At 60.1% G+C, this 57,671-nt stretch carries 50 protein-coding genes and 1 tRNA gene (2 of these 51 only partly in view); 25 read left to right on the forward strand and 26 right to left on the reverse strand.

The genetic code is table 11. The annotated features are described in order from the left end of the window. Positions 1–1,438, reverse strand: partial view of a methyl-accepting chemotaxis protein gene (locus tag ACTG2S_RS00665; protein ID WP_106844219.1) — the 5' portion only. The gene continues 416 nt to the left of window position 1, outside the view; the window shows 1,438 of its 1,854 coding nt (coding positions 1–1,438); the start codon lies at positions 1,436–1,438; the stop codon falls past the left edge of the window. 146 nt (positions 1,439–1,584) lie between these two features. On the opposite strand from ACTG2S_RS00665, the gene rraA reads away from it, so the two are divergent. After that, entirely contained in the window at positions 1,585–2,070 is a 486-nt protein-coding gene (gene rraA, locus ACTG2S_RS00670) for a ribonuclease E activity regulator RraA (RefSeq protein ID WP_005340678.1), read from the forward strand. 270 nt (positions 2,071–2,340) lie between these two features. Here rraA and ACTG2S_RS00675 read toward each other — a convergent pair whose 3' ends face one another. The 3 genes from ACTG2S_RS00675 to ACTG2S_RS00685 all read right to left on the reverse strand — a co-directional run bounded on the left by ACTG2S_RS00675 (position 2,341) and on the right by ACTG2S_RS00685 (position 4,900). Continuing rightward, entirely contained in the window at positions 2,341–3,015 is a 675-nt protein-coding gene (locus ACTG2S_RS00675; protein WP_005340680.1) for a 7-cyano-7-deazaguanine/7-aminomethyl-7-deazaguanine transporter, read from the reverse strand. A 159-nt stretch (positions 3,016–3,174) separates the two neighbouring features. Then, complete coding sequence (locus tag ACTG2S_RS00680) at positions 3,175–3,462, reverse strand: DUF3630 family protein (RefSeq protein WP_047436467.1); 288 nt, start codon at positions 3,460–3,462, stop codon at positions 3,175–3,177. Positions 3,463–3,472: 10 nt separating this feature from the next. Next, positions 3,473–4,900 (reverse strand): protein adenylyltransferase SelO, encoded by a 1,428-nt coding sequence (locus tag ACTG2S_RS00685; RefSeq protein WP_274160912.1) that lies wholly within the window; start codon positions 4,898–4,900, stop codon positions 3,473–3,475. 105 nt (positions 4,901–5,005) lie between these two features. Here ACTG2S_RS00685 and ACTG2S_RS00690 point away from each other — a divergent pair, with 105 nt between their 5' ends. Continuing rightward, the gene (locus ACTG2S_RS00690; protein WP_005340687.1) at positions 5,006–5,308 is read left to right on the forward strand and encodes a c-type cytochrome; all 303 of its coding nucleotides are present in this window, start codon (positions 5,006–5,008) and stop codon (positions 5,306–5,308) included. 66 nt (positions 5,309–5,374) lie between these two features. Here ACTG2S_RS00690 and recQ read toward each other — a convergent pair whose 3' ends face one another. Next, entirely contained in the window at positions 5,375–7,210 is a 1,836-nt protein-coding gene (gene recQ / locus ACTG2S_RS00695; protein WP_139710577.1) for an ATP-dependent DNA helicase RecQ, read from the reverse strand. Between the two features lie 133 nt (positions 7,211–7,343). On the opposite strand from recQ, the gene ACTG2S_RS00700 reads away from it, so the two are divergent. Continuing rightward, the gene (locus ACTG2S_RS00700; protein WP_005355465.1) at positions 7,344–7,808 is read left to right on the forward strand and encodes a thioesterase family protein; all 465 of its coding nucleotides are present in this window, start codon (positions 7,344–7,346) and stop codon (positions 7,806–7,808) included. Between the two features lie 124 nt (positions 7,809–7,932). Then, on the forward strand, positions 7,933–8,460 hold the full coding sequence (locus ACTG2S_RS00705) for an AbiTii domain-containing protein (RefSeq protein WP_005356927.1): 528 nt from the start codon (positions 7,933–7,935) through the stop codon (positions 8,458–8,460). 210 nt (positions 8,461–8,670) lie between these two features. Here the strand turns inward: ACTG2S_RS00705 and ACTG2S_RS00710 are convergent, their stop codons facing one another. The 10 genes from ACTG2S_RS00710 to ACTG2S_RS00755 form a co-directional block, all read right to left on the reverse strand. Then, positions 8,671–10,899, reverse strand: a complete 2,229-nt coding sequence (locus tag ACTG2S_RS00710; RefSeq protein ID WP_439981851.1) for an NERD domain-containing protein — start codon at positions 10,897–10,899, stop codon at positions 8,671–8,673. 199 nt (positions 10,900–11,098) lie between these two features. After that, a tRNA-Pro gene (locus tag ACTG2S_RS00715) sits at positions 11,099–11,175 on the reverse strand. 155 nt (positions 11,176–11,330) lie between these two features. After that, positions 11,331–12,035: an MOSC domain-containing protein gene (locus ACTG2S_RS00720; RefSeq protein WP_274160910.1), complete on the reverse strand. Its 705-nt coding sequence runs from the start codon at positions 12,033–12,035 to the stop codon at positions 11,331–11,333. 45 nt (positions 12,036–12,080) lie between these two features. After that, positions 12,081–12,926 (reverse strand): ABC transporter permease subunit, encoded by an 846-nt coding sequence (locus tag ACTG2S_RS00725; protein WP_374862247.1) that lies wholly within the window; start codon positions 12,924–12,926, stop codon positions 12,081–12,083. Further along, entirely contained in the window at positions 12,923–13,828 is a 906-nt protein-coding gene (locus tag ACTG2S_RS00730; RefSeq protein ID WP_005340703.1) for an ABC transporter permease subunit, read from the reverse strand. Before ACTG2S_RS00730 ends, ACTG2S_RS00725 begins: the two co-directional genes overlap by 4 nt. Further along, positions 13,825–14,979, reverse strand: a complete 1,155-nt coding sequence (gene potA / locus ACTG2S_RS00735) for a polyamine ABC transporter ATP-binding protein (protein WP_201987277.1) — start codon at positions 14,977–14,979, stop codon at positions 13,825–13,827. Before potA ends, ACTG2S_RS00730 begins: the two co-directional genes overlap by 4 nt. Positions 14,980–15,057: 78 nt before the next feature. Then, positions 15,058–16,143, reverse strand: a complete 1,086-nt coding sequence (locus tag ACTG2S_RS00740; protein ID WP_274160909.1) for a polyamine ABC transporter substrate-binding protein — start codon at positions 16,141–16,143, stop codon at positions 15,058–15,060. A 118-nt stretch (positions 16,144–16,261) separates the two neighbouring features. Then, positions 16,262–17,359 (reverse strand): extracellular solute-binding protein, encoded by a 1,098-nt coding sequence (locus ACTG2S_RS00745; RefSeq protein WP_005340709.1) that lies wholly within the window; start codon positions 17,357–17,359, stop codon positions 16,262–16,264. A gap of 53 nt (positions 17,360–17,412) precedes the next feature. Continuing rightward, complete coding sequence (locus ACTG2S_RS00750) at positions 17,413–18,774, reverse strand: aspartate aminotransferase family protein (RefSeq protein WP_421343679.1); 1,362 nt, start codon at positions 18,772–18,774, stop codon at positions 17,413–17,415. Positions 18,775–19,050: 276 nt separating this feature from the next. Then, entirely contained in the window at positions 19,051–20,382 is a 1,332-nt protein-coding gene (locus ACTG2S_RS00755; RefSeq protein ID WP_013723370.1) for a glutamine synthetase family protein, read from the reverse strand. 479 nt (positions 20,383–20,861) lie between these two features. Between ACTG2S_RS00755 and ACTG2S_RS00760 the strand changes: the two genes are divergently transcribed. The 9 genes from ACTG2S_RS00760 (at position 20,862) to malZ (ending at position 29,137) form a co-directional block, all read left to right on the forward strand. Further along, entirely contained in the window at positions 20,862–21,248 is a 387-nt protein-coding gene (locus tag ACTG2S_RS00760) for a TraR/DksA family transcriptional regulator (protein ID WP_005356952.1), read from the forward strand. 147 nt (positions 21,249–21,395) lie between these two features. Beyond that, positions 21,396–22,253 carry an amino acid ABC transporter substrate-binding protein gene (locus ACTG2S_RS00765; protein WP_150389955.1) on the forward strand — a complete coding sequence of 286 codons (858 nt, stop codon included), beginning with the start codon at positions 21,396–21,398 and terminating at the stop codon, positions 22,251–22,253. A 62-nt stretch (positions 22,254–22,315) separates the two neighbouring features. Next, the gene (locus ACTG2S_RS00770) at positions 22,316–22,762 is read left to right on the forward strand and encodes an Mpo1 family 2-hydroxy fatty acid dioxygenase (protein WP_274160907.1); all 447 of its coding nucleotides are present in this window, start codon (positions 22,316–22,318) and stop codon (positions 22,760–22,762) included. Between the two features lie 26 nt (positions 22,763–22,788). After that, the gene (locus tag ACTG2S_RS00775; protein ID WP_047436441.1) at positions 22,789–23,283 is read left to right on the forward strand and encodes a CreA family protein; all 495 of its coding nucleotides are present in this window, start codon (positions 22,789–22,791) and stop codon (positions 23,281–23,283) included. A gap of 74 nt (positions 23,284–23,357) precedes the next feature. Then, positions 23,358–24,347, forward strand: a complete 990-nt coding sequence (locus ACTG2S_RS00780; RefSeq protein WP_236356876.1) for a 2-hydroxyacid dehydrogenase — start codon at positions 23,358–23,360, stop codon at positions 24,345–24,347. Positions 24,348–24,439: 92 nt separating this feature from the next. Further along, positions 24,440–25,801, forward strand: a complete 1,362-nt coding sequence (gene yegD, locus ACTG2S_RS00785) for a molecular chaperone (RefSeq protein WP_075116201.1) — start codon at positions 24,440–24,442, stop codon at positions 25,799–25,801. Between the two features lie 165 nt (positions 25,802–25,966). Continuing rightward, positions 25,967–26,383: an META domain-containing protein gene (locus ACTG2S_RS00790; protein ID WP_005340725.1), complete on the forward strand. Its 417-nt coding sequence runs from the start codon at positions 25,967–25,969 to the stop codon at positions 26,381–26,383. Between the two features lie 88 nt (positions 26,384–26,471). Beyond that, the gene (locus tag ACTG2S_RS00795) at positions 26,472–27,302 is read left to right on the forward strand and encodes an HDOD domain-containing protein (RefSeq protein WP_005355498.1); all 831 of its coding nucleotides are present in this window, start codon (positions 26,472–26,474) and stop codon (positions 27,300–27,302) included. Between the two features lie 5 nt (positions 27,303–27,307). Then, positions 27,308–29,137 carry a maltodextrin glucosidase gene (malZ, locus tag ACTG2S_RS00800; protein ID WP_274160906.1) on the forward strand — a complete coding sequence of 610 codons (1,830 nt, stop codon included), beginning with the start codon at positions 27,308–27,310 and terminating at the stop codon, positions 29,135–29,137. Between the two features lie 100 nt (positions 29,138–29,237). Here malZ and ACTG2S_RS00805 read toward each other — a convergent pair whose 3' ends face one another. Together ACTG2S_RS00805 and ACTG2S_RS00810 are read right to left on the reverse strand one after the other, a co-directional pair. After that, the gene (locus ACTG2S_RS00805; protein WP_439981857.1) at positions 29,238–29,771 is read right to left on the reverse strand and encodes an ATP--cob(I)alamin adenosyltransferase; all 534 of its coding nucleotides are present in this window, start codon (positions 29,769–29,771) and stop codon (positions 29,238–29,240) included. A gap of 89 nt (positions 29,772–29,860) precedes the next feature. Further along, positions 29,861–31,003 (reverse strand): DUF5610 domain-containing protein, encoded by a 1,143-nt coding sequence (locus ACTG2S_RS00810; RefSeq protein WP_274160904.1) that lies wholly within the window; start codon positions 31,001–31,003, stop codon positions 29,861–29,863. A gap of 170 nt (positions 31,004–31,173) precedes the next feature. Here ACTG2S_RS00810 and trmA point away from each other — a divergent pair, with 170 nt between their 5' ends. After that, positions 31,174–32,307: a tRNA (uridine(54)-C5)-methyltransferase TrmA gene (gene trmA / locus ACTG2S_RS00815; RefSeq protein ID WP_439981859.1), complete on the forward strand. Its 1,134-nt coding sequence runs from the start codon at positions 31,174–31,176 to the stop codon at positions 32,305–32,307. 67 nt (positions 32,308–32,374) lie between these two features. On the opposite strand, the gene ACTG2S_RS00820 is transcribed toward trmA, so the two are convergent. The 6 genes from ACTG2S_RS00820 to ACTG2S_RS00845 all read right to left on the reverse strand — a co-directional run bounded on the left by ACTG2S_RS00820 (position 32,375) and on the right by ACTG2S_RS00845 (position 42,280). After that, positions 32,375–34,108: a methyl-accepting chemotaxis protein gene (locus tag ACTG2S_RS00820; RefSeq protein ID WP_439981861.1), complete on the reverse strand. Its 1,734-nt coding sequence runs from the start codon at positions 34,106–34,108 to the stop codon at positions 32,375–32,377. Between the two features lie 51 nt (positions 34,109–34,159). Further along, entirely contained in the window at positions 34,160–35,170 is a 1,011-nt protein-coding gene (gene mglC / locus ACTG2S_RS00825) for a galactose/methyl galactoside ABC transporter permease MglC (protein WP_005342585.1), read from the reverse strand. A gap of 16 nt (positions 35,171–35,186) precedes the next feature. Beyond that, the gene (gene mglA, locus ACTG2S_RS00830) at positions 35,187–36,707 is read right to left on the reverse strand and encodes a galactose/methyl galactoside ABC transporter ATP-binding protein MglA (RefSeq protein WP_439981863.1); all 1,521 of its coding nucleotides are present in this window, start codon (positions 36,705–36,707) and stop codon (positions 35,187–35,189) included. 53 nt (positions 36,708–36,760) lie between these two features. Continuing rightward, positions 36,761–37,747 carry a galactose/glucose ABC transporter substrate-binding protein MglB gene (mglB, locus tag ACTG2S_RS00835; RefSeq protein WP_206876491.1) on the reverse strand — a complete coding sequence of 329 codons (987 nt, stop codon included), beginning with the start codon at positions 37,745–37,747 and terminating at the stop codon, positions 36,761–36,763. A 276-nt stretch (positions 37,748–38,023) separates the two neighbouring features. After that, positions 38,024–41,083 carry a beta-galactosidase gene (locus tag ACTG2S_RS00840; protein WP_439981865.1) on the reverse strand — a complete coding sequence of 1,020 codons (3,060 nt, stop codon included), beginning with the start codon at positions 41,081–41,083 and terminating at the stop codon, positions 38,024–38,026. Between the two features lie 189 nt (positions 41,084–41,272). Then, positions 41,273–42,280 carry a substrate-binding domain-containing protein gene (locus ACTG2S_RS00845; protein ID WP_279498862.1) on the reverse strand — a complete coding sequence of 336 codons (1,008 nt, stop codon included), beginning with the start codon at positions 42,278–42,280 and terminating at the stop codon, positions 41,273–41,275. 201 nt (positions 42,281–42,481) lie between these two features. On the opposite strand from ACTG2S_RS00845, the gene galE reads away from it, so the two are divergent. The 5 genes from galE to bacA all read left to right on the forward strand — a co-directional run bounded on the left by galE (position 42,482) and on the right by bacA (position 47,676). Next, entirely contained in the window at positions 42,482–43,495 is a 1,014-nt protein-coding gene (gene galE / locus ACTG2S_RS00850) for a UDP-glucose 4-epimerase GalE (RefSeq protein ID WP_439981866.1), read from the forward strand. A gap of 60 nt (positions 43,496–43,555) precedes the next feature. Then, entirely contained in the window at positions 43,556–44,614 is a 1,059-nt protein-coding gene (locus tag ACTG2S_RS00855) for a UDP-glucose--hexose-1-phosphate uridylyltransferase (protein WP_244774809.1), read from the forward strand. After that, positions 44,611–45,759, forward strand: a complete 1,149-nt coding sequence (gene galK, locus ACTG2S_RS00860) for a galactokinase (protein WP_244774769.1) — start codon at positions 44,611–44,613, stop codon at positions 45,757–45,759. Before ACTG2S_RS00855 ends, galK begins: the two co-directional genes overlap by 4 nt. After that, positions 45,756–46,745 carry a galactose-1-epimerase gene (gene galM, locus ACTG2S_RS00865; protein WP_244774771.1) on the forward strand — a complete coding sequence of 330 codons (990 nt, stop codon included), beginning with the start codon at positions 45,756–45,758 and terminating at the stop codon, positions 46,743–46,745. The genes galK and galM overlap by 4 nt, the downstream gene beginning before the upstream one ends. 115 nt (positions 46,746–46,860) lie before the next feature. Beyond that, positions 46,861–47,676 carry an undecaprenyl-diphosphate phosphatase gene (gene bacA, locus ACTG2S_RS00870; RefSeq protein WP_005355537.1) on the forward strand — a complete coding sequence of 272 codons (816 nt, stop codon included), beginning with the start codon at positions 46,861–46,863 and terminating at the stop codon, positions 47,674–47,676. 66 nt (positions 47,677–47,742) lie between these two features. Here bacA and ACTG2S_RS00875 read toward each other — a convergent pair whose 3' ends face one another. From ACTG2S_RS00875 to ACTG2S_RS00885, 3 genes are all read right to left on the reverse strand, one after another. Continuing rightward, positions 47,743–48,438 (reverse strand): ChrR family anti-sigma-E factor, encoded by a 696-nt coding sequence (locus ACTG2S_RS00875; RefSeq protein WP_244774773.1) that lies wholly within the window; start codon positions 48,436–48,438, stop codon positions 47,743–47,745. Continuing rightward, positions 48,431–49,000, reverse strand: coding sequence for a sigma-70 family RNA polymerase sigma factor (locus ACTG2S_RS00880; protein WP_244774811.1), 570 nt, complete (start codon positions 48,998–49,000; stop codon positions 48,431–48,433). The genes ACTG2S_RS00875 and ACTG2S_RS00880 overlap by 8 nt, the downstream gene beginning before the upstream one ends. 140 nt (positions 49,001–49,140) lie before the next feature. Next, on the reverse strand, positions 49,141–49,707 hold the full coding sequence (locus ACTG2S_RS00885; RefSeq protein WP_439981867.1) for an LON peptidase substrate-binding domain-containing protein: 567 nt from the start codon (positions 49,705–49,707) through the stop codon (positions 49,141–49,143). Positions 49,708–50,017: 310 nt separating this feature from the next. Here ACTG2S_RS00885 and argS point away from each other — a divergent pair, with 310 nt between their 5' ends. The 6 genes from argS to nirD all read left to right on the forward strand — a co-directional run. Then, on the forward strand, positions 50,018–51,763 hold the full coding sequence (gene argS / locus ACTG2S_RS00890) for an arginine--tRNA ligase (protein ID WP_100644794.1): 1,746 nt from the start codon (positions 50,018–50,020) through the stop codon (positions 51,761–51,763). Positions 51,764–51,766: 3 nt separating this feature from the next. Next, the gene (locus ACTG2S_RS00895) at positions 51,767–52,612 is read left to right on the forward strand and encodes an SPOR domain-containing protein (RefSeq protein ID WP_005340771.1); all 846 of its coding nucleotides are present in this window, start codon (positions 51,767–51,769) and stop codon (positions 52,610–52,612) included. Positions 52,613–52,799: 187 nt separating this feature from the next. Beyond that, on the forward strand, positions 52,800–53,333 hold the full coding sequence (gene hslV, locus ACTG2S_RS00900) for an ATP-dependent protease subunit HslV (protein ID WP_005342555.1): 534 nt from the start codon (positions 52,800–52,802) through the stop codon (positions 53,331–53,333). 65 nt (positions 53,334–53,398) lie between these two features. After that, complete coding sequence (hslU, locus tag ACTG2S_RS00905; RefSeq protein ID WP_033136355.1) at positions 53,399–54,727, forward strand: HslU--HslV peptidase ATPase subunit; 1,329 nt, start codon at positions 53,399–53,401, stop codon at positions 54,725–54,727. 264 nt (positions 54,728–54,991) lie between these two features. Next, positions 54,992–57,538, forward strand: coding sequence for a nitrite reductase large subunit NirB (gene nirB / locus ACTG2S_RS00910; RefSeq protein WP_279498865.1), 2,547 nt, complete (start codon positions 54,992–54,994; stop codon positions 57,536–57,538). Beyond that, on the forward strand, positions 57,538–57,671 hold the beginning of the coding sequence (gene nirD, locus ACTG2S_RS00915) for a nitrite reductase small subunit NirD (RefSeq protein ID WP_042079916.1). It continues 184 nt past the right edge of the window; only the first 134 of its 318 coding nucleotides appear in the window; it begins with the start codon at positions 57,538–57,540; the stop codon falls past the right edge of the window. Before nirB ends, nirD begins: the two co-directional genes overlap by 1 nt.

Consider the following 57,671-nt stretch of genomic DNA (forward strand, 5'->3'; position numbering starts at 1 on the left):
GCCCCTGATCCCCTGCCCTGGCTGCTTCTATAGCCGCGTTGAGGGCCAGCAGGTTGGTCTGCTCGGCAATGCCACGGATCACGTCAAGCACGGAGCCGATGGTCTCGCTCTCTTTTTGCAGCTGGCTCACCTCGCGAGATGAGCTCTCCAGATTGCCCGCCAGCGAGCGGATCTGCTCGACAGTATTCTCGACCGCAGCCCGCCCCTCCATCGCCTTGTTGTTGGTCGCCTGCGCATTGTTGGCCGCCTGCTCGGTGTTGCGGGCGATCTCTTCGATGGTGGAGCCCATCTCGGTGGACGCGGTCGCCACCATGTCGGTCTCCTGTAGCTGGCGCGCCGCCCCTTCACTGGTGCGTTTGACGTTGGCCGAGAGGTGATCCGCCGCTTCGGTCAGGGTGTGCACGCTCTGCTTCACATCGCCAATCAGGTTGCGAAACCCGCCCAGCATCACGTCGAGATTGCCTGCCAGCTGGGCCATTTCATCGGCCCCGCGCAGCTCTATCTTCAGGCGCAGGTCATTATCCTGACGAATGCGGTTGACGGTATCATTCACCTGAGTAATGGGACGGTCGATGCTGCGCCCCAGCAACACGCTCATGATGCCGATCAGCACCACAATCACACCGCCACAGACCAGCATCAGGCTGTTGAGACGAGCGCTCTGCCGCTCCAGCTCAGCGACAATGTGCTGATCGACGGCGGCAAACCCCTGTTCGGTCTGATGCACCAGATCCCGCATCTGGTTGCGCAGCCCTTCATCCTCTTTCAGCCCCAGTACCTGCATCCCCTGCACCAGCGCCACAAAGTCCTGCCGGTACTGCTTGCTGGCCTGTTCCAGCTTGCCACGATCCCCCTCCGGCAAGGTGGCAAGGCTATCCTGAAAACTCTTGTGCAAGGTTTCAAAACGCTCCAGATACTGGATATCGGAGCGCAGCATGAAGTCTTTCTCCGCCCGCCTCAGCTGCAGCATGGTGATGAGCAGCCCCTGCTGATCCAGCTGCTTGAGCCCATTCTCCACCTCATGCACCGCCGCCCGCAGCTTGCCATAGAGCCCCTCCTCCGGCCCCAGACCAATCTTCTGCTGCTGGGCCACCAGATCGTTGAAGGCTTTGCCATAACCGCTGATCTGCTGATCCAGTCTGGTCAGCTCCCCCTCGACAGCCGCCAGATTGTCATCGGTCACCAGCTCCCGATTGTGCTGGTGAAAATCTGACAGCCCCTGATTGAAGCGCTCGACGAAGGTCATATCCTTGCGGATCAGAAAATCCTTCTCGGCCCGCCGCAAGTTAAGCATGGCGATCTCCAGCTGGTCGATATTGCGCTGGGCTTCGGTCAAGTGACGGTGCACCTGGCTGGAGTAGATAAACAGGCCGCTCAGTACCAGCATGGCAACGGCAACCAGCACGGTATTCAGGATCAACTTATGACGGATAAGCACGATGGACCTCTCGCAAACTGGCAGTGAACTGCATTGAGCTTATGCAGAAAAGCGGCGACAGGTGATCTGTGCAAGGAATATTCATTGAAATGCCACACCCACTCCTTATACTGGTTGCACCTGTTTCCAGCCGTGGATTTGACACTATGGAATACAATACTTCTGAACTGTGCGACATCTATCAGGACATGGTGGATGTGCTTGAACCCATGCTCTGCTCCTTCGGCGGCCGCGCCTCTTTCGGCGGCGTCATCACCACCGTCAAATGCTTCGAATCGAATGGTCTTATCCGTGAACTCGTCAAAGAGAACGGACTGGGACGCGTCTTGCTGATCGATGGCGGTGGCTCCATGCGCCGCGCTCTGATCGACAGCGACATCGCCACAACAGCAGCAGAGAACGATTGGGAAGGGATTGTCTGCTACGGCTGCGTCCGCGAAGTCGATATTCTGGAAGATCTGGATATCGGCATTCAGGCACTGGCAGCCATTCCGGTCGGTGCCGACAGCAAGGATGTAGGGGAGACCGATCTGCCGGTCAACTTCGGTGGCGTTACCTTCCTGCCTGATGACCACCTCTACGCCGATACCACAGGGGTGATCCTCTCCCCCGAGGCACTCGATATCGAGTAAGCCACAGACAGCGTGACGACGGGAGCCTTGGCTCCCGTTTTTTATGCCTGCAACTTGCTGAAAAATGACAAAAAAAGAGGGCCAGATAAACTGGCCCTTAACTGGAAGCAATGTGAGCAATGTCGTGCCTTCACAAGAAGTCCATCACGTTGGAACGAATGAAGTCTTTCCCGGAAAACAAGTTAACAATAATCATTCTCATTTAACTAGGCAAGCGCTATTTGCAGAAAGTGCAAAAAAATTGACCACCGCGAAGGGTGGTCAATCTGGTCAGGCTTGCCGGGTGGCCGTTTGCAGGCTGGATAATCCGGCCTCGCCCACCAGCTTGCGGCTGAGGTAGCGCAACAAGACACCGTAGAGCGGCACGAACAAACCAAGGCTTATCAGCAACTTGAATACGTAATCGACGGTTGCGATCTCGACCCAGTGCTCTGCCATGAAAGGATCTGTGGTGCGCCAGAAGGCCACACTGAAGAAAGCGATGGTATCGACCAGATTACCGAACAGGGTGGAGGCCGCAGGTGCAATCCACCACTGCTTGAGCAGACGCAGGCGGTTGAACACCACCACATCCATGAACTGCCCTACCAGATAGGCCATAAAGCTGGCCAGCGCGATACGAGCCACGAACAGGTTGAATTCAGCCAGATGACCAACGCCCTGAAAGCTCCCTTCGAAGAAGAGCACGGAGAGCGCATAGGAGACCGCCAGCGCTGGTAGCATCACGGTCTGGATAATCTTGCGTGCCAGACCGGCACCGAAGATCCGCACCGTCAGGTCAGTGGCGAGGAAGATAAACGGGAAGCTGAACGCACCCCAGGTAGTATGGAAGCCAAACACGGTGATCGGCAGCTGCACCAAATAGTTGCTGCTGGCAATGATCAGGATGTGGAACAACGACAGGCGAACGAGCGCCGTTTGGTACTGCGCAGGGGTCAGATTCATCTTGTGACCTTTTTGGTTAATGGGGTTAGGGAACCCATATCGCCACCATTGGCGATAATCGAGGGGCGAGATTATACGCCCCCAAACCGATAGTTCAATCTTTATGCGATTACGCTTGTCCAGGTTGGTCAGCGGCAGAGCAGGCCTTGCGGGCGATAGTCACACCTTGTGCTGTCTGGCGAGCCAGAGCAGCGCCTCCCGATCCGCCGGGCGCACCGCCTCCAGCCAGCAGCCGCTGTAATGTTCGTACTCCAGCCGAAACTGGCTCCCTTCAAACTCCAGCAACCAGCAATGGCGGTCGGCCCCCGCATCCTGCTCGAGCGGCTGCAGCTCCCACTCTCGCAGCAAGGCCTGCGCCAACAGCGGAAACATGTCCCAGTCGAGCGCCGGACAATCCAGCGTCACTACGCCAGCTTCGCTATCTACCTGTTTGATTTGCCAACTCATGCCCAATCTCTCAGCTGCTGCAGGAGAGCTCACCACCGCAATACCATGCCGGAGTCGGGGTGGCGAGATCCTCATATTCGGGTTGTTCATCATAGGGGCGCAGCAAGGCGGCGAACAGCCGCTCGAACGGCTGCATATCCCCTGTGTCGGCGGCGTCGATCACCTGCTGGGCCAGCGCATTGCGCAGCACATACTTGGGGTTGATGGCATCCATCTGCGCCTTACGCACGGCATCCTCGCTGCCTTCGCGCATTAGCCGTGCCCGATAGCGTTCCAGCCACGCCTGCCAACCCACTGGTTCAGGCAACAGGGCCAGCAGAGATGCAGGCCACGCCCCCTCTTGCGTTACCTCACCGAGACGGCGAAGGAACAGGTGGTAATCCACTTTGTTAGCCGCCAGCAACCGGAACAGCTCGCGGAACAACGCCGGGTCATCCTCCTCCCACACCGCCAGTCCGAGTTTGGCCCGCATCAGCTCGGAGTAGTGCAACATCAGCTGCTGCTCGTACTGGGCCAACGCTGCAGCCAGCACATCACCGTCTACATGCCCCGCCAGTGCCTGTGCCAGTTTTTGCAGATTCCAGTAACCGACCGCGGGCTGCTGATCCAGCGCGTAGCGGCCCGCAGGGTCCGAGTGGTTGCAGACAAAATCTGGCACATAGGCATCGATAAAGCCGTATGGCCCGTAATCCAGCGTCAGGCCGAGCAGCGACATGTTGTCGGTGTTCATCACCCCGTGACAGAACCCCGCAGCCTGCCATTTGGCAATCAACCGCGCGGTGCGGCGCACCACTTCGGCAAACAGTTCGGCGCCACTCTCCAGCTCGGGGAAGTGGTGGCGCAGCAGATAGTCGATGAGTGGCGGGATCTTCTCTCCCTGCCCGCTCCAGGCGAAATACTCGATATGGCCGAAGCGCAGATGACTGGGGGCGGTACGCAGCACGGTCGCCCCTGTCTCAACCTGCTCGCGATAAACGGGCTCCTGACTCCCCACTAATACCAGCGCACGGGTGGTCGGGATGCCGAGAGCATGGAGCGCCTCGGAGGCGAGATATTCGCGGATGCTGGAGCGCAGCACGGCGCGGCCGTCGCCAAAGCGGGAAAACGGCGTCTTTCCTGCACCCTTCAGGTGCAGATCCCAGCGCTGACCATCAGGCGCCTGCTGCTCACCCAATAGCAGCGCGCGGCCATCCCCAAGCCGGGGGCTATAACCCCCGAACTGATGGCCCGCATAGACCTGAGCTACCGGCTGCATACCGGGCAGCACTTTTCCCTCGCCACAACAGGCGATCCAGTCAGCCTCGCTGACGCCTCCAAATCCCAGCTCATCCAGTAAAGTCCGGTTGAGATGAAGCAACCGGGGTTGCTGCAGCGGCTGGGGGGCCACGGGTTCACAGGCCCAAGGCAGCTCGGTCGCAAAAGTGTTGATCAACTTCATGGTTGTGCCATTCGTCCCTGCGTATGCTCGTGTCACTCTTTATACTGCCGTCAGCCATGCTTGCGCTAACTGGCGACCATCATTTTTCAATTCAAGGAGAAGAAGATGCAAAAATGGGTATATGCCCTGCCCTTGCTGGCACTGGCGTGGGGTCATCAGGCCAAGGCTGCCGATATTGAAGCCGGCAAAGCCAAGGCGGCGGTCTGTGCCGCCTGTCACGGCGTGGAAGGCAAAGCGATGATCCCCAACTATCCCCATCTGGCGGGTCAGAATGCCGCCTATCTGGTGAAACAGTTGAAAGCGTTCAAGGATGGCACTCGCAAAGAGCCCTTGATGGACCCCTTCATGGCGCCGCTGACCGATGCGGATATCGACAATCTGGCGGCCTTCTACGCCAGCCTGAAATAACCTCGCGTCTGACCCAGGTTCTTCCGAGCCGTGCTTGCCGTGGTCGATTAGGCTGCCTAATCGACCCTAACGACGGCAGTAGTCGATGATCAGATCCATAAAGGCTTCACCGAAGCGTTCCAGCTTGCGGTGCCCGACACCGTTGATAGCCAGCATCTCGTCTTCGGTCATCGGCATCAGCTGAGCCATCTCCACCAGGGTCGCATCGTTGAACACCACGTAGGGCGGCACCTCTTCATCCTCGGCAATTTGCTTGCGCAGGCCGCGCAGCTCCTTGAACAGCCGTTTGTCGTAGTTGGCGTTGTCGAGCAGGCCGTTGCGCTTCTCCTTGCGGCTGGAGATAGGCTGCAGGCGGGGCACCGCCAGCTCCAGCTTAACCTCACCACGCAGCACGGGGCGGGCCGCTTCGGTCAGCTGCAACACCAGATTGCGAGTGATGTTCTGGGTCAGCAGCCCCTTGTGGATCAGCTGGCGGATCACGCTCATCCAGTATTCATGGCTCTGATCCTTGCCGATGCCGTAGGTCGAGAGCTTGTCGTGGCCGTGATCCTTGATGCGCTGGTTGAGGGAACCGCGCAGCACCTCCACTACATAACCCACCCCGAAATTCTGCCCCACCCGCCAGACGCAGGAGAGCGCCTTCTGGGCATCTTCGGTGCCGTCATAACTTTTGGGCGGATCGAGACAGATATCGCAGTTGCCGCACGGCTTGTCGTTGTACTCGCCGAAGTAGTTGAGCAGCACCTGACGGCGGCAGGTTTGCGCCTCGGCAAACGCCGCCATCACGTTGAGCTTGTATTGCTCCACCTGCAACTGCTGGGGATTCTCGATGTTGTCGAGCAGGCGGCGCACCCGGCCGATATCGGCGGGATCGTAGAGCAGCAGCGCCTCGGCGGGGGTGCCATCGCGCCCGGCGCGGCCGGTCTCCTGATAGTAGGATTCGATGTTCTTCGGGATATCGTAGTGCACCACGAAGCGCACGTTGGGCTTGTCGATGCCCATACCGAACGCCACCGTCGCCACCACAATCTCGATGTCATCCTTGAGGAAGGCATCCTGGGTCTGCTGGCGCTGCTCGAGCGGCAGCCCCGCATGATAGGGCGCGGCCTTGCAGCCGTGGCGGGATAGCCGCTCGGCCACCTCCTCTACCCGGTTGCGGCTGGAGCAGTAGACGATGCCGCAGTTGCCCTTCTGGCTCTGCACGTAACGCAGCAACTGCTCGGCCGCCTTGAACTTCTCCACCAGGCTGTAACGGATATTGGGGCGATCGAAGCTGGCAGTGTGAATGAAGGGATCGCTCAGTTCCAACCGATGCAGCATGTCGCTGCGGGTCGCCTCGTCGGCAGTCGCAGTTAGCGCCACCACCGGCACCTGCGGGAACCACTGTTTTAGCCGCCCCAGTGCCGCATACTCAGGCCGGAAATCGTGGCCCCACTGGGAGACACAGTGCGCCTCGTCGATGGCGAACAGCCCGAGCGGCAGCTCGGCCAGCCGATCCATAAACTCGTGCTGCAACAGTCGCTCGGGGGAGACATAGACCAGCTTGATCTCGCCGCGGCGCATGGCGGCGAAGTTCTGGATCATCTCCTCCCGACTGAGGGCCGAGTTGATGTAGACCGCCGCTACACCGTTGGCGCGCAGGCTGTCGACCTGATCCTTCATCAGCGAAATAAGGGGAGAGACCACCACACCGAGCCCGGGCCGCAGCAGTGCCGGGATCTGGTAACAGAGCGACTTGCCGCCACCGGTGGGCTTGAGCACCAGCGCATCGCGCCCCGCGACGATCTGCTCGATGATCTCGAGCTGACCCGGCCGAAACTGCTGATAGCCGAAGACCGCCTGCAGCAGGGCAAGCGGACTCTCTGGCTGAGGATCTGGCAGGGTTTCGGCAATCGCGGTCATGGGCTCTCCTTTGGGGTCGCCATTCTAAAGCAGCCGCCGCCCACAATAAACCTGCCATTGCGACTGTTAAGAAACTGTTGCAGACTGGCTGGAGTTTTTACTCGGCTTTGATGACAAGGATTGGGATCAGAGAATGAAACAGATGCTCAAGAAGATGGCGCTCAGTGGCATTGCCAACCTGTTTGCCGAGAAGATGCCCTTCAACAAACTGATCGGCATGCAGGTGACCCACTACGACTTCGACAAGGTGGAGCTGCGTATCAAGATGGACGAGAAGCTGATCGGCAACCCTTTCCACAACATCCTGCACGGCGGTGTCACCGCCACGCTGCTGGATGTGGCGGGCGGCATGATAGTCGCGGCCTCCTGCATCGACGAGCTGGAGGAGTTCTCCCCCAGCTATCTCAAGGAGCGTTTCGCTCGCCTCGGCACCATAGATCTGCGGGTGGACTACCTGCGCCCAGGGCGCGGCAACGAGTTTATCGCCACCGCCCACATCATCCGGGCGGGCAGCAAGGTGGCCGTCGCCCGGATGGAGCTGCACAACGAAGAGGGCACCCACATCGCCTTCGGCACCGGAACCTATCTGGTGGGTTGAACCAAGTTAGTGCATAAAAACCACGCGGCTAATCCAATTTTAATCATTAGATTCCTTACCCCCTCTGGCCGAACAAGGTCCATACTGATAGTCGGGATTGTGTGCAGAGGGAGGATTGCAGGCGATGAGTGCGAAACTGGCCATCAAACCATCCAGAGCCTTGTTGACACAGCTCGAGTCCATGCTCGACGAGGTGCAGACACCCGAGTGTCGCCACTGGTTGGAACAGGAGCTTGAGGGGTATTCTCTCTCCTCACCCCTGCCTTGGTATCGCATCGTTCCCTGTCGGCAACGCGGTCACTTTCTGGATCTGAAAACGGGAAAATATTTGACCTGTCATATCAACAGTCAAACGCTATGCCAACGCGATCTGGCCCAAATTCAGTTCATTTATGCCCGTGAACCCGCCGCCCACTATTTGCTGCAACGCAATTCCGGTATTGAACCCTGGCCAGAACAGCTGCTGGAAGATTATCAGGAGCAGTTGATCCCCGGCCATCTATGCCTGCAAGCCTGGCATGAGCCCGTGATTTCATTACGTGCACAACTGATGGAGGGAATAGAACATTTCATTAGTGAGTACCCCAAGCACGCGGCCTTGCTGCCTCAACACAGTTTCAAGGCTTTGCGGCATCAGCACTGGCATATCTGAGTAAGCGCCTGGCGCGCAAGGAGGGCACCATAGACAAGACCCATAGCGAGATTGCCACAATCTAGAGTGCCGGAGTCAGGATCAGACTCCACCGATGGGCCACCGAGCGGTGGCCCTTTTAATGCCCACGGCTACTGCTTTATTGCCAAGCAGATAGCCAAAATGTGGCGCCCCACACCTCATGAATTCCGCAAACCTACTTGTCACGTTCTACAGCACATCACTCCAGACCCCATCGGACTCGATCAACCTAACAAGAGCTTGCGCACTGAATCCGTCGGCATACAGAGTCTCTACCTCATTCACAGCCTCAGCCTCATCCATCTCTTCAAACTCCCGCAGATAATGCGGTTCATCGCGCAAAGCGATCTCCATGATCTCGCGGGAGACGACGTGGAACCCATCGACAACCTCACCATCAAATTCAATCGACGTATCCACAACCCAGGCATGCAGGGCTGGCAGAGGATTGACATCACTCAGCAATAGAGCTGAACGCAATCCTTGGTCATTTTGCAGGGCTTGAAGCACAACCGGTTGCTTGCGCTTTAACTGCTTTGCCGCCTTGCGCAGGGTATTGGTTCGATGCAGCCAGACTTCATGAGGAGTTGAACGAATGAAGCCAGACTTGACCTCCAGCAGCAACACGACCCCATCCAAGTGACAGATCAGGTTCACTTCGCCAGCATCGCGCTCATCACTCAATGGCGGTTCGTAGCCCACGACGACGCGGAATCCCCTCTGCCTTAGTACTTCGGCAAGGGTATGTTCAATACGCTCCGTTTCGCTGCGCAAAGCTGGCCTGCGTTGTTCAACACGACGCAGGTTATTCACCGCAGCGGTCAGATTGTTCTGTTGACCGGCAACCCAGGGGAACTGAAAACTGTAGCGGCCAATCTTGTAGAACGGCCGCTCGTACAGTCGTGGTGACGGCATGCTTGGTGCTTGCCTCATCTGTGCGGATAGAGCCTGCAGATCACTGGTCCAGAACTTCAGGATGGCACTGGCCGCTTCGGTGTCGCCCTTGGGATGCTCAGGGCTGACGGTCCAACCACAAATACGACGGATCTTATCTTTCGGTTCCGACCAGGTGATAGGAAAGCGATTCTCACCTTGTACAAGCCCTTCGAGAGCTAATTGCCCCAGTGCTTTCGCTGCTACACCAGATTCGCCCATATAGCGAAGAAAAGGCTGAAGAAACGCCTGCTCAAAAAACACTGTCGTCAGCTCACTGGCTAATATCGCGTGGTGCAGGGTTACCTCCGCTCCGTCGTTCAGTCTGACCCGCTCACCCAGACCGAATATCGTCTGTAGGTAAAGCTGACTGCGGATGGTTTTTATATAAGCAAGCTGATTCGCCTCGTGGTTTTCCGGTCTCCCGATGATTTTGCCAGCCATATCCGAAGCTGCGAATTGCTCAATCGCGCGGTACATCCAGTAGTGCCAAAGCAACTTGCTTTTACGCTCGGTACGCTGCCAGCGTAGTGAGCCCAGATCGGTTTTGTTGAAGATGACTGGTTGTCCCGGCTTGAGCTGGTAAGCGCAATCACTGTCAAAACAAAACCAATTGATGGAATTCTCGTAGTCGATTCGCTCACGCATGGCGGCAATAAGTAAGGCGACCGATTCGAGGTTGGCAACACTCTCTCGCCCCACACCTGACTGTGGAAACAGGATTGGCGACAAATGACGCTTGAGAGAGCGGCCAAGAGCTTCCTCTGTCAGTTGAAAATCACGCTCAGAGCAATTCAGCAATTTGTGCGCGATAATCCGATCATAGACATCCCAATCTCCCGCAGTACTGTCTCTACCCTTAGCGGCACCAAGTTGCCCATAAGCGGTCACGCTCAAATAGGAAAGCAGCTCTAGTAGCGAAAGCGACTTCAGGTGGGACTCAGCAAGTGCAATTGCTTCGTCGAATGGTTCGAGTTGCTCAAGTAAGCGATCACAGACGCCGAAAAATTCGCACCAATCCTTGCTGACGAGATTGTCTCGGAGATGCAGCCAGAGCACTGAATCGGTGCGCGTAAAAAGCTTCGAGTAGCGAATTGCCCAACGCAATACATCTGGATGACGAGCGGCCAGATGATCCAGCAGCGCAATGCTAATAGCATCCTCAAAATGCAAAATACGTCCCAGTGCCAAGCTTGCCAGTTGAACACCTTCAAGATTGACTGGCTCCCACCAAAAGGATGCGGCAGCTAGTCCGGCAGCACGATTGCGAGTTGTGAATTTGCCGCTCGGACGTTGATCCAGAAAGTCGTGAAGGCACTCATCAAGTGCGGCGAATGGGGCAAGCTGCTGAGCATATCCAGCAAAGAGAGTCTGGTAAAAACCCTGACATTGCTGCGCCTGGCTATTCATATCTGGTGATCCTTTTCCAGCCGTCGAATCTTGATATTCAAAGACACTGAAGCAGATTTCCCATATGAGGCCCATAGCAAGGTCGGGTAATCTGTATGAAAGGAAATAGTTAGCACGTTTCCCTGAAAGGGGAAACTGCTGATGAGGAGCCAAGAACTGGCAATTACAGATGTGGTAAGCAGGGCGGCAAATCAAAATGCCCCACAAATGCCCCACAGAACTGAGGGACCGGAAAAGCACAAGGGCCTAGCCGAAGCTAAGCCCTTGTTAAATTTGGTCGGTGTGAGAGGATTCGAACCTCCGACCCCTTCGTCCCGAACGAAGTGCGCTACCAAGCTGCGCTACACACCGATGTCTGCGGGACGGGAATTTACCGAAAGCCCCGACCCGACACAAGCCTTTTTTGCATTTGGCAGGAAAAAAAGTGCCGTTCGCTCAACTATTCAGCACTCTTTTCATCCGTTTACCGGACTGCAGCCAGCTGGTGACATTCCGGCAACCGGCCGTCAGGCCAGGCGCAGGGATGCCGGCCCCAGCAGACGGCGCTGCCAGTCAGCCACAGTGCCATGCTCCAGCCAGTCGGCTGCATGCTGGCGCCAGTTGGGGGAAAGGGCCGGATTCTCCAGCAACATCAGCAGATCTGCTTCATTGCGCACCTGATTGAACAGGATATCCGCCGTGCGCTTCACCGTCAGTTCGGGATAGGGTCTGTCTACCAGCTCCATGGCCGACTCCGGCGACACCATCCCCTCCTCCAGCACCCGCAGCAGCCAGCCACAACGACCATTCAGTTGCATCACCTGCGACATCTGGCCATAGCCAAAGCGCTGGTTGAGCTTGAAGCAGGGGGATCTCGGCTGACTTATCTGGATCAGCGCCTCGCCGAGTCGATAGACATCGCCAATGCAGGCTTGCGCCTCGGTCAGCCCGAGACCGGAGAGGTTCTCGCCAAAGGCGGCAGGTTGCCAGGGTGTACGTGGCGCAGGCAAGTCCAGCGCGGTTTGCCAGGTCTGCCACCAGAGATAGTGATCGGCAGGATAGTAGTGGAGCGCCCGATCCGGGCCACCGTGGTGGCGCTGGTCACACTGTTCATCCTCTTCCAGACCGGCAAAGGTACAGCGAACTGGTGCAGAGATCGGTTGCTTGTGAATGGCGCTGGTGATGCCGGGCACCAGCTCGGTGCCACGACCGCTAAAAAGGGAGATCCGCATTCTCATCCTCCGGGTTGACGAGAGAGTGCGGATCTTAACACGAGGTCAGGCAACCGCCTGCATCTGGGTGGTCATGGCGATCTCGGCACGGCGGCGCTTCTCCGCCCTGGCCATCAGATACCAGCTGCCGAAGGTAAAGAGCGATACCGACAACAGGATCAGGCTGGCCACCGCGTTGATCTCGGGTTTCACCCCGAGCCGTACCGCCGAGAAGACCTCCATCGGCAAGGTAGTGGAGCCCGGGCCGGAGACGAAGCTAGCCAGCACCAGATCATCCAGCGACAGGGCGAACGACATCATGCCGCCTGCCGCCAGCGAGGGGGCGATCATCGGGATAGTGATCAGGAAGAACACCTTCCACGGCTTGGCGCCGAGATCCATTGCCGCCTCCTCGATGGAGAGATCCAGCTCCCGCAACCGCGCCGACACCACGATCGCCACGTAGGCGGTACAGAAGGTGGTGTGGGCGATCCAGATGGTCAGCATGCCCCGCTCGGCGGGCCAGCCCACCAGCTGGGCCATCGCCACGAATAGCAGCAGCAGCGACAGACCGGTGATCACCTCGGGCATCACCAGCGGCGCCGTCACCATGCCACCGAACAGGGTGCGACCACGGAAGTGGGGAATACGGGTCAGCACGAAGGCAGCCACCGTCCCCAGCGCCACCGCGGCGATCGCGGTGTAGAAGGCGATCTCCAGCGAGCGGAACACAGACCCGATCAGCTGCTTGTTGTCGAGCAGGCCGAAGTACCACTTGAGCGACCAGCCACCCCACACCGTCACCAGCTTGGAGGCGTTGAAGGAGTAGATCACCATGATGATCATGGGCAGGTAGATAAACAGCAGCCCCAGCCAGAGCATCAGTTTGGCAAAACCGAAACGCTTCATCATGCCTTGCCCTCCAGCTCTTTGGCCTGGTTACGGTTGAAGAGGATGATCGGAATAATCAGCACCGCCAGCATCACTACCGCCAGCGCAGAGGCAACCGGCCAGTCGCGGTTGTTGAAGAACTCCTGCCACAGCACCTTGCCGATCATCAGGGTCTCCGGGCCGCCCAGCATTTCCGGAATAACGAACTCCCCCACCACCGGAATGAACACCAGCATGCAGCCAGCGATGATGCCGTTCTTCGAAAGGGGCACTGTGATCTGCCAGAACCGGGTCAGGTTGCGGGCCCCCAGGTCGGAAGCAGCCTCCAGCAGACTCTGGTCATGTTTGACCAGATTGGCGTAGAGCGGCAGCACCATGAAGGGCAGGTAGGAGTAAACGATGCCGATATAGACCGCCAGGTTGGTGTTGAGGATCTGCAGCGGCTCGTCGATCACCCCGATCCCCAGCAAAACGCTGTTGAGCAGACCATTGTTACTGAGGATCCCCATCCATGCGTAGACCCGGATCAGAATGGCGGTCCAGGTCGGCATCATGATCAGCAGCAGCAGAACGGTCTGGGTCTCCTTGTTGGCCCGAGCGATGGAGTAGGCCATCGGATAACCAATCAGCAGGCAGAGCAAAGTGCTGACGAAGGCCATCTTGAGGGAGCCCAGATAGGCCGCGATATAGAGCTCATCCTCCTGCAGCAGCAGGTAGTTGCCCATGTTGAGCAGGATGGTGAGCTGATTGTCGGCCCAGCTCACCACATCGGTGTAGGGCGGGATCGCCACATCCGCTTCCGCAAAACTGATCTTCACCACAATGACGAAGGGCAGCAGGAAGAAGAGGAACAGCCAGAAGAAGGGGATGCCGATCACCAGTCGGCGCCCCCCGACCCGCTTCAGTCGTTGCAAGAACTTCATGATTGCAGCACCACGCCGCTGTCATCTTCCCAGTAGAGGAACACCTGGTCATCCCAGGTTGGCCGCTTGCCGTGGCGTTCGGCATTGGCGATGAAAGCCTGAACGATTTTGCCCGAGGGCAGCTGGATGTGATAAACCGAGTGACCGCCCAGATAGGCGATGTCATAGACCTCACCCTTGGTCCAGTTGAAGTCCGGGTGCTCGATCGCCTCCGGTTTTTGCAGACTCATCAGCAGTTTTTCCGGCCGCAGGGCGTAGGTCACCTTCTTGTTCTCGGCGCGGGAGCTGATACCGTGGCCCACATAGATGGGCTGCTCCAGATCGGCGCAGGCGATGGTAGCGTGATCCTGCTCATCCTCCACCAGCAGGCCGTCGAACAGGTTGACGTTGCCGATAAACTCGCACACCAGCCGACTGGCCGGGGTCTCGTAGATATCCATCGGGCTGCCGATCTGCTCGATGCAGCCGAGGTGCATGATGGCGATCCGCTCCGCCATGGTCATGGCCTCTTCCTGATCGTGGGTCACCATGACGCAGGTAACCCCGACCCGCTCGATGATCTCCACCAGCTCCAGTTGCATCTTGGATCGCAGCTTCTTGTCGAGCGCCCCCATGGGTTCATCCAGCAGCAGCAACTTGGGACGCTTGGCCAGGGAACGGGCCAGCGCCACCCGCTGACGCTGGCCACCGGAGAGCTGATGCGGCTTGCGACGGGCATACTGGGTCATCTGTACCAGCTTGAGCATCTCTTCTACCCGGGCATCGATCTCGGCCTTGGGCAGGCCATCCTGCTTGAGGCCAAAGGCGATGTTCTGGGCCACCGTCATATGGGGGAACAGGGCGTAGGACTGGAACATCATGTTGATGGGGCGTTCATAGGGGGGCATGTCGGTGATGTCGACCCCGTCGAGGAACAGCCGCCCCTCGGTCGGGCGCTCGAAACCGGCCAGCATCCGCAGCAGGGTCGATTTGCCGGAACCGGATCCGCCGAGCAGGGCGAAAATCTCCCCCTTGTGAATATTGAGAGATACGTTATCGACCGCCAGCGTTTCGTCGAACTGCTTGCTTACCCGATCAATTTTCACCAGCACTTCTTTGCGCTGCTGACTGCCCTCGAGGGCTTTCTTGTAGGCACTGGAGGCTATCGCCATTACCAAACTCCCCAACGTGATACCGGCCTTGCGGCCGATCCATAAAAGCGATTTGGCGCCCCCGAACGGGCACCAAGGTTAGGTACCGGACTTGATCTTGGTCCAACTCCGGGTGATTAGACGCTGTACCGAGCGGGGATGTGCTTCCTGCACATAGAGTCGCTCCAGCACGGCTTGAGGGGGATATACCTCCTCATTGTTGCGCACCGCCTCATCCATAAACTCGCCCGCCCTTGAGTTGGGATTCGCGTAGCCCACATAGTCGCTGACCTTGGCGATCACTTCGGGCTGCAGGACGTAGTTGATGAGAGCGTGCGCCTCTTTGACATTGGTGGCATCGGACGGGATCGCCATCATATCGAACCAGAGATTGCCCCCCTCTTTCGGAATGCTGTAGGCAATTTTCACCCCCTTGCCAGCTTCATCGGCGCGAGCAGCGGCTTGCAGGATGTCGCCGGAAAAACCGGCTGCCACGCAGATGTCGCCATTGGCGAGATCGCCGATGTATTTGGAGGAGTGGAAGTAGGCCACATAGGGCCGCACCTTGAGCAGCAGCGCCTCGGCCTGCTTGATATCCCCCGTCGCATGACTGTTGGGATCGAGTCCGAGGTAGTTGAGGGCAGCAGGGATCATCTCATCGGCAGAGTCGAGGAAGGCGACGCCGCAGCGAGAGAGTTTCGCCATGTTTTCCGGTTCGAAGATGGTGACCCAGGAGTCAATCTTGTCGACCCCCAGCACCGCCTTGATTTTGTCGACGTTGTAGCCGATGCCGTTGGTCCCCCACAGATAGGGCACCGCGTACTGATGACCCGGATCCACCTTGTCGAGCTGCTTGAGCAGCACGGGATCCAGGTTGGCCAGATTGGGCAGCAGGGATTTATCCAGCTTCTGGAAGGCTCCCGCCTTGATCTGCTTGGCCAGGAAATTATTGGAGGGCACCACCAGATCGTAACCGGTCCGCCCCGTCAGCAACTTGCCTTCCAGGGTCTCGTTGGAGTCAAACACGTCATAGACGGTCTTGATCCCGGTCGCATGCTGGAAATCGCTGAGGGTGGTCTCGCCGATATAGTCAGACCAGTTGTAGAAGTGCAGCACAGGGGCAGCCTGGGCCACATTCGCCAATCCCATGGTCAGCGCTATGGTTAGCAATCTGGTTGTATTCACGGTGTCAGTTCTCCTGTTCAGTGGTTGACCGTCTGCGCATCCATTCGCGCGGCCCATCCGGATGGATGGCATCACTACCCTCCCGGCCGAACTGCGGACCGGGAGGGGCATTCGTTACTTACTTGCCGGACTTGATCTTGGTCCAGCTGCGGGTCATCAGACGCTGCACCTTGGCCGGCAGATCCGGGAAGGTGTAGATCTTCTGCAGGGTCGCCGCATCAGGGTAGATACCCGGATCGGTGCGGATCGCCTCATCCACCAGCGGGGTCGCAGCCTTGTTGCCGTTCGGGAACTGCACCACGTTGGTGATGTTGGCGATCACCTCGGGCTTCATCAGATAGTTGATGAAGGTGTGGGCCGCCTCGACGTTCTTGGCATCCGCCGGAATGGCGATCATGTCAAAGAAGCTGCCTGCCCCCTCTTTCGGAATGGTGTAGGTGAGCGCGACGCCATTCTTGGCCTCGGCTGCCCGCGCCTTGGACTGCTGCAAGTCACCGGAGTAACCGACCGCTACGCAGAGGTTGCCGTTGGCCAGATCCGAGATGTACTTGGAGGAGTGGAAATAGGCAGTATAGGGACGGATGGAGAGGAACAGCTCCTCAGCCTTCTTCAGCTCGGCCGGTTTCTGGCTATCCGGTTTGAAGCCCAGATATTGCAGGGCAGCCGGCAGCATTTCGGTCGGTGAATCGAGGAAGGAGACGCCACACTCTTTCAACTTGGCCATGTTCTCCGGCTTGAACACCAGATCCCAGGAGTTGACCGGGGCATCGGCCCCCAGCACGGCTTTCACCTTCTCGGCGTTGTAGGCATAGCCGATGGTGCCCCACAAATAGGGGATGGAGTACTGGTTGCCCGGATCGCTCGGCTCGAGCGCCTTGAGCAGGTCGACATCCATGTTTTGCCAGTTGGAGAGCTTGGACTTGTCCAGTTTCTGGAACACGCCCGCCTTGATCTGTTTGGCCAGGAAGGGGTTGGATGGCACCACGATGTCGTAGCCCGAACTACCCGCCAGCAACTTGGCTTCCAGTACCTCGTTACTGTCGAACACGTCATAGACCACCTTGATCCCCGTCTCCTTCTGGAAGTTATCCAGGGTATCCGGCGCTATGTAGTCGCTCCAGTTGTAGACGTGCAGCACCTTCTCTTCAGCCATTGCTCCGGCACTTGCCATGACCAGAGCCACAGAGGCAGCGATCACTCCTGTTTTGAAAGACATCATCCTTGTCTCCTAAGCAAATTGTATGCGCATGCCAACCTGCCCGACCCACCTCAACCTTTCAGCTTTGCGGCTGTCAGATCCAGACTGCGCCTGGCCAGATCGACCAATTCATCAACCTGTTCCTCGGTGATGACCAAGGGGGGCGATATGATCATGGTATCGCCTACCGCCCTCATCACCAAGCCATTGTTAAAGCAGAACTCCCGGCAAGTCATCCCCGCATTTGCCTCGGCCGGGAAACGCCGGTTGGTCTGCTTGTCCTCAACGATTTCCAGCGCGGCGACCAATCCTTTGCCTCGGGTTTCTCCCACCAGCGGATGATCGGCCAGCTCCGCCCAGCGGCGCTGCAAATAGGGGCCGATAGTATCATGCACTCGCTTAACTATGCTCTCATTCTGCATAAGCTGGATATTGGCCACCGCCACGGCGCAAGAGACCGGGTGACCCGAGTAGGTGAAGCCGTGGTTGAACTCGCCCCCCTCCTCCACCAGCCCCTTGGCAACCCGGCCGCTCACCATGACGGCGCCGAGCGGCAGATAACCGGAGGTGATCCCCTTGGCCAGACACATCAGGTCCGGCTTGATGCCAAACCCTTCGCTGGCAAACCAGTGGCCGGTGCGGCCAAAGCCGCAGATCACCTCGTCGGCGATCAGCAGGATGCCGTAGTGATCGCAGATGCGCTGGATCTCCGGCCAGTAGCTGTCAGGCGGAATGATGACGCCGCCCGCCCCCTGGATCGGCTCGCCGATAAAGGCCGCCACCTTGTCCACCCCCAGCTCCAGAATCTTCTGCTCCAGCTGACGGGCCCGCTCCAGCCCGAACTCGTGGGCACTCATCCCCTGCCCCTCACCGAAGTGGTAGGGCTGATCGATGTGCACTATGCCGGGAATGGGCAGGCCGCCCTGGGCATGCATCCCCTTCATGCCACCCAGACTCGCCCCCGCCACGGTGGAGCCGTGATAAGCGTTGTGGCGGCTGATGATCACCTGTTTGTCAGGCTGACCCTTGCTGGCCCAGTAGTGGCGCACCATCCGCAGCACAGTGTCGTTGCACTCGGAGCCGGAGCCGGTGAAGAAGACGTGGTTGAGATGGGCAGGCGTAACCTCGGCCAGCAGGGTCGCCAGCTCGATCACCGGCGGGTGAGCGGTCTGGAAGAAGAGGTTGTAGTAGGGCAACTGCTGCATCTGACGGGTAGCGGCATCCACCAGCTCCTGGCGGCCATAGCCCATATTGACGCACCACAGGCCCGCCATGCCGTCGAGAATGCGTTTGCCGTCGGAGTCTTCCAGATAGACGCCGCTGGCTTTGGTAATGATGCGCGAGCCCTTCTTGTTCAGGGCCTGAAAATCGGTAAAGGGGTGCAGGTGGTGGCTGGCATCCAGTTGTTGCCACTCACGGGTTGTCTGCTGCATTTGTTGCTCCTCGGTTCCTTCGATTTAGCAATATTCAGTCGTCAAATAGTCAGGTGGGTCGGCACGTTCGCAGCCACAGTCACTCACTGCGTGTCTGCTGCATTCGTTACTCCCCTGCGCCTTCGATTTGGCAAGATTCAATCGTTAATCAATCCAGGTGGCAGCGCTCTTTCGGCCACAACCACTCACAGGTGGCAGCCGCCACCTGACTCGCGTTCCGGTCTCTTCGATACAGGGACCGGGGAGGCCGACTCCGGCCTCCCCGTTACAGGGGGATCAGACGTTCAGCAGCAGGAACTCCCGCTCCCAGCGACTGATCACCCCGAAGTAGGTCTCGTACTCTTTGCGTTTGACCGCGACGAAGGCGCGGGTGAAGCGCTCGCCCAGCATCTCCTTGATGGGCTCGCACTGTTCGAGATGGCTGAGTGCCTCCTCCAGCGAGCGGGGCAGGCTGTAGGGCAGGTCATAGGCGCTCGACTTCATCTCCGGCAGCGGCTCCAGCTTCTCCATCATGCCGAGATAGCCACAGGCCAGAGTGGCGGCCAGCGCCAGATAGGGGTTGGCATCGGCACCGGCGAAGCGGTTCTCCACCCGCCGCGCGCTCGGGTCGGAGAAGGGCACCCGCAGGCCGCAGGTGCGGTTCTCTACGCCCCACTGGACGTTGCGCGGCGCACTCTCGCCAAAGGTGAGGCGGCGGTAGGAGTTGACGTTGGGGGCCAGCAGGGCGGTCACCGCCGGGGTGTATTTCTGCAGACCGGCGATGAAGTGCATGAACTGTTCGCTGTTGCCGCCGTTCGGAGTGCCGAACAAGTTGTGGCCGTTCACATCTTCCAGACTCTGGTGGATGTGCATGGCCGACCCCGGTTCGTCACTCATCGGCTTGGCCATAAAGGTGGCATAGATGCCGTGGCGGTGAGCGGCTTCACGCATGGTGCGCTTGAACAGGAACACCTGATCCGCCAGATCGATGGCATCACCATGCAGGAAGTTGATCTCCATCTGGGCAGCGCCCGACTCGTGGATCAGGGTGTCCACTTCCAGTTCCTGCGCCTCACAGTAGTCATACATGTCTTCAAAGATGGGGTCGAACTCGTTGACCGCATCGATACTGAACGACTGGCGGGCGGTCTCAGGGCGGCCGTTGCGACCGACCGGCGGCACCAGCGGATAGTCGGGGTCTTCGTTACGGGTGACCAGATAGAATTCCAGCTCGGGCGCCACCACCGGCTTCCAGCCCTGCTTCTCGTAAAATGACAGAACCCGACGCAGCACGGAGCGCGGCGCGATGTCGATCAGCTTGCCGTTGACGTCGAAACAGTCGTGGATCACCTGTGCAGTGGGCTCCAGCGCCCAGGGGACAAAACGGATGGTGTTGGGGTCGGGATAGAGCTGCATGTCCCGCTCCAGCGGGTCGATCATGCTGTCGTCATCCGGATATTCGCCGGTCACCGTCTGGGTGAAAATCACCTCGGGCAGACGCATGCCCCCTTCGCGCAAAAACTTGTTGGCTGGGATGATCTTGCCCCGGGCGTTGCCGGTGAAATCCGGGAACAGGCACTCCACTTCCGTGATGCGATTGCTCTCCATCCAGCCTTTGATACTGTCCATGTTAAACCCCGACTTTACGGTTGCCATTGGCAAGGGTGTCTAATATATGGAACACCCTTGTTATAAAATTGTAATCAACATCACCATAAAAGCCCGCCATCAAGGGCAATGTCAAGCGGGCGTGTTTAAAAAACTATAAATAACGGCGCATATAATGACCAAGGCGGCACCAAATACTAAACACTCAAATCCGTACGAAGCCCCCCCTCTCATCGCTGCAAAGGCGATGCCAACAGAGGGTGAAGCGGACGCCAGATCCCGACCAATCCCCCGCAGGAACGGACCATTTTTTTGCAAGGGCGCACAATCCTTATCCTATTTGCTTTGCTTGGCTGCATTTTTTTGGTACAAGGCCCGCCCTGATTTGCACTCTCTTGCATGAAACAGGTGCAAATCGGGATACAAGGGCTTGGTCTGTAGGCAGACAGCCCCCATAAACAGGGATAATTGGGTTAGTAAACTGACTGGTAGTTAATCGTATGTGTGATTTCATGACTGAAGACCAACTGGCCTTTTACAAGGGGCAGATCGAGCGACAGATCGTCGAGCTCGAAGAGCGCCTGAACTCCCAGGCCAGCCAGGCCATCGCCACCGACACCAACGAGATGGCTGATGAAATTGACCGTGCCAGTATCGAGGAAGCCCGCCGTCTGGAGCTGAACCGCATCGAGCACGACAAGCTGCACCTGCGCAAGCTGCGGGGCGCATTGAAGCGCATCAGCGAAGGGGATTTTGGTTACTGCGAATCTTGCGGTGACGAGATCTCCCTCAAGCGGCTGCATGCCCGTCCGGAATCCCGTTTCTGCGTCGAATGCCAGAGCACCAAGGAATTTAACGATACCCACGTGTTCCGTCGCGTCGCCTGATTCTTCGAAGAACCGTCACCATTCTGGTGCAACAGACGCCAACAAGGCAGGGCACCGCGCTCAAACCTTGCACAACGCCTCGCAGCAAGATGGTGACAAGTTCTGTTAGACTCCGGACACCTTCCGGAATCTACAGGAGAACAGAGAGTGAAATGGCTCATCAAGCTGTGTTTGTGCCTGCCACTGCTGGCACAAGCACAGGTTCTGACGGTCAAGGTCCCCAGCCGTCCCGTCAACAATCTTGACCAGGAGTACCAGTACAAGCTGCTGGAACTGGCCCTGACCCGCTCCGGGCAACCCTTTCGCATCCAGCCTGTCGAACTCGACCTCAACCAGTTCACCCTCCAGCAGCAGCTGAGCAAGGGCAAGACCATCAACGTCTTCTGGATGGGCACCTCCAGCACACTCGAATCCTCCCTGATTGCCGTCCCTATTCCGCTGTTTCGCGGGCTGGAAGGATTGCGGCTGTCCTTCATCCACGCGGATGCTCAGGAGAAGTTCAACCAGATCAATACCCTGGCCGACCTCAAACAGCTGAAGGCGGCGCAAGGGGTCGGTTGGGCCGATAACAAAATTCTGGAAAATGCGGGCATCCCGACCTTCTCCGGCCGATACAGCAGTCTGTTTCGCCTTATCAACGACGGCGACAAGATCGACTTCTTCCCGCGCGCCCTGGTGGAGATCTTCGCCGAGCGCAGCGAGCTGGTGGCGCAGTATCCCAACCTCGCCATCGAGCAGCATCTGCTGATCCGTTACCCCTTCGCCCAGTTCTTCTTCGTCAGCCCCGAATACCCCAAGCTGGCCAAGGCGATTCAGACCGGGCTGGAGCGGGCCTATGCCGATGGCAGCTTTATGAAGTTCTTCAATGACAACCCCAAGATCCGCGAAGCGCTCGCCAGCGCCAACCTCGATCAGCGGGTCACCATCGCCCTGCCCAATCCGGATATGACCCCGTTGCTAAAATCCATTCCGGCCCAATATTGGGAGTATCCACCGCAGGGATAAACATCGCGAGCGCCTGACCATGAGGGTCAGGCAGCGAGAACACAGTGCGCCAGGGAGGTGCCATGAAGGGAATCCAGGAGTGGTTTGTGGAGTATGGCCAGAGCCATCGCCATCCGATAAACGTCGCCATCCACAAGCTGGCGGTACCGGGCATCTATCTCTGCTCGCTGGCGCTGCTCTGGTGTCTGCCACACGGGCCCTTGCCAGAGCCCCTCAACTGTGCGGCAGTGGCAGCCATTCCGGTGCTGCTGTTCTATCTGCAGCTGTCGTTTTCGCTGTTCGCGGGGATGGCCGGGCTGACCGCGCTCGGGCTGGCCTTCTGCCACCAATGGCAGGGGCCGCTGTTGTGGCCAGCCGTGGCAGCGTTCGTGCTGCTCTGGATAGCCCAGTTTGTCGGCCACAAGATCGAGGGCAAGCGCCCCTCCTTCCTCGCCGACCTGCAATTTCTGCTGATAGGCCCCGCCTGGGTGCTTGCCAGCCTCTATCGTCGCCTGGGCATTCCCTATTGAGGAGTGCCGGGCCAACAGGAGAGACCATGACACATAACCACACGCGACATAATGCCCTGCGCCGCGCCCTGCCCCTGCTGCTGGGGGCTCTGTTTGCCGGCCCGGCACTGGCCGACAAGGCTGATACCGTCGGTGAAGTGAGCACCGCCTTCAAGCTCTTCGGTCCCAACCACAAGATCCTGGTGGAGGCGTTCGACGACCCGCGCATCGACGGCGTCGCCTGCTATCTGGCGCGCCCCAAGACCGGCGGTGTCAAGGGCGGGCTGGGACTGGCGGAAGATCCCTCCCACGCCTCCCTGTCGTGCCACCAGATCGGCCCCATCACCCTGCCCGAAAAGCTCAAGGCGGGAGAAGAGGTGTTCGATGTCAGCACTTCACTGGTGTTCAAGGAGCAGAAAGTGGTGCGTTTTTACGACAAGAAACGCAATGCACTGGTTTACCTGACCTACAGCACCAAACTGGTGGATGGTTCGTACAAAAGTGCAGTCAGCGCCGTTCCCATCATGCCGTGGGGACAATAACCAGCCGGTTTGTCCGGTGATAGCTGACCCATTTTGTTGTAATTTGACGACACACACGCTGCGGAGCACATACCATGAAAGTCGCCGTATTCAGTACCAAGAGCTATGACAAAGAGCATTTCAACCAGGCCAACAGCCAGTACGGCTTCGACCTGGAGTTTTTCGATGTGCGGCTGGAGGCCAAAACGGCCCGACTGGCTCACGGCTTCCCGGTGGTGTGTCTGTTCGTCAATGACGATGCCGACCGCGAGGTATTGACCGAACTGGCAGCCAACGGCACCCAGGTGATTGCCCTGCGCTGCGCCGGTTACAACAACGTGGATCTGGCCGCCGCCAAAGAGCTGGGGCTGAAAGTGGTGCGGGTGCCCGCCTACTCCCCCGAGGCGACTGCAGAACACGCCGTCGGCATGATGATGTGCCTCAACCGCCGCATCCATAAGGCTTATCAGCGCACCCGCGACGCCAACTTCTCGCTGGAAGGGCTGGTCGGCTTCAACATGCATGGCAAGACCGTTGGCGTCATCGGCACCGGCAAGATCGGTCTGGCCGCCCTGCGCATCCTCAAGGGGTTCGGGGTTCGCCTGCTGGTCAACGATCCTTACCAGAATCCGGCAGCCATCGAGCTGGGTGCCGAGTACGTGGATCTCGATACCCTGTTCCGCCAATCCGACATCATCAGCCTGCACTGCCCGCTGTTCAAAGAGAACTACCACCTGTTGAACAAGGAGGCATTTGCCAAGATGAAGGACGGGGTGATGATCATCAACACCAGCCGTGGCGGCCTGCTCGACTCCAACGCCGCCATCGAGGCGCTCAAGACTTCCCGCATTGGCGCGCTGGGGCTGGACGTTTACGAAGAGGAAGAAGATCTCTTCTTCTCCGACAAGTCCAACGAGGTGATCACCGATGACGTGTTCCGCCGTCTGTCCGCCTGCCACAACGTGCTGTTCACCGGCCATCAGGCGTTCCTGACCCGGGAGGCGCTGCACGCCATCGCCGATACCACCCTCGGCAATATCCGCGCTATCGAGAGCCTGGGCCGCTGCGACAACGAAGTGGAATAAGGGCTCGCCCTCTCTTCGTCACGCGCCGGGTTGTGAGACCCGGCGCCTTCGGGTAGGCTAGCCCCCCTTTTTTATTCAGGAGTCTGGCGCCCATGTTTATCGGATTTGATTACGGCACCTCCAACTGTGCCGTGGCCGTGATGGAACAAGGTAGCCCCAGGCTGCTGAATCTTGGCGCATCCCGCTATCTCCCCTCCACCCTGCATGCCCCCCACCGGGATGCTATCGCCGGTCTGCTGGCCGAAGGGCTGGCCCCCGCCCAACAGGCGGAGTACCTCAAGCTGCGTGGCCCCGTGGTCACCCGCGCCCAGATGGTTCGCCGCCAGATGCGCGAAGAGGGACTGATCGACGAGCTGAGCTTTGGCGGTGCCGCGCTGGAACGCTATCTGGAAGAGCCGGACGACGGCTACTACATCAAGTCACCGAAATCCTTCCTCGGCGCCTATGGCCTCAAAGCCCCCCAGATCGCCCTGTTTGAAGATATCGTCTGCGCCATGATGCTCCACGTCCGCCAGCAGGCGGAGCAGCAGCTCGGTGCCCCGATCCGCCAGGCGGTGATCGGCCGACCGGTCAACTTCCAGGGCCTGGCGGGGGAAGAGAGCAACCAGCAAGCTATCGCCATCCTGACCGAGGCGGCCCGTCTGGCCGGTTTCGAGCAGGTGGAGTTCCTCTATGAGCCGGTGGCCGCCGGGTTTGAATTCGAGGCGCGCCTCACCGAAGACGCCGTGGTGCTGGTGGTGGATATCGGCGGAGGTACCACCGACTGCTCCATGCTGCGGATGGGCCCCAGCTACCGCGATCAGCTGGATCGCAGCGGCGATCTGCTCGGCCACAGCGGCCAGCGGATCGGTGGCAACGACTTCGATATCCGCCTGACGGTGGAGGGGATGATGCCGCTGCTCGGCATGCACGAGACCCTCAAGACCGGCAAGCCGCTGCCCCACCCGCTGTTCTGGGATGCGGCCGCCATCAACGACGTCAGCGCCCAGAGCCGCTTCTACAGCCTCGACACCGCCCGCCAGCTGCAGGATCTGCAGCTCGACAGCCAACCCGGCAGCAAGCTGGGGCGTCTGGCCAACCTGCGGGCCCACAAGCTGAGCCACCAGCTGGTATGGCGCGCCGAGCAGGGCAAGATCGCCCTCTCGGAGCAGGAACTCAATCGCCAGTCGCTGGCCGAGCTGGAAAAAGGGCTGGAAGCGGAGCTGACCCGCGAACAGCTGGCCAACGCCTCGGCCCTGCTGCTGGAGAAGATTGGCGAACTGATGGACGAAGCAATTGCCGCTGCCGGTGTGCAGCCGGATCGCATCTTCGTCACCGGTGGTAGTGCCCGCTCGCCGCTGATCGCCAGCTTTATCCGCCAGAAGCTCCCGTCCATCCCGCTTGAAGGGGGCGATGACTTCGGCTCGGTGGCCGCGGGTCTTGCCCGTTATGCCGAGCGGCTGTTCGCCAACTGATCCCTGAGATAGCGTAAATTGATGGCAACATCACCCGTGTGTTGCCATTAAGCGACAGTCGCGCGGGACAAGGGGCGACAGAAGCGGTCGGTCGTCCCCTCTCCCGCCCTGCTCCCGACAGCCCAAAAAGGGTATTCTTGACGCTCCCCCAACCGGAGCCCCCTCATGCCCAGATTGCCCTTTTTGCTGATCCCCCTGTTACTGCTCGCTGGCTGCAGCTCGACCGCCTTTGTTCAGCAAGATCTGCAACACCACCACTGGGTACTGAGCAAACTGGATGGCGAACCGATCAAGGCCCCCCGCGACAATCCCCCCGATTTCGAGATCGGCGAGCACTTCACCGTCAACGGCATCGCCGGTTGCAACCGCTACTTCGGTCAGGGCCATCTGGAAGATGACAAGCTGTGGGTCACCAGTCTGGGCAGCACCGAAATGGCATGCATGCCGCCGCTGGACACCATAGAGCAGGCCGTGCTGACCACCCTTACCGAGGGGGCGACCCTGAGCGGCACCAGTCAGAACCTGATCCTGCAGGGCAAACAGCACCGTTTGGAATACACCTTGCGCGACTGGGTGTTCTAGCGCTCACAAAGCCGCATCACAAACAGGAACATGTTGTCCGGCTGTGGCACAATATGAGGCAGAGTTCGCAACGGAGGCTGCCTCAGCCATGTCGATGGATCGCCTGTTTGACAAGATCAAACAACTCCCCACTATTCCCAAGCTGCTGCACGAGTTGATGCAGAGCTTCAACGACGAGAATGCCCGCATCGACGAGATTGCGGCCAAGATCGCCATGGATCAGGTGATCAGCGTCAAGGTGCTGCGGATGGCCAACTCGGCCGCCCTGCGCCGGGGCAACGAAGTGACTTCTATTGAACAGGCGGTGATCCGGCTCGGCTTCAACCGGCTGCGCTCCGTGGTGGTCGCCTCCGGCATCATCGGCACCTTCAAGGCCCCGCCCAGCTTCGACAAGAACAAGTTCTGGACCGAGACCTTCCAGGTCGCCACCATAGCCAAAACCCTGGCCCAGGAGGCCAAGGTGATGGATCCCGAGACCGCCTTCACCTGCGCTCTGATCCACAACATCGGCGAACTGCTTATCCAGAGCACCTTGCCGGAAGAGGCCGAGCTCATCAACATGGCGATCCAGAATGGCAGCAGCCGGGTCGAGGCCCAGCGGGAGATGCTGGGCTACGACTATGCCCAGCTCGGCGCCGAGCTGGCGCGACGCTGGAACCTCTCCGAGGCCTTCGTCGATGCCATCTCCCAACAGCTTGACCCGCTCTCCCACGATCCGGTCAGCAAGGAGGCGGTGCTGATCCGCCTCGCCGTGTTTATATCCTTCGCCTGGAACGCGGGCGTGCCTGCCCAGGCCATCATCGCCCGCTTCCCCAAACCGCTCGCCGACCAGTTGGGACTGGATCCCAAGTCGCTGGCAGGCCAGCTCGAAACATTGCATGAACAGGGTAATGCCCTCGCCGATCTTCTGACTCAATAAGCATCATGACCCATCCGTTTCTGTTTCATCCCCAGGTGGCGCCCTGGTTCAAAGAGAGCGCCGACGCACTGCAATTGACCCTCTTTAGCGAGCTGGATGCGCCGATCCGCGAGGTGTGGCTGCGCCACGAGCCGGATAACGAGGAGTACCTGATCCCGATGACGGCAGTCTCCACCCGCGATCGGCTGCAGGTATGGCAGGCGACTCTGCCGCTCATCAAGGGACAAGATATCCACCTCTACAGCTTCAAGTGCCTCACCGACGAGGAGCAGTGGTGGCTGCACGGGGCGGGCGTCAGCACGTCCATGCCGCCACGGGAGCAGCATTTTCGCTTCAACAGCCTGCACCAGCCACCGGCCTGGGTGCAGGATCAGGTGTTCTACCAGATCTTCCCCGACCGCTTCTGCAACGGCGATCCGTCGCTGAGCGTCAAGCATCACGAGTACGAGTACCGTGGCAAAGCGGTGATCAGCAAGGCGTGGGGCGAGCCGGTCAGCCGTCACGAAGAGGGCCACGGCGCCTGCGAATTCTATGGCGGCGATCTGGCGGGCATCGATGCCAAGCTGCACTATCTGCAATCTCTCGGGGTGACGGCGCTCTACCTCAACCCCATCTTCGATTCACCGAGCAACCACAAGTACGACACCCAGGACTACTTCAAGGTGGACGCCCACCTCGGCAGCAACGAGCAGTTCGCCGAGCTGACCCGCAACCTGCACCAGCGCGGCATGAAGATCATCCTCGATGCGGTGGTCAACCACACCTCTACCGAGCACCCCTGGTTCTGCCCGCCACTGGGGGCCCAGAGCAACCCGGACTCCCCGTGGCGCAGCTTCTACACCTTTGATAAAGAAGGGGATTACGTCAGCTGGAAGGGCATTCGCAGCCTGCCCAAGCTCGACTTCTCCTGCGAGAAGGTGCAGGACGCCGTCTATCGGGCCGACGATGCCATCCTCCGTTACTGGATGCGCGCCCCCTACCAGATCGATGGCTGGCGCTTTGACGTCATCCACATGCTGGGCGAGCGCGGCACCGCCGAGGGCAATCGCAGTCACGTGCGCGCCATTCGCGGGGCGGTGAAGCAGGAGAACCCGGACGCCTACGTGCTCGGCGAACACTTCTTCGAGGCGAGCCAGTGGCTGCAAGGGGATCAGGAGGACGGTGCCATGAACTACTACGGCTTCGCCCATCCGATCCGCGCCTTCCTGGCTGGCAAGGACATCGCCTACCACCCCATCAAGATCAGCGCCGAAGAGCTGGATCGCTGGCTCAAGCTGGCGCGGGCCCACATCCCGTTCAAGAACCAGCTGGCACAGTTCAACCTGCTGGACAGCCACGACACCGCCCGCTTCCTCCACCTGCTGGGTGAAGACAAGCAGCGGATGCAGCTGGCCGCCACCCTGCTGCTCACCTATATCGGCGTGCCCTCCATCTACTACGGCGATGAAGTGGGGCTCTCCGGCGGCAACGACCCTGACTGCCGCCGCTGCTTCCCGTGGGATACCACTGACTGGGATCACGTGCTGCACGACCACTATCGTCGGCTGATCCAGATCCGCCGCCAACGCCCCTCCCTGCGCCGTGGCGATATCCAGACCCTCTATGCCGGCCCGCACAGCTATGTGTTTGCCCGCACCCTGCAAAGCGATCAGGTGGTAGTGGCCTGCAACCGTCACCCGAGCGAGCCGCGCACCATCAGCCTGCCCCTTTGGCAGACCGCCAGCCCTGCCAGCCGCTTCACCGATGCCTTCAACGGTGAGAAGTTCGAGGTGGTGCAGGGCGAGGTGCAGCTCACCATCCCCGCCAACTCGGCCCGGGTGCTGATCTCCAGCTGAGCGGGCAACTGACGCGCTGAAAAAACAAAACCGGAGCCCAAGGCTCCGGTTTTTTATTCCGTTCAATCCACCATGACGTTTGGCCCCTAACCAGCCGCCATCAGTAGTTGATGCTGACGTAGGGCACTTCCGGCACCTGCCAGCACTGCTTGAGGTAGACGGTGAGCACGAAGAAGAAGTTGGCCAGCAGGTTGGCGAAGCGATAGAGAATGGGATCGAAGGCCACCCCGCTCTCTTCCAGCCGGACCAGCAGCCGCACCACCTTCTTGCTGCCGCAGCGGCACAGATGGAGGGTGGGAATGGGCTGTGGCCCCTGTGGCAGCACAAAACCGGTGACGCTACCGCGACTCGCCTCGTTGTAGTGGTCGTAACGGGCCTTGAGCCACTCAAGGTCTGCATCGAAGATCCCCAGCTTGCCGCGCACCGAGCCGTTGAGGTTGTAGATAAGCCGCTGCAACGCCGCGAGATCCGCCAGCATGGGCTCGGTATCGGCATCCAGCGCAAGGTGTGACAGCACGGCCCCAACCTGACAACAGAGCTCGTCGGTAGCGATTTCAAAATCACATTTGAGCGAGGTTTCGAAGATAAAGGGGTAGCAGAGCTCGCGCTTGTCTCTTGGCTTCTTGGGGTTCATGGGGCAACCGGATTGGAGAAAAGGCCAGTTTGCCAGCCCCGGGAAGGGCTGGCAAACGGCAGGTCATTACTTGCGTTAGGCGCTGTGGCTCAGACGCGCTTGCTGGCGGACTCGGTGGAGGGCTGGAACTGGTTGATCATCCGCAGCGCCTCCAGCATCCGCTGGTTGAAGCTGGTGAAGCGATCGACTTGCACCGGTACCTCTTCTCCTCTCGCGGCCAGCACGGCCGGGGTCAACGCCTGTTGTTGGGCTGGGGGCAACAGGCTATCCGCCTGTTTCTGCACCTGATCCAGCTTCGGCAGATAGTCGGCAAACGGCTTGATCAGATCCTGCAGGGAGTGCGCCCCCTGATAAGTCTGGCTCAGCTTGACGCTCTGCTTGAGCTTGAGGGAGTAGGAGGCCAGCTGGCTGTCATCCAGTTTCAGCTCGCCCGCCTTGTCCAGCAGATCCTCGAAGTTGCCGGAGAAGAAGCTCCCCGCCAGCTCATCGATTCCTTTGACCAGCTTGCCGATGGACTCCATCTCGTCGCTGCTGAGATCCCCCTCCAGCGAGAAGCTGAAGCTCTGGCTCGACTTGAGGCTGAACTGGCTGCCGCTCTCGCTGCTCTGGGACTTGGTCTGCCAGCTGTCGTTGAAGCGCAGCACCACCTTGTCGCCATCCTTGGTCTGGATCTCCAGATACCCCTGCTGGCGACTGGCCATCTCGGCCTGTCCCATGTCGGTCGGAGAGACCTTGCCGAAGAACTCCTTCTCGAACTCCTCGAGCCCTTTCTGGATCAGCTTGTAGCTCTGATCGATACCGGTTTTGATATCGTCGTTGTCAGTCGCCCACTTGCCGAGCTGCTTCTTCGCCTCGTCAAAGCCCTTCTCGACCCCTTTGCGGGCCTGCTCCATCATCCCGGTCAGGTCGTCGTCGGATTTGCCATCGGCCCGCGCGGCACCGAGCCGCCCGGTCACAAACTGCAGCACGTTGTCAGCCACCGACTGGAAGTCGAACAGGGTCTCCGGCGTGATCTCCTCGGGCTCTTTCACCTTCGGCGCCTGATAGCCCTGGCCGTTGATCTCCAGCGAGAACTGCAATGCCTGCTGGATCAGCACCTGCGCCCACTTGGGCGGCTTGTGCAAGGAGACCGCCTCCTCGCTCTTGACCTGTTTCTGCTCCGCCGGTTGGGGCGATTTGGGAGAAACACCCACTCCCTTGGGTTGGGCTGCGCCCACGCCTTCGATCTGCATAATGTGTCCTCCCACCATGCCTGTAGATCAGCTATCGGCCTGACTGAACACTTCTTGACCACAAAATGCTGGACAATCTGCGGCTGGCTTTTAAAATCGGGCCCCTTTGGGTGGCCTGTTGCCTTCCCCCGATTTCGACCCGGCCCGGCCGGTGTGCATGTGAGGTATTTATGACCCAATCCCAACAGCCTTCCGCGAACGCTCCGGCGCCTAGAACCGCGGCCGACTATCAGGCCCAACTCGACGAAAAGCGCGCTCACCTCACCGAGCTGTTTGCCGGCTTCACCCTCCCGGCGCTGGAAGTGCACAGCTCGCCGGCGGAGTACTACCGGATGCGCGCCGAATTTCGCATCTGGCACGAAGGGGATGACCTCTTCCACTGCATGTATGCCCCGGCGACCAAAGAGATCATCAAGATAGACCACTTCCCCACCGCCAGCCGTCTCATCAACCAGTTGATGCCGCTGCTGCTGGAGGGGCTGCGCCCACACCCGGTGCTGCGCTGCAAGCTGTTCCAGATCGACTACCTCTCCACCCAGTCCGGCCAGATCATTGTCAGCCTGCTCTATCACCGCAAGCTGGAGGCCGAATGGCTGCAGGCCGCCGAGGCGCTGCAGGCCGATCTGCGCGCCAAGGGGTTCGAGCTGCAACTGATTGGCCGCGCCCACAAGCAGAAGATCTGTCTGGGGGATGACTTCGTCATCGAACAGCTCAACGTGGCGGGTCGCCAGCTCACCTACAAACAGGTGGAGAACAGCTTCACCCAGCCCAACGCCGCCATCAACGAACAGATGCTGGCCTGGGCGCTGGATGTGACCAAGGGGAGCGAAGGGGACCTGCTGGAGCTCTATTGCGGCAACGGCAACTTCTCCATCGCGCTGGCGCAGAACTTCCGCAAGGTGCTGGCCACCGAAATCGCCAAGCCGAGCGTCGACTCCGCCCAGTTCAACATCGCCGCCAACGGCGTCGACAACCTGATCATCCTGCGCATGTCGGCCGAGGAGTTCACCATGGCGATGCGTGGCGAGCGGGAGTTCAACCGCCTCAAGGGGGTCGATCTCAAGAGCTACCAGTGCAACACCATCTTCGTTGACCCGCCCCGCGCCGGTCTCGACGATGCCACCGTCAAGCTGGTGCAGGAGTACGACAACATCCTCTACATCTCCTGCAACCCAGAAACCCTGCAGGCCAACATGGCAGTATTGGGCGAAACCCACGAGATCGCCCGTTTCGCCCTGTTCGACCAGTTCCCCTGGACCCATCACATGGAAGCCGGGGTCTATCTGCGCCGCAAGGCCGGTTGATTCAGGCAGACGGAAAAACAACAACAGGGCCGGATGGCCCTGTTTTGTTATTGACTGAACACCGGCCTCACTCCAGCCGGAAGTGACCCACGATCTCCCGCAGCCGGTCGTAGGTCTGCTGCATCGCCGCGGAGCTGGCGACCGTCGCTTCGCCATTGTGGGTCAGCTGGCGGATCACCTCGGCGATGGCGCTCATGTTGCGATTGATCTCTTCGGCCACCGCGCTCTGCTGCTCCGCCGCCGTGGCGATATGACTGATGAGATCGTTGATCTCCACCACTTCTCCCGCCATCAGATCCAGCGACTCGTTGACCCTGGTGGTGTTCTCGGCCGCCCCCTGACAGCTCTGCTTGGTGTTGTCCATGGCCTCCACCACAGTTCGGGTGCCCCGCTGCAGGCTGGCCAGCATGGTCTGGATCTCCGCCGTGCTCTGCTGGGTGCGGGCGGCAAGGGAGCGAACCTCATCGGCCACCACTGCAAAACCGCGCCCCTGTTCACCGGCGCGGGCCGCCTCGATGGCGGCGTTGAGGGCCAGCAGGTTGGTCTGTTCGGCAATGCTGCCGATCACCCCAAGCACTGAGCCAATCTGCTGCACATCCTGCTGCATCGCTTCGATGGAGCGGGCAGTGGCTTCCACTTCGTCCACCAGCGCCATCACGCTGGCCATCGCCTGATCCACCACCTGACGGGACTGGCTCGCCAGCTGCTGGCTCTGGCCGGTGAGCTGGGCGGTGCTGGCCGCACTCTCGGAGACGGAGACCGCGGTGCGGCTCATCTCGTTGATGGCAGTCACCACCTGCTCGGTCTCGCGTACATGGTCCGCCAGCAGGGACTGGGCGGCGCCAGTCTGGCTGGCCAATCCGGCAATGCCGCTGTTGAGCTGACCGCTCGCCTGCCGCACCTCCCCCATCATCTCCTGCAACCGCTCGATAAAGCGGTTGATCCCGGCCGAGATCTGGCCCAAATCATCCTTGCTGGTCACCGCCAATCGGCGGGTGAGATCGCCACTGCCGCGAGAGAGCTCCAGCACCAGATCCCGCAACGAGAGAATGGGGCGATAGGCCACGTTGAGCGCCAGCATCGCCAGCACCATCACCACGATCGCCACGCCGCACAGCGCCATGATGATCTGGCCGTTGAGAGCCCGGGTCATGGCCCGGATGTAGTCAAGGTCGATGTAGCCGGTCAGCGTCCAGCTGCTGCCACGAATATCCAGCTGGTTGGGACGCGCTTCGCTCTCCCCCTGCGGCTTGCTGTCATAGAGGCTGTTGCCCTGACTGTCGGCCAGCGAGAAGTAGCGGCCATCGCCACTCATCTTCTCCAGCAGGCTTTTGAACTCGCTCATGTCGAGGTAGTAGAGATAGGCGGAATCGGCACCGCGTGGCACCAGAATGGTGATGACCGGCTTGCCATCCACCTGTTGCAGCGGGCTGACGGTGATCTGGTTGTTGGCGGCGGGGATCAACTTGCGCAGGGCATCCACTTTGGCACTGTCGTTGATGACCCCGTTCACGTCGAAGGCCATGTCGCCGATCACCTTGACGATGTTGTGAAAGCCGGTCTCTTGCAGGGTCTTCTTGACGTTGGTCACCCCGAAGTTGAGGTTGGCGGCCAACAGGATTTTCTGATTGATGTCGCTGGCCAGCTTCTCTTTGACCAGAGTGATCTGCTCGTTGATGTTGTGGGTGGCCTGAGTGCGAATGTAGCCACTGATGAAGTGATTCACGCTGAGCCCGGCGGTGCCGATGGTGACCAGAATGGCCAGTAGCAGCAAGAGGTAAATCTTGACCTTGAATGGCATGGGTTCCCTCCAGAAGAGAGGGCTGACAACGCCAACCCTCTCTGCCAATCGTTATTTCTTCTTGGCGTACTTCATGGAGTCCAGGGCCACCGCCAGAATGATGATGCCGCCCTTGATGATGAACTGCCAGTAAGGGCTGACGCCGATATAGGTCAAGCCATAGTTGATCAGGGTGAAGATAAGTACGCCGGTAATCACACCCGCGACCGTTCCCACCCCGCCAGCAAACGACACCCCGCCCACCACGCACGCCGCGATGGCATCCAGCTCGTACATGAAGCCGAGGTTGTTGGTGGCGCTACCGATCCGGCCCGCTTCCAGCATGCCGCCGAAGGCGTAGAAGACCCCCGCCAGCGCATAGATCATCACCAGATTGACCGCCACGTTGACGCCGGAGACCTTGGCCGCCTCAGGGTTACCGCCGATGGCGAAGATGTTTTTGCCAAAGCGGGTTTTGTTCCACAGCACCCAGACAAAGACGCTGGCGATGGCTGCATAGAAGGTGAGATAGGAGAGCTTGAATCCTCCTATCCGGATAAACCCTTGAGCGAAGCTGGAAAAGCGGGGATCAAACCCGGCCACCGGCGAGGCCCCTACCGAGTCAAAGTAGAGGGAGTTAATACCATAAACAATGATCATGGTGCCCAGGGTGGTAATGAACGGGGTGACGTTCAGGTAGGCCACGATCAGACCGTTGACCAGACCAATCAGCGCCCCCACTACACACACCAGCAGGATCACCGCCGGAATGGGCACCTCCCCCAGCGTCGGGAACACCTTGTTGACGTTGGTCAGCGCCTGCAACATGGTTGCTGCTATGAGTGCCGCCAGACCGACCTGACGACCGGCCGAGAGATCCGTCCCCTGAGTGATGATGATGCCCGCCACCCCCAGCGCGATGATGACCCGCACCGAGGACTGGGTCAGGATGTTGCTGAAGTTGGTGAGGCTCAGGAAGGAGGGCTCCTGGATCACGATGACCATGAGCAGCACCAGCAGCACCAGATAGATGGCGTTTTCCTTGAGCGCCTGCATCAGATTGAAATTTTTAGCCGACTCCATAAATGTCTTCCTGTCTCTAGAGGTACAGAGATGCCAGGCGCAGTATCTCGCTCTGGTCAGTTTCTTTGGTATTGACGATCCCGGCGACCCGGCCATTGCTCATCACCATGATGCGGTCGGTGATCCCCAGCAATTCCGGCATCTCTGACGAGATGATGATGATCCCTTTGTCCTTCTTCGCCAGCTCCAGGATGAGCTGGTAGATCTCGAACTTGGCCCCGACGTCGATGCCGCGGGTGGGCTCGTCGAGCATCAGGATCTCCGGCTGGGTCAGCAGCCAGCGACCGATGATCACCTTCTGCTGGTTGCCCCCGGAGAGGGAACCGATCTGGGTCTGCTGGGTCGGCGTCTTGACCCGCATGGAGTCGATCACCCACTGGGTATCGCTCTTCATCTTGTTGTCACTGAGCAGCCCCATGGAGCCCTTGTAGCTGTCCATGTTGGCGATCAGGGAGTTGAAGGCGATATCGAGTCGGGAGTAGATACCGGTGGAGCGGCGCTCTTCCGTCACCAGCGCAAAGCCGTTGCGGATCGCTTCGTGGGCGTTGTGGTTGGCTACCTCTTTGCCGTGCAGCTTGATGCTGCCCTGACTGCGATCGCGAATACCGAACAGGGTCTCGACGATGTCGGTGCGCTTGGCCCCCACCAGTCCGGCGATGCCGAGGATCTCCCCCTTGTGCAGGTTGAAGGTGATGTCCTGAATGGAGGGCTGGTTCTTCGCCGTCAGGTGTTCGATCTCGAGGATCACCTCTTTCGGCTGGTTGGTCTTTTCCGGGAAACGCTGGGTCAGTTCACGGCCGACCATCATCCCGATGATCTGATCCATGGTCATGCCCTTGAGCGGCTGGGTTGCCACCCACTGGCCATCCCGCAATATGGTGATCTCGTCACAGAGCTGGAAGATCTCCTCCATCTTGTGAGAGATGTAGACGATGCCGCACCCCTTCTCCTTCAACTTGTTGATGATCTTGAAGAGGTGATTCACCTCTTTCTCGGTCAGGGAGGAGGTGGGTTCGTCCATGATGACGATCTTGGCATCGTAGGAGAACGCCTTGGCGATCTCGATCATCTGCATCTGGGAGACCGACAGGGTCGCGACCTTCACTTTGGGGTCGATGTCGATATCCAGCTCATCGAAGATGCGCTTGGTGTCGTCATACATCTTGCCGTGGTCGATAAACCACCCCTTGGTGGGGTAGCGGCCGAGCCACATGTTGTCCATCACGGTACACTGCAACACCAGGTTGAGCTCCTGATGCACCATGGAGACGCCATTTTCCAGCGCCTCTTTGGAGGAGGTGAAGTTGATCTCCTGCCCCTTGAAGAAGATCTTGCCCTGATCCTTCTCGTAGATGCCGAACAGGCACTTGAGCAGTGTGGATTTTCCCGCTCCGTTCTCGCCCATCAACGCATGCACAGAATGAGGACGGACCCGTAAATTGACATTATCGAGTGCCTTGACGCCGGGAAAGCTCTTACTGACGTCAATCATCTCCAACAGCCATTCTGATTGTTGCTGTGTTGTCATATCAGCCATCACATCTGGTTGAAAAAAGGGCAAGGGGATCTCCCTTGCCCTGGAGGAGGGAATTACTCGAATTGGGACAGGTTGTCTTTATCCACACCGACGTAGGCAACACGTACTACCTTGTCGACGATATTCCACTTGGTGCCTTCACCGGCCGGTTTGCCTTCAGCCAGGTTCTTGGTCAGCTCGAAGGTGGCTTTGGCCTGGTTGGCCGCATCGTTCAGCACGGTACCCGCCATGGCACCGCTCTTGACCATGGCCAGCGCTTCCGGCAACGCATCGACGCCGAATACCGGAATGGCAGTCTTGCCCTGGGCTTTCAGTGACTCGACTGCACCCATTGCCATACCGTCGTTGTTGGCGATGACCACTTCGATCTTGTTGGCGTTGGGGCCGGAGATCCAGGCGTCCATCTTGTCTTTCGCCATGGCGGTATCCCACATACCGGTATCCATGTGCAGTTGTTCAGTCTTGACGCCGCCATCGTTCAGGGTCTTGACCACGTAAGAGGTGCGCGCTTCGGCATCCGGGTGACCCGGCTCCCCTTTCAGCAGCACGAACTGGATCACGCCATCCTTGTTCAGATCCCACTCCGGATGGGCTTTCCAGTGTTTGGCAATCAGCTGACCCTGGATGATCCCTGACTCCTTGGAGTCGGTCCCCACGTAGTAGGCCTTGTCGTAGCTAGCCAGATCGGTAGCGCTCGGCTCCTTGTTGTAGAAGACCACCGGGATATCTTCGCCACGGGCTTTCTCAATCACCACCGGTGCCGCAGCCGGGTCAACCAGGTTAATGGCCAGCGCCTTCACCCCTTTGGCCAGCAGCACGTCGATCTGGTCGTTCTGTTTGGACTGGTCATTCTGGGAGTCGTTCATCAGCAGCTCCACCCCCGGAGTGGCTGCCACCTCCTTCTCGATGGCCTTGCGCACGACCGCCATGAAGTTGTCGTCATATTTGTAGACGGTTACCCCGATACGGGTGTCAGCCTGGGCATTGGCTCCAGCCATCATGCCCATCAGCAGGGCGGCAACTGTGGTCAGTTTTTTCATTATGTGTGCTCCGATGTGTCTATCTGTGTTGTAGGGTGGCGAGCAATTGAGCAAGCGCCAATCAATGTAATCAGTTTGTTGTCATTTCTTCTGTGATCATGACGACAAAATGAAAACGTTTACACTCTGTTACATTGAAACTTTATATTTATTTTTCAAATACATATAAATAAAAATCAGATTTGAGACTCAATCTTTCCCACAGCATTGAGGCTAGTCGTTACTGGTCTGTTGTCAAAATGGCGCACTGGCTAGACAGTCGCTTCAATAGCTGGCTTAGCGGAGAGTGCAGCCCCAACGGTAACGACGCTCGAGCAGTTGATACTCGGGACGCACGCTCTGGCTCCAGGAGTCATCCCCGCCCACCCCCATATGGGCGCCATCGAGACAGACCCACAGCCCCTCTTCGGCCACCAGATCGCTCTGGTGACGAGCAGCGGCCAGCTGTTGCTGACTGAAGCGGCTGGCACTGAAATGGAAGGTGCCGCTCACCGTCGTGCTGCCCAGCTGCAGCTGACGGGTATCGCAGCGCAAGCCGTTGTCACTCGGGAAAATGTAAGGGGTATGCATCGCCTCCAGCGGCAGGCTCCAGCGCCCCAGATCGGCGCCCAGCAGGCGATCCGGATAGTTCTCGTGCGGCCCACGCCCCAGCCATTCGGCTCGCGCTGGCACCTTGGCCAGATGAAGCAGCAGGCCGATCCGCGGCAGCGACGGCAGCACCTGTGCCAGCTCGGTCTCTATCTCGAGGCTCATGGCACCATCGTCGGTAAAGTGATGATGCCAGTGACTCACCAGCAGCAGCTCATCACGGTGGAAGTAGCCATGACTGACCCGGATATCCCCTCCGGCGACCGCGATCCCCAGACAGCGGTGCTGCCACTGACCGAGGCCACAGCCCTGCCAGCGAGCAATCCAGGAGTTGGGGTCGGCGTGATCCGCTTCGCTGGTGCCGATGTCGTTGTCGAGCGGCGCGCGGTAGAAGTGATCCATGATCGGCGCCAGCAGCTGCTCCTGCCCCGATTTTTGCCAACTGGTGATGCGGCCGCTCTGCTTGTCAAGCCACCACTGGCTGTTTGCGGCAGTGATCCGCCAGCCATCCGGCTGCTCGCTCAGGGTGGCGGCAGCGGCGGGAGCAGGCAGGGCAAGGGGGGTCGGCAGGGTGAACTGCTGACGGGCGACCTTGTGATCCGCCTGCGACCAGAGGGTGGCCTGGGGCTGAACGATGGCCAGATCGAGCCAGGCCAGTGAACCTGCCGCAAAGGGGGGCAACGCCTCGCTCAGGGTCAACTCGACCACCCCCTGTGGCGCCAGCTCAAGGGAGAACTCCCCCTGCTGCTGCACATGGCCGTTCTCACACAGCTGCCAGCAAAGCCGCTCGTTGTCGGTTTCCCGAAACAGGTATTCACTCTCGATCCGCACCCGCAGCGGGGTGTGCTCAAGCAAGCTGAAGCGGAACGGCTGCTGGGCACGTTTTGCCTCGAACAGGGTGGGATGGGGAGTGCGATCCGGGAACAGCAGACCGTTGCAGCAGAACTGGCGATCGTTTTGCACATCACCAAAATCGCCGCCATAGCCCCAGTAGTGGCGACCATCGGCGGTGTATTTGTCGAGCCCCTGATCGACCCAATCCCAGACAAACCCGCCTTGCAGGCGTGGATGATCGCGAAACGCCTGCCAGTAGTGGGCGTAGCCCCCCAGACTGTTACCCATGGCGTGGGCATATTCACAGAGGATCAGCGGCCGGTGCTCGTCGGGCAGACCGATCCACTTGGCCAGCGCCCACTTTGGCACCGCCGGGAAGGGCTGATCCTGATGGGTTCTGGCATACATGGGGCAGATGATGTCGGTGGCCGGGGTATCGGCCCCGCCCCCCTCGTACTGCACCGGACGGCTCGGATCGCTGCGCTTTATCCAGCCATACATGGCATCGTGAGCCGGGCCGTAACCCGATTCGTTGCCGAGCGACCAGATGATGATGGAGGGGTGGTTGAAGTCGCGCGCCACCATGCGGGTCGCCCGCTCCAGAAAGGCATTGCTCCAGGCAGGATCCCGCGCCAGCCGCCCCATGGGGGTCATGCCGTGGGTCTCCAGATTCGCCTCGTCCACCACATAGAGACCAAGCCGATCGCACAGACGATAAAAATCGGGGTGGTTGGGATAATGGGAGCAACGCACCGCATTGAAATTGTGCCGCTTCATCAGCAGCAGATCCCGCTCCATGGTGGCGCGATCGATGGCATAACCCTTGGCGGGATGGTGTTCATGACGGTTGGCACCGCGAACAAGCAGCGGCTGACCGTTGACCCGCAGCAGGCCGCCACAGATCTCCACCACCCTAAAGCCCACATCGCACGCTTCGCTCTCGATGGCCTGGCCCTGCTCGTCCAGCAAGGTCAGGGTCAGACGATAGAGATGGGGCGTCTCGGCGCTCCACTTGCGCGGCGCAGCCACATCAAGCCACAGTTCGGCGCGATCGTCGTAAGCCCCTTTTTCATCAATGGCTTGGGTGCCGATCGGCTGGCGCAGGGTCGCGACGCGCTCGCTACCGTCATAGAGATTGGCCTCCACCGACAGACCGGCCCCATTAGCCACCTGCAGTGCAATCTTGAGACGGCCATCCCGATAGCAGGCATCCAGCTCGGGGGTCACCCGCATATCCATCAGATGGCGGGACGGTTTGTGCAGCAGGCTGACGGAGCGGAAGATCCCCGACAGCCACCACATATCCTGATCTTCCAGATAGGAGCCATCAGACCAGCGCAGTACCAGCACCGCCAACCGGTTGCGACCGCTCTGCAGATATGGGGTCAGATCGAATTCGGCGGGCAGGCGGCTGTCCTGGGAGTAACCGACCCAGCGGCCGTTGCAGAACAGGTGGAAGGCACTGCTCACCCCGTCGAAGATGATTCGGCTCTGACCGCTGGCCAGCCAGTCGGCGGACAGTTCGAACTCGCGGGAGTAGCAACCGGTGGGGTTCTCTGCTGGCACCCGGGGCGGATCGCAAGGAAAGGGGTACTTGATATTGGTATAGATGGGGCCATCGGTGAGCGGCCGCGCAGCCGGATAGGCGGCATCCAGCTGCCAGTTACCCGGCACGGTAATGGGGCAAGTATCCGCCAGATCCTGCACCAGCCAGCTCTCTGGCACCAATTCGGGAGCGGCAAAGAAGGAGAAGCGCCACTCGCCATCGAGCAAGAGACGGGAGGAAGAGGCCAGATCACCCCTGGCATCCGCTTCGCTGCGCCAGCTGAACATGGGGGTATGGGCAGCAAGACGATTTACCGACGTAATGGCCTGAGTCTGCCAATCCTGACGCGCCACTATCTCCCTGAGCATTCACTCTCTCCCTGCTGATTGGAAAACGTATTCAGTCTAGAGAAGTATGACGCAGGGAACGGCGATCTCGCTCACACAGATGTAAACGATTACACCGATTTTGTTAAGTAAAGCGGAGTAAAAATGATTAAAAATAGGTAAAACAATAACTGAGCAAGAAACGGTCCCGAACAGGGCCGAAAAAGGGGGCTATCCGGCCCGAACCGGTGCCACCGAGTGGCGATTGATCAGGGTGGGGGTATAGATCCGGCTCTGGGTCGCGTCACTCTCCCCCGCCGCCAGCTGAATGGCCAGCTTGGCCGCCTGGGCCGCCATCAGCTCGATGGGATAGCGCATGGTGGAGAGCTTGGGCCTCAGGTATCTGGCATAGATGATGTCATCGAAGCCCACCACCGAAACCTCCTCCGGCACTCGCAGGCCGTTGTCCGCCAGCACTGAGATGGCGCCAGCCGCCATGGCATCGTTATAGGCCACCACGGCGGTCACCTTGAGCCCCTTGGCCAGCAGGTTGAGCATGGCGCGCTCCCCCCCCTCCTCGTTCGGGGTGCCGCTCTCGATAAGCTCGGGATCGGCTGCCAGACCCGCTTCCATCAGTCCATCCTGATAGCCCTGCAGACGCAAGGTGGCATCCTCGATGGCGTGATCCGAGCTGATAAAGGCGATATTGCGGTGGCCCAGTTCGATCAGGTGGCGAGTCGCCGTAGCCGCCCCCAGCCTGTTGTTGAGAGCGATGCAGCGCCCCTTGAGGGCCGGAATATCGCGGTTGATCAGCACCATACCGGGCACCCGCATGGCGTAATCGTAAAGTTCCTCGTCGCTCAGCGCCTTGCTGTGCACCACCAGCGCCTCGCAGCGCTTGCCGATCAGCAGCTCGATCGCTTCACGCTCCTGACGCGCCTTGTGAAAACCGTTACCCATCAGCAGGTGAAGGTTCTGCTCGACGGCGATGCCGGAGACCCCCTTCACCAGTGCACCGAAGAAGGGATCGGCCACGTCACCGACCACCACCCCCATGGTATCGCAAGTCTGGCTGACCAGTGCCCGCGCGTTGGCGTTGGGGGTGTAGCCCAGTTCGGCCATGGCCTTCTGCACCACTTCGCGAGACGCAGCGCTGGCCTTGGGGGAGTTGTTCATCACCCGTGAAACCGTTGCCACCGACACATTGGCCAAACGGGCGACATCCTTGATGGTGCTCATGCTGTTTTCACTTCTTTCACTGTGCAATAGAGCGCCATTATACCCAGCAAACCCATTGAAAACAGAGGTGAAACGCATATCTGCCGTCAGGATGACCACAGAAACAGTGTAATCGTTTACACTGTTTTGCAAGCAAGCTCACAGTTTGGTCGCCACACCCTCGGCTAGACTCCTTCCAGACACTTTTCAGTGGAGAGCAAGATGAACGTTCTGGTCACCGGCGGTTGCGGATATATCGGCAGCCACACCTGTCTGGCCTTGCAAGCGGCAAGCATGAATCCCGTGGTGGTCGACAACCTCGGCAACAGCAAACGCAGCGTGCTGGCCCGAGTCGCAGCCATCAGCGGCCAACAACCCGTGTTCTATCAAGGAGATATTCGCGATGCCGCCCTGCTGGACCGGATCTTCGCCGAGCAGCAGATCGATGCTGTGATCCACTTTGCCGCCCTCAAAGCGGTCGGTGAATCGACCCGCATTCCACTGGATTACTACGAGAACAATCTCGGTGGCACCCTCACCCTGCTGCAGGCGATGAAGCGGGCCAATGTGCACAATCTGGTGTTCAGCTCCTCTGCCACCGTCTATGGCGATCCCGCCAGCCTGCCGATCCGCGAGGATTTCCCCCGCAGTGCTACCAACCCTTACGGGCGATCCAAGCTGATCATCGAGGAGATCCTCGAAGATCTGCAGCTGGCCGAGCCCCACTGGAGCATGACCCTGCTGCGCTACTTCAATCCGGTCGGCGCCCACGAATCGGGCACCATGGGGGAAGACCCGCAAGGTATCCCCAACAACCTGATGCCCTATATCACCCAGGTGGCCATTGGCCGTCGCGACTGCCTCTCGGTCTTTGGAAACGATTACCCCACCCCGGATGGCACCGGCGTGCGCGACTACATCCACGTGATGGATCTCGCCGAAGGGCACGTCAAGGCGTTGCAACACTGCGCTGGCAAGGGTGGCGTGCACACCTACAACCTGGGCACCGGCCAGGGTCAGAGCGTGTTGCAGCTGGTCGCCGCTTTCTCTGCCGCCTGTGGCAAGCCGCTGCCATTTCGCATCGAACCGCGCCGCCCGGGCGACATCGCCGCCTGCTGGGCCGATCCGGCCAAGGCCGAGCGCGAGCTGGGCTGGCGGGCGACCCGCAACATCGACGCAATGTGCGCCGACAGCTGGCGCTGGCAATCCGCCAATCCAAACGGTTACGAAGAGTAGGCCTGCCTGCTCCCTGTTAATAGACGACCCTATTTTTCAATGCCTTATTCAGGAGAGATGATGTTCAACCCCGTCGATCATCCCCATCGCCGCTTCAACCCGCTGACCGGCCAGTATGTGCTGGTCTCCCCCCATCGGGCCAAACGCCCCTGGCAGGGACAGGTGGAGAAGGTGAGCCAGGCCCCCAAACAGGCCCACGATCCCGACTGCTTCCTCTGCGCGGGCAACACCCGGGTCACTGGCGACATCAACCCCGACTACAAGGGCACTTTTGTCTTTACCAACGACTTCGCCGCTCTGATGCAGGATACTCCGGCCGCCGATAGCGCCAGCGATCCCCTGCTGAAGCTGGAAGCCGCCCGCGGCACCAGCCGGGTCATCTGCTTCTCGCCGGATCACGGCAAGACCCTGCCCGAGCTGCCGCTGCCCGCCATCGAAGGGGTGATCACCACCTGGATGGATCAGGTCGCCGAACTGTCAGCCCAGTGGGAATGGGTGCAGGTCTTTGAAAACAAAGGGGCCGTCATGGGCTGCTCCAACCCGCACCCCCACGGCCAGATCTGGGGCAGCGACTTCCTGCCCAACGAGATCGCCCGCGAAGAGCAGCACCAGCGTGACTGGCTGGCCGAGCATGGCCGCCCCATGCTGCTGGAATATGTGGAGCGGGAGTTGGCGGATCGCTCGCGCATCGTGGTAGAGACCGAGCACTGGCTCGCCGTCGTTCCCTTCTGGGCCGCCTGGCCGTTCGAAACCCTGCTGCTGCCCAAGGCGCACGTCCCCTCCATGCTCAATCTGACCCAGGCCCAGCAACAGGATCTGGCGGTGGCGCTCAAGGAGCTCACCAGCCGCTACGACAACCTGTTCGAGTGCAGCTTCCCCTACTCCATGGGCTGGCACTTTGCGCCGCCCAAATCGGATTGCCCCGAGGCGTGGCAGTTGCATGCCCACTTCTATCCGCCCCTGCTACGCTCCGCCACCGTGCGCAAATTTATGGTGGGCTTCGAGATGCTGGCCGAAACCCAGCGCGACCTGACTCCGGAGCAGGCCGCCGAGCGCCTGCGCGCTCTGAGCCCCGTTCACTACAACCAGACCAGCCACACCAATGAGGAGGCCCTATGACCCCCAGCCAACGCGTCAGCACCGTTTTTGCCGAGCAATTTGCCAAAGCGCCCGATCTGCTGGTGCGCGCCCCAGGTCGCGTCAACCTCATAGGTGAACATACCGACTACAACGACGGCTTCGTGCTGCCCTGCGCCATCGACTACGAGACCTGCGTTGCCATCGGCCTGCGCGATGACCGACAAGTGCAGGTGATCGCCGCCGACTACGACAACCAGCGCGACCAGTTCGACCTCGACCAGCCCATCGAGCACCACCCCAGCCAGCGCTGGAGCGACTACATCCGCGGCGTGGTGAAGTATCTGCAAGAGCGCGGTTATGCCCTGCGCGGCCTCGATCTGCTGGTCTCCGGCAACGTGCCGCAGGGGGCGGGGCTCTCCTCCTCCGCCTCACTGGAAGTGGCCATCGGTCAGGCCTTCAAGGAGGCGCTGGGGCTCGACATCAGCCAGGCCGAGATCGCCCTCAACGGCCAGCAGGCGGAGAACAAGTTCGTCGGCTGCAACTGCGGCATCATGGATCAGATGATCTCCGCCAACGGCAAAACGGATCATGCCCTGCTGCTCGACTGCCGCTCGCTGGAGACTCGCCTCATCCCCATGCCTGCGGATCTGGCGGTGCTAATCGTCAACTCCAATGTGCGTCGCGGTCTGGTGGACAGCGAATACAACACCCGCCGCCAGCAGTGCGAAGCGGCCGCCCGTCACTACGGAGTCAAGGCGCTGCGCGACCTCGATCTGGCCGGACTGGAAGCGGGCAAGGCCGGGCTGGATGATGCTTGCTATCGTCGTGCCCGCCACATCGTCGGTGAAAACGCCCGCACCCTGGCGGCGGCCGATGCACTGGCGAGCCACGATCTGACCCGTCTCGGCGAACTGATGGCGCAGTCGCACGCCGCCATGCGCGATGATTTCGAGATCACAGTGCCCGCCATCGACGGTCTGGTGGAGATCATCAAGGCCAGGATCGGTACCGATGGCGGCGTGCGGATGACCGGCGGCGGCTTCGGCGGCTGCGTGGTCGCCCTGCTGCGCCCGGAGAAGGTGGCCGAGGTGATCGCTGCCGTCGAGGCAGAGTATCCGGCCATCTCGGGCCTCAAGGCCGACTGCTACGTCTGCTCTGCCAGCGCCGGTGCAGGCAAGCTATGAGCAGCGCCATGACCCCGTTCGAACTGGAAAATGAAGAGGGGCTGCGGCTGCGCGGCCTCGACTTCGGCGCCACCCTCACCTCCCTCACCCTGCCGGTGGCGGGCAAACGGCGTGAAGTGCTGCTGGGCTGTGCCGACGACGCCTATCCCACCCAGCAGGTGTGGCTGGGCGCGGTGGCAGGACGCTTTGCCAACCGCATCGGTGGTGCCGAGCTGGTGCGTGATGGACAGCGCTGGCCGCTGAATGCCAATCAGGCACCCAACTGTCTGCACGGCGGGCAGGCAGGCTTTCATCGCCAGCGCTGGCAAATCAAGGAGCTGGAGGCGGATCGGGTCAAGCTGGCGTTGCTCTCCCGGGCGGGGGATCAGGGATTTCCCGGCAATCTGCGGGTCACCTTGGAGTACCGGCTGGAGCAGAGCGATCTGGTGGTCGATTTTGTGGCCAGCACGGATGCCACAACCCCGGTCAGCCTCACCAGCCACGCCTACTTCAATCTCGATGGGCAAACCGATGGCGGCGATATCCGTGACCACCTCATCAGCATCAATGCCGACCACTTCCTGCCGACCGACCCGAACGGTTTGCCGATCACCATCACTCCGGTGGAGGGGCCATTCGATCTGCGCCGCGAGCGCCTGATTGGCCAGGATTGGCTGAGCCATCCCCAGCAGCAACAGGCCAAGGGGTACGATCACGCCTTTGTGCTCAACGGCCCGGCATCAGAATGGGCCGCTCGGGTAGTCTCGGGCGACAAGCAGCTGGCGATGGAGGTCTACACCAACCAACCCTCGCTGCAGTTCTACAGCGGCAACTGGCTGGCCAATACCCCGAACCGTAGCGGCCAGTCGCACCGGGATCACGACGGCTTCTGTCTTGAGGCGCAACAGCTGCCGGACAGCCCCAATCGCCCCAAGCTGGGCAACCCCTGGCTGCTGCCGGGCGGGCGTTATCACCACCAGACCCGCTACCGTTTTATCCGCGACTGACTTAAAGTTTTCATGATTTTTACATAGCCTCAGCAGTCACTATCGAGCAAGATAAGCCGCCCCGAGACCCTCCCGGGGCGTTTTTACATCAACGAAGTTAAGGATTGTTTGTTCGATGACTGACACCTATAGCCTGCTGGTCGCCTTTATTCTGGGCGTCGTCGAGGGGCTGACCGAGTTCCTCCCCGTCTCCTCCACCGGCCACATGATTATCGTCGGCCATCTGCTGGGCTTTGAAGGGCCCAAGGCTGCCACTTTCGAAGTGGTGATCCAGCTTGGCTCCATCCTCGCCGTGGTCGCCGTCTTCTGGCGCCGCCTGTTTGGCCTGATTGGCATTCACTTCGGCCAGAAGCCGTCCCGGGATCACGCGACCCTGTCGCTGGTGCATGTCATCCTCGGCATGATGCCCGCCATCGTGGTCGGTCTGGCCATCCACAGCTGGATCAAGGCCAACCTATTTGGCCCACAAACCGTCATGTACGCGCTGGTCGCGGGGGGCATCCTGCTGATCATCGCCGAGAAGTTCCGCCCGGCCGTCACAGCCGAAACCCTGGATGACATCAGCTACAAGCAGGCGTTCGGCATCGGTCTGTTCCAGTGTCTGGCCCTGTGGCCCGGCTTCTCCCGCTCCGGCGCCACCATCAGTGGTGGCATGCTGATGGGGATCAGCCGTCACGCCGCCGCCGAGTTCTCTTTCATCATGGCAGTACCCATGATGGTGGCGGCCAGCGGACTTGATCTCTACAAGAGCCGCGATTTCCTCTCGATGGCCGACTTCCCGATGTTTGCAGTGGGCTTTATCACCGCCTTCGTGGTGGCGATGTTTGCGATCAAGACCTTCCTGACATTGATCCGCCGCATCGACTTCATCCCGTTCGCCATCTACCGCTTTATCGTGGCATTCGCCGTCTATCTGGTGTTTGTCGCCTGACCGGCAGCCTGCAATGAAATGAGAAAAGGGACCAACTTGGTCCCTTTTTCTATGGCGTCATGGTGCTCAGTAGAGGTGCTGGCTGATGCCATTCAGCAGCCGCGACAACCCCTTGGTGAACTGCACCGGCGCATCCTGCACCGTGTAGCAGAGGCAACCGTCCGGCGTATGCGGGCTGTGAGAGTGGCTGGCATCACGCCAGATGAAATCTCCCGCCTTGTAAAGGGTATCGCCATCCTGAATATTGCCCGCCAGCAGCAGGGTCAGCTCATAACCCTGATGGGTGTGCTCGGGGATGCGGCCGCCCGCTTCGATGTGGAGCAAACTGGCTCGCGCCCCCATCTCGTCCAGCGGCAAACTCTGTTGACGAATGGCCCCGATATGGCGCCACTTGGGCGAACGATAACGGGCCAGCACCCGTGGCAAACGGTAGGCCTGACCGGCCACCTCCAGCTCGCCGTGCTGCGTTCGGGGCTGGTCATGTGTTGGCTCGGAGAGGGGCTCTGCCAGCGGCTGCGCCAGAATATCCGCCAGCATGGCGTCGAATCCGGCATCCAGCGCTACTTCATCGCGGGAGGCCAGCTCGGGCTCTGCTGGCGAAGCAAGATATTGCTGCGCCAGCTCCTCTTCGAATGTCTTCAGGCGGGCAGCACAATCGGGGCAGAGTTCACAGTGGGCGGAGAGCCCCACCGCCAGCGGCAGAGGGAGCTCGTCGGCGGCGAAGGCACGCAGCATAGGGTCGGTCGGATGGGCTTTAATCATGGCCTTGCTCCACTTGCTCTTTCAGTTTCTGTAACGCCAGCCGGAGGCGGGACTTGATGGTACCGAGCGGCACGCCGAGTCGCTCCGCCAACTCCTGCTGGGAGAACTCCTGCAGATAGATGCCACGCACCACCTGCTGTTGCGGCTCCGGCAGGGTGCCCAGATAGTGGGCCATCTGACGGGTCAGCACCGCATCCTCACCGCCGCTCAGGTGCTCCTCTTCGGCGTGAAACTCCAGCACGGGCCACAGCTCCTCGGCACAGAGATCCTCCTTGCTGGCGCGGCGACGGCGCAGCATGTCGAAGCACTGGTTGCGCATCACTGTGTAAATCCAGGTGGTCGGCGCCCCCTTCTCGGGGTGGTAGAGGCGCGCCTTTTGCCATACCAGCAGCATAGTCTCCTGCACCAGCTCCATGGCGTTGGCCTCACTGCCGAGATGGCGCAGCCCGTAGCTGCGAATGCGCGGCGCAAAGTGTTGGAACAGACGGGCAAAAGCAGCCTTGTCGGCCTGCTCTGCCACCCTGATCAGCAGAGATTTGAGATCGCCATCCGGGTTATCCATCACGGGCGAGGTCCTGCGTATGGTCGAGTGTGGTTGGCCAGTATATGCCATTGCGCCATCCCTTTGGTGTGCTGTCGAACATGCTGTGGTAATGACTTGTACGGCGCTGCGGCGCTGGCGGATCAGCGGGTCAGAAAAAATCAGTGGCTGGCCACCAGTACCCCCTTTAGTAAGGCGATGGCGGGCTGATTGTCGGCGGCGGCCAGCAGCAGTTGTTTCTGTTCAGGGGGGATCGGCAGCACCTCCAGCCAGCGCTGGGCCACCCAGTTACCATCGTCCCAGCGGGGGGCGGGATAGAGGGCGGCATAGTCTGGATAGTCGGCAAACACCTCCCGCAATGCCTCGACCAGCGGTTGCTGATCGGGATGGAGCCGGCGGGGCGGCCAGGCCGTCAGCGGCGTCACCTCGCCGATACGCAGGCCATCCTGCTCCTGCCACAGATCCTCTATCTGCACCCGCTCCATCCCCTGCACCGTGATCCCCAGCATGCCGTCCGGCAGCCGGCCGAAATCGATGATGGTGACCCGGGTGGCGATGGGCAGCATGTTGCGCAGGGCGTCGGGCTGGCGAGGGTCCACCATGCAGAGGGCAAAGCCGGACTCCCCCGCCTCTGCGATCATCCGCTGGTATCTCGGTTCGAAGATCCGCAGCGGCATGACGCCGCCGGGCAGCAGGTGGGCAGATAGGGGAAACAGCGCCAGTCGCATCGCAAACTCCTCGGTTGGGAACCTCTGTTGATACGCCGGGCCAGAGGGAGGAGATCATTCCCGTCAGCGGAAAGGAAAAACCCTTAACAATCAGGGGAAAATAGCCTGGACAAGCCGCTTCGATATGCAGTAGAAATGGATAAGCACCGTAATTTCCGCCCAATATTCTGGAATATGGCGCTAAACGCAGTGAAATATCCGCCCGACAGCGAGCGGCGGGTCATCCCTATAGTTTTCTCGGGCCGATGCGGGTAAAATTCACGCCCTTATATATCAGTCATTTTTCGACGCGCAACCTTGGTGGTCAGTTATGAAAGAGCATATTCATCATCTACTTGAACAAACGGTAGCCAATCTCAAGTCAGCAGGCGTCCTGCCGGCGGACCTGGAAGCCCGCGTGCAAGTAGACCGATGCAAGGAAAAAGCTCACGGCGACCTGGCTACCAACCTGGCCATGCTGCTGGCCAAACCAGCCCGCAAGAATCCCCGTGAGCTGGCGGCTGCCATCATCGAGCACCTGCCTGCCTCCGACCTGATCGCCAAGGTCGAGATCGCCGGCCCCGGCTTCATCAACTTCTTCTTCGACCAGCGCTGGCTGGCCGGTCAGGTCGAAGCCATGGTGACCTCTGCCAACGCCAACGTACGGTTGCCCGCGCCACAAACCGTGGTGGTGGACTACTCCGCCCCCAACGTGGCCAAAGAGATGGCGGTGCACCACATCCGCTCCACCGTACTCGGTGACGTAGCTGCGCGCGCGCTGGAATTCCTCGGCCACAAAGTGATCCGTGCCAACCACATCGGTGACTGGGGCACCCAGTTCGGCATGCTGATCGCCTATCTGGAGAAGATGTCCAACGAGCACGCCAGCGACATGGCACTCAAGGATCTGGAAGCCTTCTACACCCAGGCCAAGCGTTGCTACGACGAAGACGAAGCCTTCGCCGAGCGCGCCCGTAACTACGTGGTCAAGCTGCAGGGCGGCGACGAGTACTGCCGTACCATGTGGAAGAAGCTGGTCGACATGACCATGGAACAGAACCAGATCAACTACGACCGCCTGAATGTCTCCCTGACCAACAAGGACATCATGGGCGAGTCCATGTACAACGACATGCTGCCGGAGATCGTGGCCGACCTGAAAGCCAAGGGGCTGGCGGTCGAGAGCGAAGGCGCCACCGTTGTCTTCCTGGACGAGTTCAAGAACAAGGATGGCGAGGCCATGGGTGTCATCATCCAGAAGAGCGATGGCGGTTTCCTCTACACCACCACCGACATCGCCTGTGCCAAATACCGTTACGAGACCCTGGGCGCCGACCGTGTCATGTACTTCATCGACTCCCGTCAGCACCAGCACCTGATGCAGGCCTGGACCATCACCCGCAAGGCGGGTTATGTGCCGGAATCCGTCCCCCTCGAGCACCACGCCTTCGGCATGATGCTGGGCAAGGATGGTCGTCCCTACAAGACCCGTTCCGGTGGCACCGTCAAGCTGGTTGACCTGCTGAACGAGGCCGAAGAGCGCGCCGCCGCCCTGCTGGAGAGCCGCAACAGCGACCTCTCTGCCGAAGAGAAGGCCAACGTGGTCAACGCCATCGCCATGGGCGCGGTCAAGTATGCGGATCTCTCCAAGAACCGTACTACCGACTACATCTTCGACTGGGATCTGATGCTCTCCTTTGAAGGCAACACTGCCCCTTACCTGCAGTACGCCTACACCCGTATCCAGTCCATCTTCCGCAAGGCCAACATCGATGCCGAAACGCTGACCGGCAACGTGACCCTGAACGAAGAGGCCGAAGAGGTATTGGCCCAGAAGCTGATCCAGTTCTCCGACGCGGTCAACGGCGTGGCAGACAAAGGCATGCCACACCTGCTCTGTACCTACCTGTACGAGTTGTCCGGCAACTTCATGACCTTCTATGAAGCCTGCCCGATCAACAAGGATGGCGTGGACGAGGCAAGCCGTCAGAGCCGTCTGCTGCTGTGCGCCGCCACCGCCAAGGTGCTGAAGCTGGGCCTCGGCGTACTGGGCATCCATACCCTGGAGCGCATGTAATAGATGGCAACCCGGGATTATGTCGGCAGCCGCCCGCGACGTCGGGCGGGTGGCCGCAATACCAAGAAAGCGGCCCCTCGCCGCTTTCCTGTTATTCCAGTGCTGCTGGTCGTGGCACTGCTGGCAGGCTTTGGTGGCTTCCTTTACATGATCAATGGCAAGGGCAACGATGCCCCCACCATTGAGGAGCAGGTAAAAGCCAACAAGCCAAAAGCGCAGAATAACGGGCTGCCTCAGGAGAAGTGGAGCTACATCGAACGGCTTGAGAACAAGCAGGTCGATATCATAGAGCCGCCTACCCAGCCGGGTGTGCTGCCGCCACCACCGGCAGATACCATGACCCTGCAACCGGAGAAACTGCCGCAACCGGTGCCGACCGACATTCCCCAACCGGGAACGCCCATCGGCCAGCCCAAGCCCTATCAGCCCAATCCGGCGACCACCCCTTCCACCTCCGGTGCACCGGTTGCCAGCGCGCAAGAGCAGGTGATCGACCGCAAGGCCGAACGGGAACGGATGGAGCGGGAGATCCGCGCCGAGCTGGAACGGGAGCGGGCCGAAGCGGCCAAGGCCAAAGCGGCCACTCCGCCAGCCCAGACCGCAGCCGCCGACAGCGGTCGCTATATGATGCAGTGCGCCGCCCTGCGCTCGCAGGATTCCGCAGAGTCGCTCAAGGCGCGTATCGCCTTCACCGCCGGCCTCTCTTCCAGCCTGCAGGTGATCAATGGCGCCAACGGCACCGTCTACAAGGTGATGGTGGGCCCCTTCAACGGCAAGGCGGCCGCCGACGCGGCCAACAGCAAGCTGCAGAGCTCCGGCATCAGCGGCTGCATTCCCAAGAAAGGGTAATCCGCTTACCGATGACGCAGGGCCGGGTGGCAACACCCGGCCCTGTTCTTTTGGTGTCACTCGCACCCACGCTCTTTACTACCCCGTTTATCCCGACCAAAGGCAGGGTTGAAAAGCCCGTTTGCCATCCCCATCTTTCTTGCCATGCACAGTCAGGCCGTCATTCGGCTCAAGCGAGGTAAGTAAAGTGACTACCATAGTTTCAGTTCGCCGCAACGGTCAGGTCGTCATCGGTGGCGATGGCCAGGTCTCTCTTGGCAACACCGTCATGAAGGGCAACGCCCGCAAGGTTCATCGTCTCTATAACGGCAAGGTGCTGGCCGGTTTCGCTGGCGGTACCGCCGACGCCTTCACCCTGCTCGAGCGTTTCGAAGCAAAACTGCAGGCCCATCAGGGTAATCTGGAGCGCGCCGCCGTGGCGCTGGCCAAAGATTGGCGCACCGATCGCGCCCTGCGCCGCCTCGAAGCGCTGCTGGCCGTGGCTGACGAACACAAATCCTTCATCATCACCGGCAACGGTGACGTGGTGCAGCCGGAGCACGATCTCATCGCCATCGGCAGCGGCGGCAACTTCGCCCAGTCCGCCGCCATCGCGCTGCTGGAAAACACCGAGCTGGATGCCAGGACCATTGTCGAGAAGTCCCTCAAGATTGCGGGCGACATCTGCGTCTTCACCAACGGCAACCACACCATCGAAGTGCTGGACTACGCTGCCAAGTAAGGCCGCCAGCCAACCCAATTTCCCAAGGGGTGGGCACTGCCCGCCCCGGATACAGGAACACCATCATGTCCGAGATGACCCCGAGAGAAATCGTCCACGAGCTGGACAGACACATCATTGGTCAGGCCGATGCCAAGCGCGCCGTTGCCGTTGCCCTGCGCAACCGCTGGCGCCGGATGCAGCTCAACGAAGAGATGCGCCATGAAGTGACCCCGAAGAACATCCTGATGATCGGCCCGACCGGTGTCGGCAAGACCGAGATCGCCCGTCGTCTGGCCAAGCTGGCCAACGCCCCCTTCATCAAGGTGGAAGCGACCAAGTTCACCGAAGTGGGCTATGTCGGCAAGGAAGTGGACAGCATCATCCGCGATCTGACCGATGCCGCCATCAAGCTGGTGCGCGAAACCGAGATGGAGAAGATGAAATATCGCGCCGAGGAAGCCGCCGAAGAGCGCATCCTCGACGCCCTGCTGCCCAACCCGCGCAACACCTGGGGTGAGGAAGAGAAAGCCGACAACTCCAACACCCGCCAGATCTTCCGCAAGAAACTGCGGGAAGGTCAGCTGGATGACAAGGAGATCGAGCTGGAACTCTCAGCCTCCCCGATGGGCGTCGAAATCATGACCCCGCCGGGCATGGAAGAGATGGCCAACCAGCTGCAGGGGCTGTTCCAGAATCTGGGCCAGAACCAGAAGAAGAAGCGCAAGATCAAGGTCAAAGAGGCCATGAAAGCGCTGATCGAAGAGGAAGCGGCCCGTCTGGTCAATCCGGAAGAGCTTAAGCAGAAAGCGATCGCAGCGGTCGAGAACAACGGCATCGTCTTCCTCGACGAGATCGACAAGATCTGCAAGCGCGGCGAGAGCTCGGGCCCCGATGTCTCCCGTGAAGGGGTACAACGCGACCTGCTGCCGCTGGTTGAAGGTTGCACCGTCAACACCAAGCACGGCATGGTCAAGACCGACCACATCCTGTTTGTCGCCTCCGGCGCCTTCCAGATCGCCAAGCCGTCCGACCTCATCCCCGAGCTGCAGGGCCGTCTGCCGATCCGGGTCGAGCTGACCGCCCTGACCACAGATGACTTTGAGCGTATCCTGACCGAACCGAACGCCTCCCTGACCGATCAGTACAAGGCGCTGATGGCCACCGAAGGGGTCAACATCGAGTTCACCAAGGATGGCATCCGCCGTCTGGCCGAAGCGGCCTGGCAGGTCAACGAGCGTACCGAGAACATCGGTGCCCGTCGTCTGCACACCGTGATGGAGCGCCTGATGGAAGATATCTCCTACGACGCCTCCGAGAAGTCCGGCGAGACCTTTGTCATCGACACCGACTACGTCAACGCCCACCTCGGCAAGCTGATTGAAGACGAGGACCTGAGCCGCTTTATTCTGTAAGCGCAGTTCTGTTTGTAAAAAAACGCCTCCAGAAATGGGGGCGTTTTGCATTTTAAGCCCCAGCCCCCTTCTCTCTATGTCCCACTCGCACCCAGCACCAAAACACTCAACTGGTATACCTATTTTTGTATATCTTTGAATTTTATCGAATTACCCCTGACGAGATATATAAATAGACACTTGATTTGCATCAATTGCCCGCCCCGACTGACTGGGTAGCCTAGCCCCAGAATGATGTTTTATTACTCCAAACTAGAGGCAATCATGAGCAAAGTCAGACTGGTCGTTGTGGGCAACGGCATGGTGGGGCACCGCTTCATCGAAGAGTTGATCGAGCGGGCCGAGCCGGGCCGCTACGAGATCACCGTCTTCGGTGCAGAACCCCGTCCCGCCTACGATCGCGTCCATCTCTCCTCCTACTTCTCCCATCACACCAGCGAAGATCTCTCCCTCGTCAAACCCGGTTTCTACGACAAGCACGGCATCCGCCTGCTGCTCGGCGAAGCGGTGAAAAAAATCGACAGGGCCAACCGCGAAGTGCACTCCAACAAGGGCACTGTGGTCGGGTACGACAAGCTGGTGCTGGCCACCGGCTCCTACCCCTGGGTGCCGCCCATTGCGGGCAGTCAGCATCACGAGTGCTTCGTCTATCGCACCATCGAGGATCTGAAAGCCATTCGCAGCGCCGCCAGGAGTGGCAAGAGCGGGGTGGTGATCGGGGGCGGCCTGCTTGGCCTCGAAGCGGCCGGTGCCCTCAAGGCGCTGGGTCTCGAGACCCACGTGGTGGAGTTTGCCCCCGTGCTGATGGCCGAGCAGCTCGACGGTCAGGGCGGTCAGCTGCTGCGCCGCAAGATTGAATCCATGGGCGTGCAGGTGCACACCAGCAAGAGCACCAGCGAGATCCTGATGCATGGCGGCGAACAGGCGAAACACCGCCTCGCCTTCGCTGACGGCAGCCAGCTGGAAGTAGACGTGGTGGTCTTCTCCACCGGCATTCGCCCGCAAGATACCCTGGGCCGTTACGGTGATCTCGCTATCGCCGAGCGCGGCGGCATCGTCATCGACGATCACTGCCTCACCTCCGACCCCGACATCTACGCCATCGGCGAGTGCGCCGCCTGGCAGGGGCGCTTCTTCGGACTGGTAGCGCCGGGCTACAAGATGGCCCAGATCACCGTCGACCATCTGCTCGGCGGCGACAGCCGCTTCGAGGGGGCGGACATGAGCGCCAAGCTCAAGCTGCTCGGCGTCTCCGTCGGCTCCATCGGTGATGCCCACGGCCGCACCCCGGGCAGCCACAGCTATGTGTTCCAGGACGATCAGGCCGGCGTCTACAAGAAGATCGTGGTGAGCGAAGACAACAGCCGATTGCTCGGCGCCGTGCTGGTGGGTGACGTGGAAGATTACGGCAACCTGCTGCAGATGATGCTCAACGCCCTGCCGCTACCGAGCCACCCGGACACCCTAATCCTGCCTGCCTACGCCGGTGCCAAGCCGACGCTGGGGGTGGATGCCCTGCCGGAGAGCGCCCAGATCTGCTCCTGCTTCGACGTCTCCAAGGGCGACATCGCCCAAGCGGTGGCCGAGGGTCACACCACGCTGGCCGCCATCAAGCAGCACACCAAGGCCGGTACCGGCTGCGGCGGCTGCGTGCCGCTCATCAGTCAGGTGCTCAACGCCGAGCTGGTGAAGCAGGGCATCGAGGTCAACAACCACCTCTGCGCCCACTTCCAACACTCCCGTCAGGAGCTGTTCCATCTGGTCAAGGTGGAGGGGATCAAGAGCTTCGACGAGCTGCTGGCCAAACACGGTCAGGGCTATGGCTGCGAGGTATGCAAACCGACCGTCGGCTCCATCCTCGCCTCCTGCTGGAACGAGCATGTGCTGAGCCCGCGCAATATCCCGCTGCAGGACACCAACGATATCTTCCTCGGCAACATGCAGAAGGACGGCAGCTACTCCGTCATCCCGCGCATGGCCGGTGGCGAAGTGACCCCGGAAGGGCTACTGGCGGTGGCCGAAGTGGCCCGCGACTACAAGCTCTACACCAAGATCACCGGCGCCCAGCGCATCGGTCTGTTCGGGGCCCAGAAGGATGATCTGCCCGCCATCTGGCGCAAACTGCTGGCAGCCGGATTCGAGACCGGTCAGGCCTACGCCAAGGCGCTGCGCATGGCCAAGACCTGCGTCGGCAGCACCTGGTGCCGCTTCGGCGTGCAGGACAGCGTTGGCCTCGGGGTCTTCCTCGAGAACCGCTACAAAGGCATTCGCACCCCGCACAAGATGAAGTTCGGTGTCTCCGGCTGCACCCGCGAATGTGCGGAAGCCCAGGGCAAGGATGTCGGCATCATCGCCACCGATGCGGGTTGGAACCTCTATGTGGGCGGCAACGGCGGCATGAAACCGCGCCACGCCGACCTGCTGGCTTCTGACCTCGACCGCGAGACCCTCATCAAGCTGATCGACCGCTTTATGATGTTCTACGTCACCAGCGCCGACAAACTGCAGCGCACCTCGGTTTGGCTCGGCAATCTGGAAGGGGGAGTCGACTACCTGCGTGAGGTGATCGTCGACGACAAGCTGGGGCTGGCCGAGACGCTGGAGCGCGATATCCAGACCCTCATCGACAGCTACGAGTGCGAATGGTCGCGCACCCTCAATGAAGAGGAGGCGCTCAAGCGCTTCAGCCACTTCATCAACAGCGACAAGCGCGACCCGGACGTTCAGTTCGTCGCCGAGCGCGACCAGCACAGACCGGCGACCCCGGCCGAGCGCATCCCCGTCTACCAGATCGAGGTGGAGACCAAATGATGAAACTTGCCTGCCAACTCAACGACATCCTGCCGGGAACCGGTGTCTGCGCTCTGATCGAGGGGCGCCAGATCGCCCTGTTTCGCCCGAACGCGGCGGCCGAGGTGTTCGCCATCGACAACCGGGATCCCTT

The organism is Aeromonas sp. 82P (assembly GCF_051919365.1).
GTDB lineage: Bacteria > Pseudomonadota > Gammaproteobacteria > Enterobacterales > Aeromonadaceae > Aeromonas > Aeromonas veronii.

Bases quoted from the DNA above. Each gene is read 5' to 3' on its own strand.
- mglA (WP_439981863.1), bottom strand. From the start codon at position 36,707: ATGGCTGATATGACAACACAGCAACAATCAGAATGGCTGTTGGAGATG.
- ACTG2S_RS00680 (WP_047436467.1), bottom strand. From the start codon at position 3,462: ATGAGTTGGCAAATCAAACAGGTAGATAGCGAAGCTGGCGTAGTGACG.
- ACTG2S_RS00720 (WP_274160910.1), bottom strand. From the start codon at position 12,035: ATGCGGATCTCCCTTTTTAGCGGTCGTGGCACCGAGCTGGTGCCCGGC.
- ACTG2S_RS00780 (WP_236356876.1), top strand. From the start codon at position 23,358: ATGAAAGTCGCCGTATTCAGTACCAAGAGCTATGACAAAGAGCATTTC.
- ACTG2S_RS00795 (WP_005355498.1), top strand. From the start codon at position 26,472: ATGTCGATGGATCGCCTGTTTGACAAGATCAAACAACTCCCCACTATT.
- ACTG2S_RS00675 (WP_005340680.1), bottom strand. From the start codon at position 3,015: ATGAATCTGACCCCTGCGCAGTACCAAACGGCGCTCGTTCGCCTGTCG.
- mglB (WP_206876491.1), bottom strand. From the start codon at position 37,747: ATGAAAAAACTGACCACAGTTGCCGCCCTGCTGATGGGCATGATGGCT.
- ACTG2S_RS00855 (WP_244774809.1), top strand. From the start codon at position 43,556: ATGTTCAACCCCGTCGATCATCCCCATCGCCGCTTCAACCCGCTGACC.
- ACTG2S_RS00710 (WP_439981851.1), bottom strand. From the start codon at position 10,899: ATGGGCCTCATATGGGAAATCTGCTTCAGTGTCTTTGAATATCAAGAT.
- ACTG2S_RS00810 (WP_274160904.1), bottom strand. From the start codon at position 31,003: ATGCAGATCGAAGGCGTGGGCGCAGCCCAACCCAAGGGAGTGGGTGTT.
- ACTG2S_RS00705 (WP_005356927.1), top strand. From the start codon at position 7,933: ATGAGTGCGAAACTGGCCATCAAACCATCCAGAGCCTTGTTGACACAG.
- ACTG2S_RS00755 (WP_013723370.1), bottom strand. From the start codon at position 20,382: ATGGACAGTATCAAAGGCTGGATGGAGAGCAATCGCATCACGGAAGTG.
- bacA (WP_005355537.1), top strand. From the start codon at position 46,861: ATGACTGACACCTATAGCCTGCTGGTCGCCTTTATTCTGGGCGTCGTC.
- argS (WP_100644794.1), top strand. From the start codon at position 50,018: ATGAAAGAGCATATTCATCATCTACTTGAACAAACGGTAGCCAATCTC.
- ACTG2S_RS00730 (WP_005340703.1), bottom strand. From the start codon at position 13,828: ATGAAGTTCTTGCAACGACTGAAGCGGGTCGGGGGGCGCCGACTGGTG.
- ACTG2S_RS00880 (WP_244774811.1), bottom strand. From the start codon at position 49,000: ATGGATAACCCGGATGGCGATCTCAAATCTCTGCTGATCAGGGTGGCA.
- ACTG2S_RS00840 (WP_439981865.1), bottom strand. From the start codon at position 41,083: ATGCTCAGGGAGATAGTGGCGCGTCAGGATTGGCAGACTCAGGCCATT.
- ACTG2S_RS00895 (WP_005340771.1), top strand. From the start codon at position 51,767: ATGGCAACCCGGGATTATGTCGGCAGCCGCCCGCGACGTCGGGCGGGT.
- recQ (WP_139710577.1), bottom strand. From the start codon at position 7,210: ATGACCGCGATTGCCGAAACCCTGCCAGATCCTCAGCCAGAGAGTCCG.
- ACTG2S_RS00875 (WP_244774773.1), bottom strand. From the start codon at position 48,438: ATGATTAAAGCCCATCCGACCGACCCTATGCTGCGTGCCTTCGCCGCC.
- ACTG2S_RS00750 (WP_421343679.1), bottom strand. From the start codon at position 18,774: ATGCAGCAGACAACCCGTGAGTGGCAACAACTGGATGCCAGCCACCAC.
- galM (WP_244774771.1), top strand. From the start codon at position 45,756: ATGAGCAGCGCCATGACCCCGTTCGAACTGGAAAATGAAGAGGGGCTG.
- ACTG2S_RS00690 (WP_005340687.1), top strand. From the start codon at position 5,006: ATGCAAAAATGGGTATATGCCCTGCCCTTGCTGGCACTGGCGTGGGGT.
- galE (WP_439981866.1), top strand. From the start codon at position 42,482: ATGAACGTTCTGGTCACCGGCGGTTGCGGATATATCGGCAGCCACACC.
- potA (WP_201987277.1), bottom strand. From the start codon at position 14,979: ATGGCGATAGCCTCCAGTGCCTACAAGAAAGCCCTCGAGGGCAGTCAG.
- ACTG2S_RS00845 (WP_279498862.1), bottom strand. From the start codon at position 42,280: ATGAGCACCATCAAGGATGTCGCCCGTTTGGCCAATGTGTCGGTGGCA.
- malZ (WP_274160906.1), top strand. From the start codon at position 27,308: ATGACCCATCCGTTTCTGTTTCATCCCCAGGTGGCGCCCTGGTTCAAA.
- nirB (WP_279498865.1), top strand. From the start codon at position 54,992: ATGAGCAAAGTCAGACTGGTCGTTGTGGGCAACGGCATGGTGGGGCAC.
- trmA (WP_439981859.1), top strand. From the start codon at position 31,174: ATGACCCAATCCCAACAGCCTTCCGCGAACGCTCCGGCGCCTAGAACC.
- ACTG2S_RS00820 (WP_439981861.1), bottom strand. From the start codon at position 34,108: ATGCCATTCAAGGTCAAGATTTACCTCTTGCTGCTACTGGCCATTCTG.
- ACTG2S_RS00805 (WP_439981857.1), bottom strand. From the start codon at position 29,771: ATGAACCCCAAGAAGCCAAGAGACAAGCGCGAGCTCTGCTACCCCTTT.
- ACTG2S_RS00770 (WP_274160907.1), top strand. From the start codon at position 22,316: ATGAAGGGAATCCAGGAGTGGTTTGTGGAGTATGGCCAGAGCCATCGC.
- ACTG2S_RS00700 (WP_005355465.1), top strand. From the start codon at position 7,344: ATGAAACAGATGCTCAAGAAGATGGCGCTCAGTGGCATTGCCAACCTG.
- hslU (WP_033136355.1), top strand. From the start codon at position 53,399: ATGTCCGAGATGACCCCGAGAGAAATCGTCCACGAGCTGGACAGACAC.
- ACTG2S_RS00775 (WP_047436441.1), top strand. From the start codon at position 22,789: ATGACACATAACCACACGCGACATAATGCCCTGCGCCGCGCCCTGCCC.
- galK (WP_244774769.1), top strand. From the start codon at position 44,611: ATGACCCCCAGCCAACGCGTCAGCACCGTTTTTGCCGAGCAATTTGCC.
- ACTG2S_RS00725 (WP_374862247.1), bottom strand. From the start codon at position 12,926: ATGATGAAGCGTTTCGGTTTTGCCAAACTGATGCTCTGGCTGGGGCTG.
- ACTG2S_RS00760 (WP_005356952.1), top strand. From the start codon at position 20,862: ATGTGTGATTTCATGACTGAAGACCAACTGGCCTTTTACAAGGGGCAG.
- ACTG2S_RS00790 (WP_005340725.1), top strand. From the start codon at position 25,967: ATGCCCAGATTGCCCTTTTTGCTGATCCCCCTGTTACTGCTCGCTGGC.
- yegD (WP_075116201.1), top strand. From the start codon at position 24,440: ATGTTTATCGGATTTGATTACGGCACCTCCAACTGTGCCGTGGCCGTG.
- ACTG2S_RS00885 (WP_439981867.1), bottom strand. From the start codon at position 49,707: ATGCGACTGGCGCTGTTTCCCCTATCTGCCCACCTGCTGCCCGGCGGC.
- ACTG2S_RS00745 (WP_005340709.1), bottom strand. From the start codon at position 17,359: ATGTCTTTCAAAACAGGAGTGATCGCTGCCTCTGTGGCTCTGGTCATG.
- mglC (WP_005342585.1), bottom strand. From the start codon at position 35,170: ATGGAGTCGGCTAAAAATTTCAATCTGATGCAGGCGCTCAAGGAAAAC.
- rraA (WP_005340678.1), top strand. From the start codon at position 1,585: ATGGAATACAATACTTCTGAACTGTGCGACATCTATCAGGACATGGTG.
- ACTG2S_RS00685 (WP_274160912.1), bottom strand. From the start codon at position 4,900: ATGAAGTTGATCAACACTTTTGCGACCGAGCTGCCTTGGGCCTGTGAA.